The organism is Pseudoclavibacter soli DSM 23366 (assembly GCF_000423505.1).
Lineage (GTDB): Bacteria > Actinomycetota > Actinomycetes > Actinomycetales > Microbacteriaceae > Pseudoclavibacter_A > Pseudoclavibacter_A soli.
In genome coordinates this window covers 1-57,671 of the sequence record NZ_AUIC01000005.1, presented here as the reverse complement: position 1 = coordinate 57,671, position 57,671 = coordinate 1, and the positions used below count along the sequence as shown (strand labels likewise).

General features: G+C 65.3%; 50 protein-coding genes and 1 tRNA gene (1 of these 51 running past the window's edge). 22 read left to right on the top strand and 29 right to left on the bottom strand.

Annotated features, from left to right (window positions below):
* On the top strand, window positions 1-174 hold the 3' end of the coding sequence (gene nadE / locus G557_RS0105310) for an ammonia-dependent NAD(+) synthetase (protein WP_028245236.1). Its footprint begins 672 nt before the window's first position; only the last 174 of its 846 coding nucleotides appear in the window; the start codon falls outside the window, past its left edge; it ends in the stop codon at window positions 172-174.
* Between the two features lie 8 nt (window positions 175-182).
* Window positions 183-1,262 carry an o-succinylbenzoate synthase gene (locus G557_RS0105305; RefSeq protein ID WP_084627022.1) on the top strand — a complete coding sequence of 360 codons (1,080 nt, stop codon included), beginning with the start codon at window positions 183-185 and terminating at the stop codon, window positions 1,260-1,262.
* A 151-nt stretch (window positions 1,263-1,413) separates the two neighbouring features.
* Here the strand turns inward: G557_RS0105305 and ccsB are convergent, their stop codons facing one another.
* From ccsB to G557_RS0105280, 5 genes are read right to left on the bottom strand one after another with little or no spacing between them, the layout of a single operon-like run.
* Window positions 1,414-2,319 carry a c-type cytochrome biogenesis protein CcsB gene (gene ccsB / locus G557_RS0105300; protein ID WP_028245234.1) on the bottom strand — a complete coding sequence of 302 codons (906 nt, stop codon included), beginning with the start codon at window positions 2,317-2,319 and terminating at the stop codon, window positions 1,414-1,416.
* A gap of 15 nt (window positions 2,320-2,334) precedes the next feature.
* Complete coding sequence (gene resB, locus G557_RS11880) at window positions 2,335-4,071, bottom strand: cytochrome c biogenesis protein ResB (RefSeq protein ID WP_084627021.1); 1,737 nt, start codon at window positions 4,069-4,071, stop codon at window positions 2,335-2,337.
* On the bottom strand, window positions 4,055-4,840 hold the full coding sequence (locus tag G557_RS0105290) for a cytochrome c biogenesis CcdA family protein (RefSeq protein WP_245542775.1): 786 nt from the start codon (window positions 4,838-4,840) through the stop codon (window positions 4,055-4,057). The genes resB and G557_RS0105290 overlap by 17 nt, the downstream gene beginning before the upstream one ends.
* Window positions 4,840-5,466, bottom strand: a complete 627-nt coding sequence (locus G557_RS0105285; protein ID WP_245542774.1) for a TlpA family protein disulfide reductase — start codon at window positions 5,464-5,466, stop codon at window positions 4,840-4,842. The genes G557_RS0105290 and G557_RS0105285 overlap by 1 nt, the downstream gene beginning before the upstream one ends.
* Window positions 5,463-6,119: a histidine phosphatase family protein gene (locus G557_RS0105280; protein ID WP_028245231.1), complete on the bottom strand. Its 657-nt coding sequence runs from the start codon at window positions 6,117-6,119 to the stop codon at window positions 5,463-5,465. Before G557_RS0105280 ends, G557_RS0105285 begins: the two co-directional genes overlap by 4 nt.
* 137 nt (window positions 6,120-6,256) lie before the next feature.
* On the opposite strand from G557_RS0105280, the gene aspS reads away from it, so the two are divergent.
* Window positions 6,257-8,053 (top strand): aspartate--tRNA ligase, encoded by a 1,797-nt coding sequence (aspS, locus tag G557_RS0105275; protein WP_028245230.1) that lies wholly within the window; start codon window positions 6,257-6,259, stop codon window positions 8,051-8,053.
* A 254-nt stretch (window positions 8,054-8,307) separates the two neighbouring features.
* Here the strand turns inward: aspS and G557_RS13910 are convergent, their stop codons facing one another.
* The 3 genes from G557_RS13910 to soxR form a co-directional block, all read right to left on the bottom strand.
* Window positions 8,308-8,454, bottom strand: a complete 147-nt coding sequence (locus G557_RS13910; RefSeq protein WP_156877083.1) for a hypothetical protein — start codon at window positions 8,452-8,454, stop codon at window positions 8,308-8,310.
* A 52-nt stretch (window positions 8,455-8,506) separates the two neighbouring features.
* A complete protein-coding gene (locus G557_RS0105265) occupies window positions 8,507-9,967 on the bottom strand; it encodes an NAD(P)/FAD-dependent oxidoreductase (RefSeq protein ID WP_028245229.1) in 1,461 nt (486 codons plus the stop codon).
* 104 nt (window positions 9,968-10,071) lie between these two features.
* Entirely contained in the window at window positions 10,072-10,536 is a 465-nt protein-coding gene (gene soxR, locus G557_RS11875; RefSeq protein ID WP_036961459.1) for a redox-sensitive transcriptional activator SoxR, read from the bottom strand.
* Window positions 10,537-10,660: 124 nt separating this feature from the next.
* Here soxR and G557_RS0105255 point away from each other — a divergent pair, with 124 nt between their 5' ends.
* From G557_RS0105255 to G557_RS0105240, 4 genes are all read left to right on the top strand, one after another.
* Complete coding sequence (locus G557_RS0105255) at window positions 10,661-11,173, top strand: flavin reductase family protein (RefSeq protein ID WP_028245228.1); 513 nt, start codon at window positions 10,661-10,663, stop codon at window positions 11,171-11,173.
* A 48-nt stretch (window positions 11,174-11,221) separates the two neighbouring features.
* Window positions 11,222-11,590, top strand: coding sequence for a pyridoxamine 5'-phosphate oxidase family protein (locus G557_RS0105250; RefSeq protein ID WP_028245227.1), 369 nt, complete (start codon window positions 11,222-11,224; stop codon window positions 11,588-11,590).
* A 115-nt stretch (window positions 11,591-11,705) separates the two neighbouring features.
* Window positions 11,706-12,173, top strand: a complete 468-nt coding sequence (locus G557_RS11870; RefSeq protein ID WP_051224683.1) for a MarR family winged helix-turn-helix transcriptional regulator — start codon at window positions 11,706-11,708, stop codon at window positions 12,171-12,173.
* Complete coding sequence (locus G557_RS0105240) at window positions 12,170-13,780, top strand: MFS transporter (RefSeq protein WP_211220528.1); 1,611 nt, start codon at window positions 12,170-12,172, stop codon at window positions 13,778-13,780. The genes G557_RS11870 and G557_RS0105240 overlap by 4 nt, the downstream gene beginning before the upstream one ends.
* A 6-nt stretch (window positions 13,781-13,786) precedes the next feature.
* Here the strand turns inward: G557_RS0105240 and G557_RS0105235 are convergent, their stop codons facing one another.
* Window positions 13,787-14,059, bottom strand: coding sequence for a glutaredoxin family protein (locus tag G557_RS0105235; RefSeq protein WP_028245225.1), 273 nt, complete (start codon window positions 14,057-14,059; stop codon window positions 13,787-13,789).
* A 67-nt stretch (window positions 14,060-14,126) separates the two neighbouring features.
* On the opposite strand from G557_RS0105235, the gene G557_RS11865 reads away from it, so the two are divergent.
* Window positions 14,127-14,831, top strand: a complete 705-nt coding sequence (locus tag G557_RS11865) for an HAD family hydrolase (protein WP_051224681.1) — start codon at window positions 14,127-14,129, stop codon at window positions 14,829-14,831.
* Between the two features lie 87 nt (window positions 14,832-14,918).
* On the opposite strand, the gene G557_RS13710 is transcribed toward G557_RS11865, so the two are convergent.
* Window positions 14,919-15,017: a 30S ribosomal protein bS22 gene (locus tag G557_RS13710; protein WP_003792170.1), complete on the bottom strand. Its 99-nt coding sequence runs from the start codon at window positions 15,015-15,017 to the stop codon at window positions 14,919-14,921.
* Window positions 15,018-15,103: 86 nt separating this feature from the next.
* Entirely contained in the window at window positions 15,104-15,517 is a 414-nt protein-coding gene (locus tag G557_RS13305) for an ArsR/SmtB family transcription factor (protein WP_051224680.1), read from the bottom strand.
* A gap of 132 nt (window positions 15,518-15,649) precedes the next feature.
* Between G557_RS13305 and G557_RS0105220 the strand changes: the two genes are divergently transcribed.
* Together G557_RS0105220 and G557_RS0105215 are read left to right on the top strand one after the other, a co-directional pair.
* The gene (locus G557_RS0105220) at window positions 15,650-17,107 is read left to right on the top strand and encodes a TrkH family potassium uptake protein (protein ID WP_051224678.1); all 1,458 of its coding nucleotides are present in this window, start codon (window positions 15,650-15,652) and stop codon (window positions 17,105-17,107) included.
* A complete protein-coding gene (locus G557_RS0105215; protein ID WP_028245223.1) occupies window positions 17,100-17,768 on the top strand; it encodes a potassium channel family protein in 669 nt (222 codons plus the stop codon). Before G557_RS0105220 ends, G557_RS0105215 begins: the two co-directional genes overlap by 8 nt.
* 5 nt (window positions 17,769-17,773) lie before the next feature.
* Here G557_RS0105215 and proC read toward each other — a convergent pair whose 3' ends face one another.
* Complete coding sequence (gene proC / locus G557_RS0105210; RefSeq protein ID WP_051224676.1) at window positions 17,774-18,655, bottom strand: pyrroline-5-carboxylate reductase; 882 nt, start codon at window positions 18,653-18,655, stop codon at window positions 17,774-17,776.
* A 51-nt stretch (window positions 18,656-18,706) separates the two neighbouring features.
* Between proC and G557_RS0105205 the strand changes: the two genes are divergently transcribed.
* A complete protein-coding gene (locus G557_RS0105205; RefSeq protein ID WP_028245221.1) occupies window positions 18,707-19,642 on the top strand; it encodes a cation diffusion facilitator family transporter in 936 nt (311 codons plus the stop codon).
* Between the two features lie 81 nt (window positions 19,643-19,723).
* On the opposite strand, the gene G557_RS11855 is transcribed toward G557_RS0105205, so the two are convergent.
* Window positions 19,724-21,208, bottom strand: a complete 1,485-nt coding sequence (locus G557_RS11855) for a helix-turn-helix domain-containing protein (protein ID WP_036961457.1) — start codon at window positions 21,206-21,208, stop codon at window positions 19,724-19,726.
* A 107-nt stretch (window positions 21,209-21,315) separates the two neighbouring features.
* Between G557_RS11855 and G557_RS0105195 the strand changes: the two genes are divergently transcribed.
* Together G557_RS0105195 and G557_RS0105190 are read left to right on the top strand one after the other, a co-directional pair.
* Entirely contained in the window at window positions 21,316-22,446 is a 1,131-nt protein-coding gene (locus G557_RS0105195) for an alcohol dehydrogenase catalytic domain-containing protein (RefSeq protein ID WP_028245220.1), read from the top strand.
* A gap of 24 nt (window positions 22,447-22,470) precedes the next feature.
* Window positions 22,471-23,847 (top strand): aldehyde dehydrogenase family protein, encoded by a 1,377-nt coding sequence (locus G557_RS0105190; RefSeq protein WP_028245219.1) that lies wholly within the window; start codon window positions 22,471-22,473, stop codon window positions 23,845-23,847.
* A gap of 371 nt (window positions 23,848-24,218) precedes the next feature.
* Here G557_RS0105190 and G557_RS0105180 read toward each other — a convergent pair whose 3' ends face one another.
* The 5 genes from G557_RS0105180 to G557_RS0105160 form a co-directional block, all read right to left on the bottom strand.
* Complete coding sequence (locus G557_RS0105180; RefSeq protein ID WP_028245218.1) at window positions 24,219-24,467, bottom strand: metal-sensitive transcriptional regulator; 249 nt, start codon at window positions 24,465-24,467, stop codon at window positions 24,219-24,221.
* Window positions 24,464-26,131 (bottom strand): FAD-dependent oxidoreductase, encoded by a 1,668-nt coding sequence (locus G557_RS0105175; RefSeq protein WP_028245217.1) that lies wholly within the window; start codon window positions 26,129-26,131, stop codon window positions 24,464-24,466. Before G557_RS0105175 ends, G557_RS0105180 begins: the two co-directional genes overlap by 4 nt.
* A 51-nt stretch (window positions 26,132-26,182) precedes the next feature.
* Entirely contained in the window at window positions 26,183-26,587 is a 405-nt protein-coding gene (gene trxA, locus G557_RS0105170; protein ID WP_028245216.1) for a thioredoxin, read from the bottom strand.
* Between the two features lie 213 nt (window positions 26,588-26,800).
* Complete coding sequence (locus G557_RS0105165; protein WP_028245215.1) at window positions 26,801-27,667, bottom strand: universal stress protein; 867 nt, start codon at window positions 27,665-27,667, stop codon at window positions 26,801-26,803.
* 96 nt (window positions 27,668-27,763) lie between these two features.
* Entirely contained in the window at window positions 27,764-28,237 is a 474-nt protein-coding gene (locus tag G557_RS0105160) for a nucleoside deaminase (RefSeq protein WP_036961455.1), read from the bottom strand.
* A 305-nt stretch (window positions 28,238-28,542) separates the two neighbouring features.
* Between G557_RS0105160 and G557_RS11850 the strand changes: the two genes are divergently transcribed.
* The 4 genes from G557_RS11850 to G557_RS0105140 all read left to right on the top strand — a co-directional run bounded on the left by G557_RS11850 (window position 28,543) and on the right by G557_RS0105140 (window position 34,156).
* Complete coding sequence (locus G557_RS11850; protein ID WP_084627018.1) at window positions 28,543-29,196, top strand: winged helix-turn-helix domain-containing protein; 654 nt, start codon at window positions 28,543-28,545, stop codon at window positions 29,194-29,196.
* A gap of 434 nt (window positions 29,197-29,630) precedes the next feature.
* Window positions 29,631-30,812 (top strand): MalY/PatB family protein, encoded by a 1,182-nt coding sequence (locus tag G557_RS0105150; protein ID WP_028245213.1) that lies wholly within the window; start codon window positions 29,631-29,633, stop codon window positions 30,810-30,812.
* 25 nt (window positions 30,813-30,837) lie between these two features.
* Window positions 30,838-31,689 (top strand): nitroreductase family protein, encoded by an 852-nt coding sequence (locus G557_RS0105145; protein ID WP_051224675.1) that lies wholly within the window; start codon window positions 30,838-30,840, stop codon window positions 31,687-31,689.
* Window positions 31,690-31,750: 61 nt separating this feature from the next.
* Complete coding sequence (locus G557_RS0105140) at window positions 31,751-34,156, top strand: ATP-binding cassette domain-containing protein (RefSeq protein ID WP_028245211.1); 2,406 nt, start codon at window positions 31,751-31,753, stop codon at window positions 34,154-34,156.
* A gap of 10 nt (window positions 34,157-34,166) precedes the next feature.
* On the opposite strand, the gene G557_RS0105135 is transcribed toward G557_RS0105140, so the two are convergent.
* The 11 genes from G557_RS0105135 to G557_RS0105085 form a co-directional block, all read right to left on the bottom strand.
* On the bottom strand, window positions 34,167-34,685 hold the full coding sequence (locus G557_RS0105135) for a hypothetical protein (protein WP_028245210.1): 519 nt from the start codon (window positions 34,683-34,685) through the stop codon (window positions 34,167-34,169).
* Window positions 34,686-34,781: 96 nt separating this feature from the next.
* Window positions 34,782-34,858: transfer RNA gene (locus tag G557_RS0105130), tRNA-Arg, on the bottom strand.
* Window positions 34,859-34,909: 51 nt separating this feature from the next.
* Window positions 34,910-35,836, bottom strand: coding sequence for an FHA domain-containing protein (locus G557_RS13300; protein WP_028245209.1), 927 nt, complete (start codon window positions 35,834-35,836; stop codon window positions 34,910-34,912).
* A 16-nt stretch (window positions 35,837-35,852) separates the two neighbouring features.
* The gene (locus G557_RS0105120; RefSeq protein ID WP_028245208.1) at window positions 35,853-38,333 is read right to left on the bottom strand and encodes a transglutaminase family protein; all 2,481 of its coding nucleotides are present in this window, start codon (window positions 38,331-38,333) and stop codon (window positions 35,853-35,855) included.
* Window positions 38,330-39,679 carry a DUF58 domain-containing protein gene (locus G557_RS0105115; protein WP_028245207.1) on the bottom strand — a complete coding sequence of 450 codons (1,350 nt, stop codon included), beginning with the start codon at window positions 39,677-39,679 and terminating at the stop codon, window positions 38,330-38,332. The genes G557_RS0105120 and G557_RS0105115 overlap by 4 nt, the downstream gene beginning before the upstream one ends.
* Entirely contained in the window at window positions 39,676-40,650 is a 975-nt protein-coding gene (locus G557_RS0105110; RefSeq protein WP_036961448.1) for an AAA family ATPase, read from the bottom strand. Before G557_RS0105110 ends, G557_RS0105115 begins: the two co-directional genes overlap by 4 nt.
* A 58-nt stretch (window positions 40,651-40,708) precedes the next feature.
* A complete protein-coding gene (locus G557_RS0105105) occupies window positions 40,709-46,561 on the bottom strand; it encodes an Ig-like domain-containing protein (protein ID WP_028245205.1) in 5,853 nt (1,950 codons plus the stop codon).
* Window positions 46,558-47,667: a serine/threonine-protein kinase gene (locus tag G557_RS0105100; protein ID WP_028245204.1), complete on the bottom strand. Its 1,110-nt coding sequence runs from the start codon at window positions 47,665-47,667 to the stop codon at window positions 46,558-46,560. Before G557_RS0105100 ends, G557_RS0105105 begins: the two co-directional genes overlap by 4 nt.
* Window positions 47,668-47,806: 139 nt before the next feature.
* On the bottom strand, window positions 47,807-48,976 hold the full coding sequence (locus tag G557_RS13295; RefSeq protein WP_051224673.1) for a PP2C family protein-serine/threonine phosphatase: 1,170 nt from the start codon (window positions 48,974-48,976) through the stop codon (window positions 47,807-47,809).
* 85 nt (window positions 48,977-49,061) lie between these two features.
* The gene (locus tag G557_RS11835; RefSeq protein WP_051224670.1) at window positions 49,062-51,059 is read right to left on the bottom strand and encodes an ABC transporter ATP-binding protein; all 1,998 of its coding nucleotides are present in this window, start codon (window positions 51,057-51,059) and stop codon (window positions 49,062-49,064) included.
* Window positions 51,059-52,792, bottom strand: coding sequence for an ABC transporter ATP-binding protein (locus G557_RS0105085; protein ID WP_028245203.1), 1,734 nt, complete (start codon window positions 52,790-52,792; stop codon window positions 51,059-51,061). Before G557_RS0105085 ends, G557_RS11835 begins: the two co-directional genes overlap by 1 nt.
* 255 nt (window positions 52,793-53,047) lie before the next feature.
* Here G557_RS0105085 and G557_RS0105080 point away from each other — a divergent pair, with 255 nt between their 5' ends.
* The 5 genes from G557_RS0105080 to G557_RS11830 all read left to right on the top strand — a co-directional run.
* Window positions 53,048-53,590: a hypothetical protein gene (locus G557_RS0105080; protein WP_028245202.1), complete on the top strand. Its 543-nt coding sequence runs from the start codon at window positions 53,048-53,050 to the stop codon at window positions 53,588-53,590.
* On the top strand, window positions 53,590-53,790 hold the full coding sequence (locus G557_RS0105075) for a hypothetical protein (protein WP_028245201.1): 201 nt from the start codon (window positions 53,590-53,592) through the stop codon (window positions 53,788-53,790). The genes G557_RS0105080 and G557_RS0105075 overlap by 1 nt, the downstream gene beginning before the upstream one ends.
* A gap of 69 nt (window positions 53,791-53,859) precedes the next feature.
* The gene (locus G557_RS0105070; protein ID WP_028245200.1) at window positions 53,860-54,405 is read left to right on the top strand and encodes a hypothetical protein; all 546 of its coding nucleotides are present in this window, start codon (window positions 53,860-53,862) and stop codon (window positions 54,403-54,405) included.
* On the top strand, window positions 54,405-54,704 hold the full coding sequence (locus G557_RS0105065) for a hypothetical protein (RefSeq protein WP_028245199.1): 300 nt from the start codon (window positions 54,405-54,407) through the stop codon (window positions 54,702-54,704). Before G557_RS0105070 ends, G557_RS0105065 begins: the two co-directional genes overlap by 1 nt.
* 99 nt (window positions 54,705-54,803) lie before the next feature.
* A partial coding sequence (locus G557_RS11830) for a hypothetical protein (RefSeq protein WP_036961446.1) occupies window positions 54,804-57,671 on the top strand: 2,868 nt, incomplete at its 3' end.

The window sequence follows — 57,671 nt, the reverse complement described above, 5'->3', positions numbered from 1 at the left end:
AACCTGGGCGTCGGCTACGCCGCCATCGATGCCTACCTGCGCGGCGAGGCGATCGCCGACGCCGACGCCGAGAACATCGAGACGCGCTATCTGCAGACCGAGCACAAGCGCGTCACCCCGGTCACTCCATTCGACGACTGGTGGCGTTCAGTCACCACCAGGTGGGCGCGCTGAGTCGGCACATGCCAGCCTCCGAATCGGCTGCGACGGGGCACCAGGCGAGTCTGGTGCATCCATCGGCCGCGTCATTGCCCGCCCTCGACGAGCTGCTCGACGGCCTGCGGGTGGTCTCGCTGCCGATGAACACCCGCTTTCGGGGGCTGACCGTGCGCGAGGCGGCGTTGCTGCACGGCCCCAACGGCTGGGGCGAGTTCTCGCCGTTTCTTGAGTATGAGACAGCCGAGGCAAGCGCCTGGCTGGCCTCCGCGATCGACGACGGATGGGGGCCGGCGACCCCGGTGCTGCGCGAACGCATCGCGATCAACGCCACGCTGCCGGCAGTGCCGCCCGAACAGGTTCCCGTGGTGCTCGAGCGATTCGGCGATCTCGACGCCCTGCACACCATCAAGGTCAAGGTGGCCGAGGCCGGTCAGGCGCTTGAGGATGACCGCGCCCGCCTACGTGCCGTGCGCGAGCTGGTCGGCGACTCGGTTCGGGTGCGCATCGATGCCAACGCACATTGGAGTCTCTCCGAGGCGCATGCCGCGCTCACCCAACTGGCCGCCTTCGACCTCGAGTACGCCGAACAGCCAGTGGCCGAGGTCGAAGATCTTGCGCGGCTGCGCGAACTGCTCAGCACCTCTGGTGTGCCGGTGCCGATCGCCGCAGACGAAAGCATCCGCAAAGCCGAAGACCCGCTGCGCGTGGCGCAGCTCGGCGCGGCCGACGTGATCATCGTGAAGGCGCAACCGCTGGGGGGCATTCGACGCGCCTGCGAAGTGGTGGCAGCCAGCGGCCTGCCGGCAGTGGTCAGCTCTGCGCTCGACACTGCGGTGGGCATTGCCCTGGGCGCGCGCCTGGCTGCGGCGCTGCCCTCGCTCGATCATGCCTGCGGGTTGGGCACGGGTGCGTTCTTCGATCACGACGTGGCGCGTGCCACCGCGGTCGACCACGCCTCGCTGGCTGTTCGCCCGGTGCGCGTCACCCCCGACCCCGACCGGCTCGACCAGCTCGATGCTGGCACTTCACGCACGGGATGGTGGCGCGAGCGCATCACCGCCTGCCACCGGCATCTGGTGCGCACGTCGGGCGCAGACGCCTGACGCCTGCGTGATGGGTGTGCTGTCCGATGAGTGCACCGAAAAGAAGCTTTGTGCGCGGTTTCCGCACTCATGCTCGAAGCATGGCTGCAGAAACCGCGCACAGATTCTCATGCCGACCGGGCGCGCCGCAATATCAGGGCCCGGGCCGGGCTCAGCTCAGGCCAGAGTAGGCGTGCAGGCCTTTGAAGAGCGTGTTCACCACACCGAAGTTGAACAGCACGCACGCGAAGCCCACGATCGACAGCACCGCCGCGCGGGTGCCGCGCCAACCACGGGTGGCGCGTGCGTGCAGGTAGCCCGCGTAAACCACCCAGATGATGAGTGTCCACGTCTCTTTGACGTCCCAGCCCCAGTAGCGCCCCCACGCCTTCTGCGCCCACACCGCGCCGAAGATCAACGTGAAGGTCCAGAGTACGAACCCGATGATGATGATGCGGAACGCCAGCGCCTCGAGCGTCTCAGAGTCGGGCAGTGCATCGAGGTAGTTGTTGCGGCGACGCTGATCGGCTGGCTTCTTCTCGCGTCGAGCCTTGACCAGCTGCAGGCCGCTGACGGCCGCGCCCACCGCGAAGAACCCGGTGCCGAGAATGGCCACCAGCACGTGGATCACGATCCACGGTGACTCGAGCGACGGCGGCAACGGCTTGACCGCGGTGTACCACTGCAGGGTTGCCAGCATCAGCACGAAGAATACGAACGCCGTGATGAACATGCCGGTGAAGTCGACACGCTTCCAAAGGTTGACGAACAGGTACACCCCCGACACGATCGCCACGCCGGTGATCGAGAACTCGAACATGTTCGACCACGGCACGCGTCCGGCGGCGATGCCTCGCACGATCACACCCACGCTGATGATGATGAAGCCCAGCCACGTCAGAGCGTTGCCGATACCGAGGCTCTTGCGAGCGCGCACCTTCGCGCTGGCTTGGTTCGAGCCGCTGGTGCGCACCGCGAAGTCGACGGTGTATGACACGAATGCGAGCGCGAACACTACGGCGGCCGAGATGACGGCCACAGTCGACCATTCCTCAAGCGACAGTTGTGAGAAGTCCATGGTTGCCTATTCTACTCAACGCCCGCGGGCGTGCTCATCGGTTTCAGGATCGCCGGGCTCGGCAACGTCGTCGGGCACGGTGGGCGCGGGCTCACCGAGCTCCTCGCGCAACCGGGCAACGATGCGCGTGACCGCCTCATCAAGGGTGTGATCGTCGCCGCGGGCGAGCCCCGCAACCTCGACGACGGTGCGGCCTGGCGCATCCACGGTGTCGCTCGTCTCGGGCGTGGCCACCACCCACACGCGACGGCGCGGGATGAACAGCGACGAGAGCAGCCCGATCACGGCTGTCAGTGCGAATGCGAGCACCCACACCTGCGAGGCATCGTTGCGCAGCTCGAGGCTGACGTAGGGGCGCACCTCGTCGAAGGTGATCGTGCCGCGCCCCTCGGGCAGATCGACCGTTTCACCGGGCTTCAGCTGCAGCGCCGACGTCTCGGCAGTGCCGCCGGCGATCTGTGTGAGGGTGTCGATGTCGAGTGTGTAAACCGACTTCGGAACTCCTTGATCGACGCCGAGGTCGCCGGCGTAGACGTTCAGGCTCAGCACGGGGTTGTCGAGTGCCGGGTACACCGAAGTCGAGATGCCCTCATGCGCCTCTTGCGCAGTGGGGTAGAAGTAGCCGACGAGGCCGAGCTGCTCTGGTTCGATGTCGGTGACCTTGACGATGCCCAGCGACGTGAGATTGGCGCCTTGCGGCAAGAAGGGCACCGGGTCAGAGAACACCACCTCGCCGTTGGCGTCGCGCACGGTGATCACCGGCGCATACCCGTTGCCGAGCAGAAAGACGTTGGTGCCGTCGATGTTCAGCGGGTGGTTGACCTTGATCTGCTCGGCGCTCGTGGTGCCGTCGGGCTGGTGCACGGTAACGGCGGCGGTGTAGTCGATCGCCTGGCCATACGCACCCGACTGCACGTCGGCGAGGGTGTCGGCGTACTCAGTGGTGAAGCTGTCGAGCGTGATCTCAAAAGGCGTGAGATTCGAGCCGTCAACCCAGCGACCAGCGCTGAACGAGTCATACGAACTCAGCGTGTTGGGAAAGGTGGTGCCCTGCACGATCACGCGCTGCCCGTAGTAGCCCACGCCGCTGCCAGCGCCCACGGCGAGCAGCACACCCACCAGCGCCAGGTGAAACACCAGGTTGCCGGTCTCGCGGGCATAGCCGCGCTCGGCGCTCACCGACACCCCGGCGGGCACGCTGCGGCGGGCCGGCCGGTCGAAGCGGGCACGCCGATAGCGCCGCGATTTCAGGATGCGGTCGGCCGCGTCGACCACCGCGTCAGGCGCAGCGTCGACGGTCAGTCGCTCGTACGTCTCAAGTCGCTCGAGACGTGCCGGGGTCTTGGGCGGCTTCGAGAACAGCGCCTGCCAGTGATGCTTGATGCGCGGAAGCACACAGCCGATCAGTGAGATGAACAGCAGCACATATACCGCAGCGAACCACGGCGACGAATACACGTCGAACATGCTGATGCGATCGAGCCAAGGCGCGAGATCGGGGTGGTCGGTGAAGTACTTGGTCACGCCGTTGGGGTCGGCGCTGCGCTGCGGAAACAGCGAACCCGGCACCGCGGCCACCGCCAACAGCAGCAGCAACAGCAGCGCCACTCGCATGCTGGTCAGCTGGCGCCAGATGAAGCGCGCCCACCCGAGTGGCCCGAGTTTCACGCCGACCGGGCGGGGCTCGGCCTGACGCCCCGACTCGAGGCTGGCGGCCTGCTCGTCGTCGCGAGGTTCAGATGAGTGTGACATACGATCCGATCCATCCTTGCAGTGCGTTAATCCACGCGGTCCAGAGATTTGTGGCCAGCGCCACGCCGAGGGCGATGATGAGCACACCACCGATGATGTTCACGGCACGCACATGCCGTCTGGCCCACCCGAGCGACCGCGCGACCCAAGCCCATCCTGCGGCCGCGGCCAAAAATGGCAGCCCGAGCCCGAGTGCGAACGCGAGGCTGAGAATTGCCCCCACCCACACGTTGCCGGCACTGAAGCTGAGCGCCTGAATGGCTGCGAGCACCGGGCCCATACACGGGGTCCAGCCGAGGCCGAACACGATGCCGAGCAACGGTGCGCCGACCAGCCCGAGGCGAGGCTGCCACTGGGGTTTGACCGTGCGCTGCAGAAAGCCGAAGTAGCCCACGAAGGCGAGCCCCAGCAGAATCACCAGCACGCCGAGCCACCGGGTGACCTGCGCCTGATACGAGATCAGCCACACACCGACCGCGCCGACGGCCCCGCCGACGATCACGAATACGGCGGCAAAGCCCAGCACGAACAGCGCCACGCCCAGCAGGGTGCGGCCACGCGTCGGTGCGGCGGGTGCAGCGGGTTCGATGGCAGGATGCCCGGCCGGCACGGTCGATGCCGGAGTGATCGCCCCGACATAGGCCAGGTAGCCAGGAATCAACGGCAGCACGCAGGGAGACAGAAAGCTGACCAACCCCGCGAGCAGGGCGATTGGCACGCCAGCCCACAGCGAGCCCGAGAGCACGATCTCGGCCAGGTGAGAGCCCACTACTCGGCCACCGCCGTCTTGATCAGCGTGCGCAGGGTGCTCAGGTCGAGTTGTCCCAAGATCGTCGAGGTCACTCGACCGTCACGTCCGATCACGATGGTGGTGGGCACCGCCTTCGGCGGCACCTTCGCGGCAGAGAAGGCCCCCTGCACAGTGCCGCCGGTGGCCTCGGCGTCAAGCACGGAGGGATACTCGATGCCGTAGTTGCGGGCAAAGGCAAGCGCGGTGTCTTTGCCGTCTCGCACGTTGACGCCCAAGAATCGCACACCTTCCGAAGAGAACTCGTCGTACAACGATTTGAGATCTGCAGCCTCGGCACGGCACGGCGGGCAGGCGGCGTACCAGAAGTTCACCACGGTGACGCTGCCGGTGTAATCGGCATCGCTGACGGTGGTGTCATGATCGGTCTGGCCTGAGAAGGTGACCTTCTCGGGGCGCTGGTCGGCCGCGAACTCGGTGACCGCGCCAGAGCCCGAGATGTAGCCCTGGTCGGAGTCGCCGGCCTGGCTGGCCAGGTCGTCGTTGCTGGTGCAGGCTGCGAGCAACCCAGCGGTGCCGGCCAGTGTGGCCAGCAGCAGGCCGCGTCGGGTCACCCGCAGCGGATCGAGATGGTCTGGGTGGGTCACACTGCTCCCTCGTCGATGCGCGGCACATCAGCCGCAGGGTCTTGGTAGTCGACCTCAACGAGCCGGTCGGCCGCGGGGTCGTATTCGAAGCTGGTGATGCTCGACAGCGCAGCGCGACGCAGAGCGGGGTTGTGAAACAGCGGCTCGCCGGCCACGCGCCGATGAGCCAGCCAGATCGGCGACTGATGGCTGACCATCACGATGTCGCCCTCGCCACCGCGCTCCTGCTCGGCGCGCCAGGCATCGCGCATCACCGCGGTCATACGCTCGGCGATCTCTCGGTAGGGCTCGCCCCAGCTCGGGCGGAATGGATTGTGAATGCGCCGCCACTCGCTCGGGTAGCGCAGCAGATGCAGCCCCGGCTTGCGGGTGGTGCCCTCGTACTCGTTGCCCGCCTCGATCAGGCGTTCGTCGGTGTGCAGCGGCAGCCCGAACGCGTCGACGAACGGTGCGGCCGACTCTTGGGCCCGCTGCAGGGGAGAGGCATACAGTGCCGCAACCGGGCGCTCGCTCGCGACCACCGCCTGCGCCGCGGTACGCGCCATCGTGCGCCCGCGGTCTGAGAGTCGATAACCGGGGAGACGACCGTAGAGCACGCCGTCGGGGTTGAACACTTCACCGTGGCGCACCAGATGAATGCGTCTGGAAGCCATGCACGCCAGTCTACGCAAGGCGTCTGGTCGCTGCGAACTGAGGAGGCACGATCCGGGCATCCTCACAGCACATCCGCAGTGTAGCGCGTGCGTTCACACTACAATCGAGTGATATCGCTCTCTTCGGAAGGACATCTGTGCTGCGCACGCACGAGGCCGGCTCGCTCGGCAAAGACCTCACAGGCAAGACCGTCACCCTCACCGGCTGGGTCGACCGCCGGCGCGACCATGGCGGGGTGGCCTTCATCGATCTGCGTGATGCCTCAGGCATTGCCCAGGTGGTCATCTACGACGAGGCCGTCGCGCATCCACTGCGCAGCGAGTTCGTGATCAAGGTCACCGGCGCGGTTCGACTGCGCCCCGAGGGCAACGAGAACGACCGCCTGGCCACTGGCGCCGTCGAGGTCGTCGCCGATGAGGTCGAGGTGCTCGCACCCTCTGCCCCGCTGCCCTTCCAGGTGTCGACCGCACTGGCCGGCACCGAAGAAACCGAGAAAGTCAGCTCTGAGGTGCGTCTCAAGTATCGCTACCTCGATCTGCGCCGCCCGGCACCGGCCAAGGCCCTGCGCCTGCGTGCCGCGGTCAGCCGCGCTGCCCGGCGAGTGCTCGACGATCACGGCTTCGTCGAGGTCGAGACCCCGACGCTCACCCGCTCCACCCCTGAGGGGGCCCGTGACTTCTTGGTGCCGGCTCGTCTGGCCCCGGGCAACTGGTATGCCCTGCCGCAGTCGCCACAGCTCTACAAGCAGCTGCTGATGGTCGCCGGCCTCGAGCGCTACTACCAGATCGCTCGCTGCTACCGCGACGAAGACTTCCGCGCCGACCGCCAGCCCGAGTTCACCCAGCTCGACGCCGAGCTGAGCTTCGCCGACCAAGAAGACGTCATCGCAATCGCCGAAGATGTGCTGGCCGCGGTCTGGGCCGAGGTCGGCGTCGAGATTCCCCGCCCGATCCCGCGTCTGCCCTACGCCGAAGCCATGCGCCTGTACGGCTCGGACAAGCCCGACCTGCGCTTCGGCAACCCCATCGTCGAACTCACCGACTTCTTCTCAGACACCCCCTTCCGCGTGTTCCAGGCCCCCTATGTGGGTGCGGTGCGCTACGAGGGCGGCGCTTCACTGCCGCGTCGCCAGTTCGACGCCTGGCAGGATTGGGCTCGCTCACGTGGTGCGAAGGGGCTGGCCTACGTGACATTCAAAGAAGACGGCACTCTGGCGGGTCCAGTGGCCAAGAACATCTCCGAGGCCGAGCGCGAGGGTCTGGCTGCTGCCGTGGGCGCTCAGCCGGGCGATGCGGTGTTCTTCGCCGCCGGCTCGGTCAAGTCGTCGCAGGCACTGCTCGGCGCCGCCCGCGTCGAGATCGCCCGCCGTGCAGGTCTGCTCAACGACGACGAGTTCTCATTCGTCTGGATCGTCGACTTCCCGCTGTTCAAACGGGTCGACGAAGAGGGCGACGACGACGTGGCCGTCGGCGCCGGCGCCTGGACCAGTGAACACCACCCATTCACCAAGCCCGCCGAGGGCTGGGGCGACACCTTCGAGCAAGACCCCGAGCACGCCCTGTCGTCAGCCTACGACATCGTCTGCAACGGCAACGAGATCGGCGGCGGCTCAGAGCGCATCCATCGCACCGATGTGCAGGAGCGCGTACTCGAGTTCCTCGGCATCTCGCCCGAAGAGGCGCAAGAGAAGTTCGGGTTTTTGCTCGACGCCTTCAAGTTCGGCGCACCGCCGCATGCGGGCATCGCGTTCGGCTGGGATCGCATCAACGCTCTGCTGTCGCGCACCGACTCGATCCGCGACGTCATCGCCTTCCCGAAGTCGGGCAATGGCCAAGACCCGCTGACCGGGGCTCCCGCCCTCATCTCGGCGGCGCAGCGCAAAGAGGCTGGCGTCGACGCCGAGCCCGAGGTCAAAGAGCAGCCGACCGACTGATCGGCCCGCTCGCGCTCAATTGAGAACGGCTCCCCCGCCGGGCCCCCCAGGACTGCCGCCCCGCCCCTCGTCGCCCCCGCTTGTTTCTCTCCGTTTTCCCCCCGGGAGAAGGACACTCCCCCCGCCGGGGAGGCGCGGGGCGCGGGAGAAAAGGGGCGCCCGCCGGCGCGCCCCCCGCCCGCCCGCTAGTGGGCGGGCGGCGCGGGGGTCGTCCTAGTGAGTTCCGGGGGGGAGCCGTTCGTCGCCTCAGTTTGTTACTCGCGTTTGCCGAGCAGGAACATGCGCATTCCCAGTGCGGTGAAGCGACGGAACTGGTAACACAGGCTCTGCCGGCGACGAAGTTCGCTCTTGGTCGGAAGCAGCGCTTCGTTGGCGACGCGCGCCTTGGTGTCTTTCAGCATGGCGAATCCTCTCGTAGGTGTACTGCAGTGTCGGCGGTGTGATCAATGCCGGTCATTCTGGAATCACCCACCAGAACGGGCGCGCCTTCATCTTGTAAATGAATGCGGTGTGCAGCATGCGCTTCAACCAATGCCCTGCGAGCCCGATCTCGCCGCTGGTCTCTTTGAGGTTGCGCCCACTCTCGAACACCTGCGTGTCAGGAACGATCGGCGACATTACCATCGACACCGCCTGGCCCGTCTTGAAGCCGGTGCCCGCCGAGGCGATGCATGAGGCCGCCAGATGCGCCATCGAGGCCTTCTGCGTCGGTTTGTCGGAGCGCCCTTCGACCATGTCGGCGATCGACAGTGCCACGGCCTTCGCTGTTGCACCCGAGGGCTGCCCGGTGCGCGGCGGCGCGGGAGCGATGGCGACACCACCGGGTGAGCTGCGCGGCTTCGAGATCGGATGCGGGGGCGCAAAGGCGATGCCCGCAGCGAACAGATTGGCATATGCCGGGCTCTGATATGTCTCCGGCCAGTCGGCCGCCCGCCACTGGTCATACGACTTCTTCGAATAGTCGGCATCGACCTTCATGAAGCCGCTCGGTGCGAAGATGCGATCGGTGATGTCTGCCCCACTGCGATCGACGGCGTCGATGCGTGCACCCTTGAACGGCGGCAGCAACATCGCGAAGTCGTAGTGCATCTGTTGCACACCTTCGGTGTCGACCTGTTCGTAGTAAATGGTGTCTTCGGTGATCTCGGTCGCACCGGCTGCCATCACCGGAACGATGCCGCGCTCACGCAGCAGCGACTCAGTGAGCATCTCGCCACGCATGCGGTAGCCGTTGCGCTCGATGGTCAAGCCGCCTACACCGAAGTCACCGAGCTCATGTTCGTTGGTGAAGAAGTAGACCGTGGCATTGTCGCGCACCCCAGCGCGTCGCAGCTCGTGTTCGACGTTGAGCACGTATTCAAACGCGGCGCCTTCACAGGTGCAGGTGCCGTTGCCCATGCCGATGACCATGTCGAGGTGCTCTCCTGCGCGCAGACGTTCAATGGCCTGTTGCAGCTGCTTTTCGGCGGCCACGGCATGGTCTGCGGTGCAGACCGAGACAGTGTGCCCTCCGTCTGGGCCGAGCCCCGGAGTAGCCGCGAAGTCGAGTCGCGGGCCGGTTGCGTCGATCAGCCAGTCATAACGCAACCGCTCGGTCATCCCCTTCTTGTCACCAGCGGTGTAGGTGATGTCGACTGCCGGCCGTGCTTCGGCCTCGTCGCCCTCTGGGTGCAGCCGCGTGGCCAGCGCCTGGCGAAAATCGACACGCTTGCGCCTATAGACCGGCTCGAGCGGAAAGATCACCTGCTTTTTGGTCATCCTGCCTACCCCAACCCAAATGTTCGAGGGTATCCAGTTCCAGTTGCTATTGGGGCTGACGACCACGACCTCGTGTCGATTCTTCAGCCTCTGTTTCAGAAACAGCGCGGCCGTGTGGCCCGCCACTCCTGCTCCGAGCACAACGATGCGTGCCATCAGATTCTCCCATCTGTGCGTGCGAGCCGATGGTCAGTCAGGCACAACGCCTCCGAATGACTCGCATCTCAGACTCAATATACCCCCACCCGTATGTTTCACACTCATCGGCGAGTCGCCTCACCGGCAGCCGCGTCGCCGAGCAGCCGATGCGGCCCCGGCCCGGTCGCAGCCAGCGCATCATGCGGGTTCACCAGACTGCAGGCCTTCATCGACAGACACCCGCAGCCAATGCAGCCGACCAAGGCGTTCTCCAGCCGTTCCAACTCGGCACGGCGCGCCTCCAGCTGGGCTTTCCAGCGGGTGGATGCCCGGCGCCAGTCGTCTTCGGTCGGAGGTCGATTCATTGGCACGTCTCGCAGCGCATCGTCGACGTCGGCCAGCGGAATACCGAGATGCTTGGCCACCGAGATCAGCGAGATGCGCCGAATCATGTGTCTTGGGTAGCGCCGCTGATTGCCGCTGGTTCGCTGTGACTGAATCAGACCGATGCTCTCGTAGTAGTGCAGCGCCGACGCCGCCACACCCGTTCGGCGGCTCACCTCACCAACACTCAGCAGCTCGTCCATCTCGCCCTCTATTCGCTCAGACCCGGCGTCACAATGTGACACAATGTGTTCCCGCTCATTGACCTCAAGTCAACTTGAGGTTCTACAGTCAGAACATATCCTGCCACTGCGAGGAAGGCCACTCATGAGCGAGCTCGTCGACGAGTTCAAGCACACATTCCGCAACCACCCGTCTGGTGTCGCCATCATCTCGGCCAACACCGATGAGGGGCTCGCCGGCCTCACCGCCTCGAGCGTCGCCTCGGTCTCGGTGTCTCCCCTGGCTCTGGCCTTCTCGGTGACCAAGTCTGGCGGCTCTGCCGGCAAGGTGCTCTCCGCAGACACCTTCGTCGTGAATCTGCTCGGCGAGAAGCAAGCCGCCGTGGCCGAGGCCTTCGCACACAGCGGCGCTGCCCGGTTCACCGACGAACAGCACTGGGGTACCCTCCCCACTGGCGAGCCCGTGCTGCTCGACGCACCCTATGCACTGCGCGCCCGAGCACTCGAGATCATTCCGATCGGCGACTCGCGCCTGGTCGCCGCCGAGGTGCTCGACGTGCGGCGCGGCCCCGAGACCGCACCACTGCTCTACCACGACCGTCGGTTCCTCACCCTGCGTGGCGACAACGCCCCACGCAGCCAACCAATCAACGCCTGACCAAGCCTCCCCCCGCATCCATCACCGCAAGAAAGTGAGTCACACCCCATGACCGTCATCAGCGCAGAGGCGAAAGCCGTGCTCGACGCAAACCTGGCCGTTCAGGCCACCGTCAACCCCGACGGCACCCCCGACATCGGCCCCAAGGGGTCGCTGCGCAGCTACGACGACACCCACATCATCTACAACGAGCGCACCGCGCGGCAGACCCTGGCCAACATCGAGAACGGCTCAAAGATCATCGTGCTGGCGCTCGATTTGGCCAAGCACTCGGGCTATCGGTTCTTCGGCACACCGCATCTGCGCGGCGAGGGCACCGAAGAGTATGCTGCAGCTGAGCAGTGGGCCACAGAGAACGGTCAGAAAGCGCCGAAGTACGCTGTACTCATCGACGTCGAGCGCGTCGATCAGCTCTGACCCGCACAGACTTCCCCCGAATCCCCCGAGACGGCGAGCGCCTCCCATCCCCTCGAGACGCTCGCCACCCTTTTTCACGATGTAGTTGCAGTGGTTAATCAACTATATTGTCAGGGTGCAGGAATCCACCGCCCGTGATCTCGTGCATGAGACTGCCCGGCTCATGCGCGCCGTTCGGCATGTCTCAAGCCCCACCCCGGGCGACCACGGGCTGACCCTGCCGCGCGCCGCAGTGCTGCGGGCGCTGCGCGAGGCCGATGGATGCCGAGCGAACGACATCGCCGCAGACCTCGGCATCAGCCCTTCCGCACTCAGCAGACACATCGCCGAACTCGAAGAGCTCGGCCTGCTCACCCGCACGACCGATCCCGACGACGCCCGCGCGCGCATCCTGACCGTGAGCCCGCTGGGCGAACAGCGACTCGCCGAAGCTCAACGCGAGCGCGCCCAGCGCCTGATCGCTCGCTTCACCGACTGGTCTGACGAAACCGCGCAGCAGGTGCTCGACGCGCTGACCACGCTGGCAGCCGCACTCGAGACCGACCCGCACCGCCCATCCCCCGCATCGACAAGGCAACAATGACCGACACCACTCAACCCTTCATCGAGCCGTCTGAAGACGTACTGAGCTTCCGCCAGGTGACCAAGATTCTGGTCGGGCTGCTGCTCGCCCTGTTCACGGCCTTTCTGTCGTCGACCATCGTCGCCAACGCGCTGCCGCAGATCATCTCAGACCTGCAGGGCTCGCAGTCGCAATATGCCTGGGTGATCACCACGGCGCTGCTGGCCAACGCCGCATCCACCCCCATCTGGGGCAAGCTCAGCGACCTGTTCAACAAGAAACTGCTCGTGCAGTTGGCCATCACGCTGTTCACGCTGGGGTCGGTGGCAGCCGGCTTCGCCCCCTCTGTTGAGTGGCTGCTCGCCGCTCGCGTGCTGCAGGGCCTCGGCATGGGCGGGCTGCTCGCGCTGTCGCAGGCGGTCATCGCCACCATCACGCCGCCGAGCGAGCGGGGGCGTTACTCGGGCATCATCGGCGCGATCGTTGCCGTGGCTCAGACTGGCGGCCCACTGGCTGGCGGGTTCATCGTCGACAGCCCGCTCGGCTGGCGCTGGACTTTCTTCGTGTGCGTGCCCTTCGCGATCATCTCGCTGATTCTGCTGCAGCTGACTTTGCGCGTTCCCACCATCCGCACCGGGCCGGTGCACATCGACTGGCTGGGCGCAGTGCTGCTGACCAGCGGTGTCAGTGTGCTGCTGATCTGGGTCTCGTTCGCCGGCCCCAGCGGCTGGTTTGACTGGATCTCCTGGCCATCAGCCGCCATGGGGCTCGGTGGTCTCGCGCTGCTGGTGATCACGGTGCTGGTCGAGCGACATGTGGCCGATCCCATCGTGCCGCTGCACATTCTGCGCCAGCGCACCCCGGCTCTGGCTGTGCTCGCCTCGCTGCCGGTGGGTGTGGCAATGTTCAGCACCTCGACCTTCCTCGGCGAGTACTTTCAGATCTCACGCGGCGAAAGCCCGACCATGTCAGGGCTGCTGCAGCTGCCGATGGTCTTCGGCACCATGATCGCCAGCGCCGGCACCGGCGTGATGATCACCCGCAATGGCCGCTGGAAGCAGTGGCTGGTGCTCGGCGCCCTGCTGCTCAGCGGCAGCCTCTACTCGCTGAGCTTCACCGATCACCAGACGGCGCTGGCGCTCACCTGCGCTCGCATCGCGGTGTTCGGGCTGGGCTGCGGCATGCTCATGCAGAACTTGGTGCTCGCCGTGCAGAACACCGTGAGCGTGCGCGAAGTGGGCTCAGCGAGCTCGGCCGTAGTGTTCTTCCGCACCTTCGCCGGGGCGAGCGGCGTGGCGGTGCTCGGCACCGTGCTGGCCAATCGTGTCGCAGAGCTCACCGCAACCGGCTTCGCCGCGCTCGGTGTCGAAACACCGGCCACCAGCGGAGAGAGCGCAAGCGGCCTCTCGCTCGACATGACCGCCCTGCCCGCGCCGGTGCGCGATGTGGTGACCAGCGCCTACGGCGACGGCACCGGCCGCATCTTCCTCATCTCAAGCGTGCTCTCGCTGCTCACCTTGGTGTGCGTGCTGCTCATTCCGCAGCAGCGTCTGCGCACGACCCTTGATCTGGCCGAGGGCCCAACCGACCCCGACAATGCCGCGCCGATCAGCGCGCGTCGCGACTGAGCATCCTTATTGAGCCGCAGCGCGCTCGAGCGCGGCACGCAACCGCTGAGGGTCGATATGCCACTGAGCGACCCTGCGGTCGGCGACGAACACCACCGGGATCTCTTCGCCGTATCGGCGCTGCAGGCCGGGATCTTCGAGAATGTCGATCTCGGCGAACGTCGAGCGCAGCCCCGACTCGCCGACCTCGTCGAGCACCTGCGTCACCACGGCCCGGGCGTCGTCGCACAGATGACAACCGGGCTTCATGAACATGCGCACTTCGACGATCTCACTCATTCGGCCAGTTTACGCAAGCTCTGCGACACCACCCATCTCGCCTGTGCAACGGCTAAGATTGCTGCTGATGCCTGCACCGTCTGCCCCCATTGAGGCCGCCTTCTTCGATCTCGACAACACTGTCGTGCGAGGCTCCGCCGTATTCAGTTTCGGGCGCGGTGCCGTGCGCGCCAAAGTCATTCGCTACCGCGATCTCTGGCAGTTTCTCTGGCAGCAGGTGCGTTTCTCGTATCGCGGCGAGAACACCGGCAAGCTGTCTGACATTCAAGACCGAGCGCTCGCTCTGGCTGCCGGCCATCGCCTGGCCGAGATGCAGGCCCTGATGCCCGACATCTACGACCGGTATCTGGCAGCCCGCATCTGGCGTCAGATCCCCGAGATCATCGCCCAACACCACGCAGCCGGGCGCGATGTCTGGCTGGTCACCGCATCACCCATGATCGTGGCAGAGTATGTCGCCGAGCGCCTTGGCTTCACCGGAGCACTCGCCTCCGGGCTCGAAGTCACCGAAGACGGCGTGCTCACCGGCCGATTCGACGGGCCGGTGCTGCACGGCGCTGAGAAGGCCGTGCAGGTGCGCCGGCTCGCTGCCGAGCGCGGCTACGATCTCGCCGACTGCTGGGCTTACTCTGACTCGATCAACGATCTGCCGATGCTCGAGCTCGTCGGCCACCCAGTGGCCGTCAATCCCGACGCCCAGCTTCGGCGGCTGGCAGATGCCCGCAGATGGCACATTCGCGCCTTTCGCCGCGAGCGCCGGCAATCCGACTGAGCACCGGCATTGAGTTTTGGGCATGAGAAAGGCGCCAGGGCTTGCCCTGACGCCTGCTCGACCGAAAGCGCTCAGCGCGCGCTCGGGCTACTTCTTGTTGCGACGCTGATGGCGCGTCTTGCGAAGCAGTTTGCGGTGCTTCTTCTTCGCCATCCTTTTGCGACGCTTCTTAATGACTGAACCCACGGAAAAACCTCACTGACTGATCTGGTCGAGATCGACCACTGCCTAACCTGCCACATATTACCAGTGTCGGCGGGTCATGACCATTCTCAGCCTCGGCGCAGCAGCCACCGCACGGGAGTGGTGAGCACCGCGAGCACGCTGCCCAAGCGACGACCGGCTGCTCGAGCACGTGGCGACTCGGGCAGTGCGCGAGCGCTGTCGGCCTGCGGTTCGGCGGCTTCGGCCACGGTGGATGCCTGGGTTGGGAAATACTCTTCGACCCACTCGCGCAGCGGCTCGAGCGCTGTGGCATTGAGGCTGTAGAACCGGCGCTGGCCGTCTTCGCGCACCTCGACGAGCCCGTGCTCGCGCAGAACTTTGAGATGTTTTGAGACGGTGGGCTGACTGACGCCGAGCTGCTCGACGAGCTCGCTGACGCTCTGTTCGCCTTCGGCAGACCGCAGGGCATCGAGCAGACGGCGGCGGGTCTGGTCTGAGACGGCTTCGAACACGGAGCTCATGCCTCTAGGCTAGCGGTATCCCCGAGTCACCACCACCGCCAACAGACCCCATCACAGGGGAATACGCTGGTATTGAACGATTCTGCTGATCGTTCCTGCCTCAGCGCACGAAAAGCACACCACAGGAGCACCATGGCCGCCGCACGCGTGAAGCGCCCGACTGAGCGCCGAGCCTGGCCCGAACGCGCTCGCGAGTGGCTCGAGGGGTTCGCTGGGCGGTCACCGTCGCGATTCGCACTGCTGGCATTTACCTCTATCATCGTGCTGGTCACCGTGCTGCTCAGCACACCCATGTCGAGCGCCAGCGGCCAGTGGACCCCATTCGCCCAGGCGCTGTTCACTGCCACCAGCACGGTCTGCGTGACCGGGCTGAGCGTGGTCGACATGACGTCGCACTGGTCACCCTTCGGCAACGCGGTGATTCTCATCGGCGCGCAGGTCGGCGGCATCGGTGTGCTCACCATGGCCTCGCTCATGGGTGTGGTGGTCACACGTCGCCTCGGTCTGCGGCAGCGGCTGATGGCCGCCAGCGACAGCAACCCGCTGCGCACACACGCTGGGCCGGTCAGCGAAGGCCAGGCCATCCGGCTGGGCGAGATGGGCGGCCTGCTGACTACCGTGGTGTTCAGCTCGCTCACCGTCGAGCTGCTGCTGCTGATCTCACTGCTGCCCAATCTGCTCAGCCATGGCGAGTCGGTGCTCGACGCGCTCTATCAGAGCACCTATCTGTCGATCTCGGCCTTCAACAACCTCGGCTACGTGCCGTTCAGCGATGGTCTCGCCGGGCATGCCAACAACACTTGGCTGTTGACTGTGCTCACTGCCGGGGTGTTCATCGGCTCGCTCGGCTACCCCGTGATCTTCGCGGCCATCGGCAACCTGAGGGCGGTGGCGACCGGCGCCACCCGGCATCCGCACTGGAGTCTGCACGTGCGGCTGACCATGTTCACCACGCTGCTGCTGGCTGCCATGGGAACTATCGCCTTCACCGCTCTCGAGTGGGGCAATCCCGATACGCTGGGCGGCGTCGACGCCTGGCAACGCCCCTTCGAGGGGCTCTTCTACACGACCATGACCAGATCAGGCGGGTTCCAGTTGTTCCCCGTCGAGGAGCTCACCGACTCCAGCACGTTGCTGAGCCAGCTGTTCATGTTCATCGGCGGCGGCTCGGCATCTACTGCGGGCGGCATCAAGGTGACCACCATCGCCGTGCTCTTTCTGGCCGCATTCGCCGAAGCGCGAGGTGTCGGCGAGATTCAGGCGTTCGACCGCCGCATCCCGAGCGACGTACTACGCGTGGCCGTGAGCATCGTGCTGTGGGGCATGACCATCGTGCTGGTCTCGTCGCTGGCGATTCTGCCGTTCACAAACCACCCGCTCGATGATGTGCTTTTCGATGTGATCTCGGCGTTCGCCACCTGCGGCCTCAGCACCGGCGTCACTCAAGATCTGCCCGATGCCGGGGTGCTCGTGCTCTCGGCGACGATGTGGGCCGGCCGTGTTGGTACAGTGACACTGGCAGCGGCCATCGCCTCGTCGTCGAGCCGCCAGCTGTTCAAACATCCAGAAGAGAGGCCCATCGTTGGTTGAGAGGATCCCCGTCGACGCACCCGTCGCCGTCATCGGGCTCGGGCGCTTCGGCGCCGCCACCGCCGGTCAGTTGAATCGTCTCGACCGCGAGGTGCTCGCCGTCGATACCGATCCGTCGCTGGTGCAGAAATGGGCCGACCGTGTCACACACACCGTCGAGGCCGACGCCCGCAACCCCGAGGTGCTCAAGCAGATTGGCATCGGCGACTTCCAGATCGTCGTGGTTGCCGTGGGCAATCTCGAGGCCAGCGTGCTGATCACCGCAAATCTGGTCGACCTGAAGGTACCGCAGATCTGGGCCAAAGCCTCCAGCCAGTCGCACGGCAAAATCCTCGCTCGCATCGGCGCCAACCATGTGGTCTATCCCGAGGCCCAGGCCGGCACCCGCGTGGCGCACCTGGTCAGCGGTCGACTGCTCGACTACATCCAGTTCGACGACGACTACGCGATCGTCAAGCTGTACCCACCAAAGCTCATCCGTGACAAGCCGCTGGGCTCATCGGTGGTGCGCACCAAATACCGGGTGACCGTGGTCGGGGTGAAGTCGCCGGGCAAAGAGTTCACCTACGCCACCGAAGACACCATCGTGTCGAATCACGATCTCGTGATCGTCTCAGGCCGCGTCTCTGACATCGAGCGGTTCGCCAACCTCGACAAGTAACGGCCTCAGCCGTTCTCGGCGGCCATCTCCTGGGCCCTGGCGACCGCAGCCTCCAGCGCCTGATGGAGGTTCGCGACCTGCCCGCCCTGAGCGATCACCTTGAGTGCCTCGGCAGTGGTGCCCCCAGGGCTCGTCACTGCGATGCGCAGCTGCTCGGGGGTCGACTGAGACGACTGCAGCAGGCGGGCGGCTCCGATGACTGTGCCCTCGACCAGCGTGCGGGCATCTTCAGCGCTGAAGCCCAACTGCTGAGCGGCCTGCTCGAACTGCTCGATATAAGCGTAGACATAGGCCGGCCCCGAGCCAGAAACCGCCGAGAGCGCATCGATGCGCGACTCGTCGACCTCAACCACACTGCCGACCGTCTCGAACAGTGCGCGCGCCACGGCTCGCTGTTCGTCGGTGACCCCGGGCCCGGCGGCCAGACCGGTGACCCCGGCGCCGACGGCCGCAGGCGTGTTGGGCATGGCGCGCAGCACGGCCACACCAGCCGGCACGCGCGAGGCAATCGCAGCGATGGTCACACCGGCCGCGACGCTGACCACGATGGTGCCGGGCACCAACACCTCGGCGATCTCGTCGAGCACTGCGGCCACGCCATAGGGCTTGACACCGAGCACGATCAGACCGGCGCCTTCGGCTGCCTGCCGGTTCGCCTGCGCATCGCGCTCTTCGGCCAGCGCGGTGATGCGCCCGGTGAAGCGCTCCGCCAGTGCCTGTGCGCTGGCACTCGACCGGTTGGTGGTGCGCACTGCCTGTGCGCTGCCGTCACCCACTGTCGCCTCAGAGGCGAGCACCCCTTGCAGGATGGCTCCGTTCATTGAGCCGACGCCAAGAAAGGCGATCGCCGGAAAATCGGGTGACGGGGTGTGGGTCTGTGCGCTCATGGCACCAGTGTAATTGCGTGGCAGTTCGCGCCAGCGCGATACGATTGCCCGATGAGCGAAAAACAGCAGGGGAACACCGCCATCATCGCCGCGCTGCTGGCGAATCTGGGCATCGCGGTCACCAAGTTCATCGCGTATCTCATCTCGCACTCCTCGTCGATGCTCGCCGAGTCGGTGCACTCTCTGGCCGACACCGGCAACCAGTTTCTGCTGCTGATCGGCGGAAAGCGAGCTCGCCGCGAACCCACGCCCGAGCATCCCTTCGGATTCGGACGCGAGCGCTATGTCTCGGCTTTCGTTGTCTCGATCGTGCTGTTCAGCTTGGGCGGCCTGTTCGCCGTCTACGAAGGCATCGAAAAGGTCGCGAATCCGCATCCGCTCGAGAACTGGTGGTTGCCGGTGGCCGTGCTGCTGGTCTCGATCGTGCTCGAAGGGCTCTCGCTGCGCACCGCACTCAAAGAGTCGCATGCCGCTCGAGGCGATGCGCGCCTGATTTCATTCGTGCGCCATGCCAAGGCTCCCGAGCTTCCGGTCGTGCTGCTTGAAGACACCGCGGCGCTGACTGGCCTGGTCTTCGCGCTCGCCGGCGTCGGGCTCACCACGATCACGGGTAACGGCATCTGGGACGGCATCGGCACGATCGCGATCGGTGTGCTGCTGGTCGCCGTCGCTCTGGTGCTCGGTGTTGAGACCAAGAGCCTGCTGATCGGCGAGAGCGCGAGCACCGCCGACCTCGAGCGCATCCGCGCTGCGGCACTGGCTGGCGACGACATCGAGTCGATCATTCACCTGCGCACTCTGCACATCGGCCCCGACGACCTGTTGGTGGCCATCAAGGCCAGCGTGCGCCCCACCGAGTCGGCCGCAGAGATCGCCCAGGGCATCGATGTCGTCGAACAGCGCATCCGCGCCGCCGTGCCTGCGGCCCGACTCATCTTCGTCGAGCCCGACATCCGCCGCGAGCAGACGCAATCTCCGCAGCTCTGACGCAAATTCTGCCGACTCGGCCGCGGCACTGCAGACATTGCATCACCGGTGCAGACAATGTGCTGCCGGCACCGAGCCGTCTCACCCCGGCAACATCGCATCGCGCAGGGCGAGCAGACGCAGCGCCAGGTGGGCGTCGAAAGCTCGCGCGCCGCGCATCCAGCCGTCGCCCATCAGCGTGTCAATACGCGCCAGGCGGGCGCGCACGGTGTTCTGATGCACATGCAGGCGTTCAGCCGCGGCGCCGATCGCCCCCTGTTGGTCGAGGTATTCTGTGGCGGTGCGCACCAGCTGGGTGCCGTGGGCGCGGTCGTAAGCCACCAGCGGGTCGAGGGTAGCGATCACCCCGTCGAGCAGGCGGGCGTCGCCATGGGCCGCCAGCATGCCGCTGCTGCCGAGAGTGCACGGATCTGCCACTGCTGCCCAGACCCCGAAAGTGCGCAGACCGCGAGCAACGGTTATCGCCTGCTGGTGCCCCTGACGCAGTTCATCGGCCGAGTCGGCCAGCAGGCTGCATCCCATCACCCAGTGCCCGTCGGCGGGCAGCAACTCGGCAAGTCGTCGCCCGCGGGCCAGCCCGTTGTCGTGTGCCTCGCCCGCCGCCGGCCCCATCAGCACGCACAGATGCCCCGAATGCCTGGCCACCACGGTTGCGCAACGGTGCGCGGCCAGCAGTCGGCGAGCGAGCGCCTCACGTTCTGCTTCACTCACCTCGATGACTGCCAGTGACATTCCGCGCAGCCCCGAGAACCCCTGGGCCTGCAGTCGACGCCGCAGACTGGTCTCGCTGAGCTCGCCCGAGAGCACGCCGTCGATCAGCTCGCTGTGTCTGCGCTCCTGTGCCTCGGTCAGGGCGGCGCGCAACTCCTCGAACAGACGCGCATTCTCGACCGCCACTGCGGCGTGCGCAGCGATTGCCTCGATCATGGCGACCTCGTCATCGCTGAAGATGCGCCGATGCCGTTCGGCCAGCATGAGCGCCCCAATCACTTGATCAGCCACGCGCAGCGGTGCCCCGAGGATGGTGCGCACCCCCTCTGCAGCAACCACTTCGTCGATCTGCGCAATGTGCACCACCTGACGGTCTGCCGCGTAATCGGTGCTTTGAGCCGTGCGATCTCCGGAGGCCACGACCCCCAACACCCCGGTGCCCAGCGGCATTCGGATGCTGCGGTAACCGGCGGTACGCACACCAGAGGTCATCCGGATGTACGTGGCGGCCGCATCGTCATCGTTGAGGCTGATGTAGGCCATGTCAGACCCCAGCAGAGCACGCGTGCGCTCACAAATCGCGCGCAGCACCTCTTCGTAGTCATGGATGCGCGTCAAATCGGTTGCGGTGTGCTGCAACACGTTGAGCAGACGTACACGAGACTGCTCGCGAAGCACCAAATCGTTGAGGGTCACGGCCAGCTGCAGGGCATCTTCAGACATGCCGGCATCTCGTGCCATCGCCAAGGCGTCAGACAAGGCTGCCGGAGGAAGGCCGTCACCGATCATCTCACGCAGCTGCACTGCCCCCACGACAGCAGGAGTGTCAGAATGCACATGCTTATCAAGAGCCATTGGAGGATCCTACATTGCCCATGCCTCTGATCTCGCGCAGACTGGAGCCAATTCGTTCACTACGACGTGAGGATCAAGATGCAGCTGCAGCGCACGGAGCGTGCCAGATGAAAATCACCGGGGCTGTTCTCGAGACCATCGGCGCTGAGCGCCCGTACGCCCAATCACAACCGATCCGCGTGGGCGAGTTAACACTCGCTGCTCCGGGGCCCGGCGAGGTGCTCGTGCGCATCGAGGCAGCGGGGCTGTGCCACTCTGACCTCTCGGTTGTCGACGGCAACCGACCGCGCCCCCTGCCGATGCTGTTGGGGCACGAGTCGTCGGGACGCATCGAGACGATCGGCCCCGACGTGCAGGGTTTCGAGGTGGGCGACCGCGTAGTAATGACGTTTCTGCCGCGCTGCGGCGAGTGCGCCAACTGCCTGACCGACGGCAAGCTGCCGTGCATTCCGGGTACCGCTGCCAATACCGCCGGCACGCTCATGAATGGCGACATCCACCTCGAGCAGAACGGGCATCCCGTGCTGCACCACCTCGGGGTGTCAGGCTTCGCCACTTACGCCGTGGTCGATCAGCGGTCGATCGTCAAAGTCGGCCTCGACATTCCGCCGCACATCGCGGCTGTACTCGGCTGTGCGGTGCTGACCGGCGGCGGAGCCGTGATCAACGCCGCCGACGCCCAGCCGGGCGAAGACATCATCGTCGTCGGTCTTGGCGGAGTGGGCATCGCCGCGCTGATCACCGCCGTCTCGTTGGGGCGAGGGCGAGTCATCGCGGTCGATGCGCTGCCTGCGAAGCTCGACAAAGCCCGCGAACTCGGCGCCGACGAGACATACACACCGCAGCAGCTGGCCGACCAGGGCATCACCGCGCCGATTGTGATCGAGGCGGCCGGGCATCCGAAAGCCTTTGAAACCGCCTTTTGGGCGACTGCACCAGGCGGCCGCACCATCACCGTGGGGCTGCCTCATGCCGACGCCCGCTCAGCTGTGTCGCCGACGGTGATCACCGGCGAAGCCCGCACCATCATCGGCAGCTATCTCGGCTCGTCGGTGCCCTCTCGCGACATTCCGACCTATGCTGAGCTGTGGAGGCAGGGCCGACTGCCCGTCGAAGCGCTGATCTCGTCGCGCATCACCCTCGATCAGATCAACGAGGGCATGGATCATCTCGCCGATGGCGAGGCCATCCGACAAATCATCATCTTCGACGAACATCCAGAGATCGCGTCGCGCTGAAGCGACCGAGAGAGTGAGCAGAACATGGCAATCGCAAGTGTGAACCCGGCAACCGGTGTGGTCGAACGCGAATTCGATGCGCTCGACAGCGCAGGTGTCGAGCAGGCGCTGTCCCTCGCCCACGAGACGTGGCTGACCTACCGGGGCACTTCGTTCGACCAGCGCGCCGAATGGCTGCGCGCCGCGGCCGATCTACTCGACGCAGACGCGGCATCGCTGGCCAAGACCATCACCGCCGAGATGGGCAAGCCGCTGGGGCAGGCCGAGGGTGAGGTGCACAAGTCGGCCCGCGTGCTGCGGTTCTATGCTGAACACGCAGCTGAGTTTCTTGCGCCCGAGCCGTTGAGCGACCCTTCGACGGTGGATGCCCAGCGCGCGTACGTCGCCTATCAACCGATCGGCCCGGTGCTGGCGGTGATGCCGTGGAACTACCCGGTATGGCAGGTGATCCGCTTTGCTGCGCCGGCGCTGGCTGCCGGCAACGTGGGCCTGCTCAAGCATGCCTCGAACGTGCCGCAGACGGCACTGTACCTCCAGGAGCTCTTCGAGCGTGCCGGGTTCCCCAAGGGTGCATTCCAGACGCTGCTGATCTCGTCTCGGCAGGTCGAGTCGGTGATCCGCGACCCGCGCGTGGCCGCAGTGACCCTGACCGGATCCGAGCCCGCAGGGCGGTCTGTGGCATCCATCGCCGCCGACGAGGTGAAGAAGGCCGTGCTCGAACTTGGCGGGTCTGACCCCTTCGTGGTGCTGCCCTCGACTGACCTTGACGAAGCAGTGGCACAGGGCGTGGCAGCGCGCATCTCGAACAACGGGCAGGCGTGCATCAATGCCAAGCGCTTCATCGTGCACGAGGCGGTGTACGCAGAGTTTCTTGAGAAGTTCGTCGACGCCTTCTCGAAACTGCGTTTGGGCGACCCGACCGATGCCGCAACGCAGGTGGGGCCGCTGTCTGGTGAGCAGGCTCGCGAAGACCTGCTCGAACTCATCGAAGACGCCCGTGCGCACGGTGCCTCGGTGCTGGTCGGTGGGTCGGCTCCGGAAGGGCCCGGTTGGTTCTTGGAGCCCACCGTGATCTCGAACATCCCACGTTCTGCGCGACTGTTCTATGAAGAGGCTTTCGGGCCAGTCGCCTCGGTGCACCGGGTGGCCGACATCGACGAAGCCATTGCACTGGCCAACGACACCCCGTTCGGCCTCGGTGCCGCAGCCTGGACCAACGATGAGGCAGAGCAGCAGCGCCTAGCTGCTGAACTCGATGCCGGCAACGTGGTGATCAATGGCATCGTGGTGTCATACCAAGAGCTGCCGTTCGGCGGCACAAAGCGCTCGGGCTTCGGCCGCGAGCTGGCTGCTGAGGGCATCCGTGAGTTCACCAACGTGAAGTCGGTGCGCGTCGGATAGCCGACATGAGCCAGCGTGAGCCGCCGAGTGCGCAGAAATGCGGGTTATCCGGCTGCGGATAAGCAGACATTCTGCACACTCGGCGCACGGTTCACGTTCAGCGACCGAAGAGCTTCGAAAACAGACCGCCCTGAGCAGACGAGGCGTTGCTGCTCTTGCTGCTGCCCTGATCACAGGTGCAACGCTGCGCCTTGGGCACATTGCGCATCACCTGATCGACATGCTGGCCACATCCTGACCACGTCGTCTTGCCGCATTTGGGGCACGTCACTGCATAGCACATACTTTCTAATCTCCATTTTCCGGCGACCGCGGATCGGCCGCCATGCTTCGGTTTCGGCGGATCTCCTCCGCCATGCGCCCATGTCTGCTCAGGCGAGCATCATGAACAGCCTCTCCAGCTCTTCTGGAGTGGTCTCTCCGCCCTCTGCGTCGATCAGGCACTCTTTCATCGCGTTGGCCACGATGGCGTACCCGGCGCGGTCAAGAGCGCTCGAGACGGCAGCCAACTGGGTGACGATGTCTCGGCAGGGGTCACCGGCCTCGACTGCGGTGATCACCGCATCGAGCTGACCGCGAGCCCTGCGCAGCCGATTGAGCACCCGACGTTGCTGCGTCATACCAGCAGCTCCTCGGCGCGTGCTCCGAGTGCCTGGCGCAGCGTGATCATGCCACCCGAGAGGCTGGCAGTGTCGAACCCTGCCTGGGCAAGCACACGATGGGCGATGTACGAGCGAACACCCGACTGGCACATGATGCGCACCGGGCGGCCTGCTGCTGCAGCAGTTACTTCGTCGATGCGGCCGCGCAGCTCGGTGTGGGGAATGTGCAGGGCGCCAGGCAGATGACCGGTCTCCCACTCGTCGTCGCGGCGCACATCGAGCACCAACGCGTCGCGCATGACCTCGTCAACGTCTTGGGCGTACCACAGGCGCAAAGTGCCGTCGAGCACGTTCTCGCCGATCATGCCGGCCATCGTGATGGCATCTTTCGCCGCCCCGAACGGCGGAGCATAGGCGAGATCGAGATCGATCAGCTCGTCAATGCGCATACGTGCGCGAATCGCAGTGGCGAGCACATCGACCCGCTTGTCTGCCCCGTCGCGGCCAACCGCTTGACCCCCGAGAATGCGCCCGTCAGCTTTGGCGAAGTGCACAATCAGATGCACCTCTTCGGCCCCCGGGAACCAGCTGACATGGGAGTACGGGTGCAGATGAATCGTGTGGTACTCGATGCCCGCTGCGTCGAGGCCCGCTCGATTCGCTCCCGTCATGCCAGCAGCCTGACTGCCGACTCGCACGATCGCGGTGCCAAGTGCCGTCGGGATCGGCCGCGCTCGCCCTGGGGTCACGATGTCGTCGGCGACCGCGCGACCGGCTCGGCTGGCCGGCCCAGCCAGTGCCACCGGGCGCCTGGCACCAGTGACCGCATCGGTCGAGAGCACAGCGTCACCAACGGCCCACACGTCGGCGAGATTGGTGCGCCCGTGCTCGTCGGTGATCATGGCGCCACGCTCACAGGCCACACCAGCCTGCTCAAAGACCTGCGTATCGGGGCGCACCCCGACCGAAAGCACGATCAGGTCAGCAGCGATCTCTGTGCCATCGGCAAGCACCACGGTGTCGTGCTGCTCTCCACGCTCGACGCGCTCGGCGGCGACGCCCTCATAAATGTGCACACCAGCACGGCGCAGCTCGTCGGCCACGATCGATGCACTCTCAGTTTCGAGCGGCCCAAGGATGTGCGGCGCAAGTTCCACCACGCTGACCTCAAGCCCCCGGACGGCGAGCGATTCCGCGGCCTCGAGACCGATGAACCCGCCACCGAGCACGACGGCGCGCTTGGCCCCCTCGTCGACCACGGCCTTCATGGCGACCGCGTCATCCACCGTGCGCAATGTCAGTGCCCGTGGAGTATCGATGCCCGGCAGCGGCGGCACAAAGGCCTTGGCACCAGGTGAGAGCACGAGCTTGTCGTAGGCGATGACCTGCTCGCCATCGGGAGTCTGTACGGTGACGGTTTTGCCCTGCGCGTCAACGCCAGTGACGTCGTGGTGCACGCGCACATCGAGGTCAAGCGCCTCACGCAGGGTCTGCGGCGTCTGCACCAGCAGCGAGGCCGAGCGAGGCACTTCACCGCCCACGTGGTAGGGCAGGCCGCAGTTGGCGAATGACACGTGCTCACCGCGTTCGAGCACGATGATCTCAGCCTGCTCGTCGAGCCTTCTTGCGCGGGCTGCGCAGCTCATCCCTCCGGCGACGCCGCCGACGATCACGATTCTCATGGTGTTCTCCCGTTGTCTGTGTGTCTGTGTGTCTGTCTGGGGGTGTGAACGCTACGCTTCGGCTGGCGCGGCCTCGCTCGGTGCGGCACCACGTTCAGCACGCTGCTTCTCGACCTCGGCGCGCACCTCGTTCATGTCGAGCTGCTGCACCGCGGCAATGAGTTTCTCGAGCTGGTCGCCGTTCATCGCGCCCGGCTGGCCGAATACCGGAATGCCCTCGCGGAAGATGATGAGCGTGGGAATCGACGAAACCTGGAACATCCCTGCTAACTGCTGCTCAGCCTCAGTGTCGACCTTGCCGAAGACGATTTCGGGATGCTGCTCTGAAGACTGCTCGAACACCGGGGCGAACATGCGGCACGGCATGCACCAGCCAGCCCAGAAATCGAGCAGCACGATGTCGTTGCCGGTGACGGTCTCTTCGAGGTTTGCCAGGGTGATCTGTGTTGTGCTCATGATGCGAGCATATACCCCCGGGGGTTTTATCGTCCAGGAGTTCGCTCACAGCGGTGTCGCCAAGTGCGGCTCAGAGAGCACGAACCCAGCGTTTCGTGACACCTGTGTGCCCCATCCACGAATTTCGAGCACGCACCATCTCTGGTGACACAGAAGAGGCCGTCGCTCACGCGACGGCCTCTTCTGTGCAACTGCGCCCGACGGGCGCGCGGGTCATGCCTCAGGCAGATCTTCGTCGTTGCGAATGATCACCACCGGCGAGGGGATGTTGTTGAGCACGCCGTGGCTGACCGACCCCAAGAACAGACGGGTCAGACCCTTGCGGCCGCGGTTGCCGACCACAAGCAGCGTGGCGTGTTTGGCAGCCTCGACGATGCCGCGCACCGGCTCGGCTTCGATCAGCTCAGTCTCGACCTTGAGGTTCGGGTGAGCATTGGCCACGAGGTCTTTAGCTCCCTGCAGCACGGCCTTGGCCTCGTTGCGCACCTCTTCGACGATCTGCGCGCTCCACACCACATCGGTGGCCGGCAGCGCGGGGATGGTCCAGGCACTGACGACCTGCAGCGTCTCGCCAATGGCGTCTGCCGCATCAGCAGCGTAGAGCAGAGCCTTCTGCGCAGTGGGGCTGCCGTCGACGGCGACCACAACGCCGTGGCGCTCGCCCAGATCATAGGTCGGCACCACTGCCACCGGCGCATGCGCCGAGGCCGCCAAGCGGATCGGCTTCGACCCGAAGATCACGTTCGGCAGCTTGCTGCCCTTGTGCGTGCCCACCACGATGAGCGAAGCGCCCTTCGACTCCTCTTCGAACACAGCCGTCGGGGTGCCCGGTGCCAGATTGGTGGTGTAGGTGACATCAGGTGCGATGCTCTTGGCGTACTCAAGCTCTTGATCGAGCAGCTTCTGGCCCTGGGCCAGCGCCTCGCTCTCGAACACTGGAGTGTCTGAGAACGGGGTGAGATCGATGACGTAGAACAGCTCAACCGCAGCCCCCTGCTTGGCGGCGTGCTCGACGCCCCAGCGCAGTGCGGCACGTGCCGGCTCTGAACCGTCGACTCCGATGACGATCTTGTTGGTCATTGTGGCCTCTCCTCCATAGTGCTCGAAGGCCTGATCTGCCCTCGAAAGCTTCACAGTCTCAGGCTACCCGTTCACCACGAGGCTCGGCGCGAACGTCTACGATTCGCGACGTTCAGCGAAGAATTCGCGCAGCACCGCACCGGTGGCATCAGCCTCGACTCCACCGATCACCTCGACCTGGTGGTTGAGCCTGCGGTCGCGCAGCAGATCGTGCACAGACCCCGCAGCCCCCGCCTTCTCATCCCACGCCCCGAAGATCACCCGGGGGATGCGCGCCGCCAGAATTGCCCCGGCACACAGCACACAGGGCTCAAGCGTGACGACCAGCGTGGTGTTCGGCAGCTGCCAGCTGTGCCACGCCTCGGCAGCACGCTGAATGGCGAGCACCTCGGCGTGAGCAGTCGGGTCTTGCTTCAACTCGCGCTCGTTGTGGGCCGCCGAGATCACATTGCCCAATGCGTCGATGACCAGCGCCCCTACTGGAACGTCACCGCTCGGCAGCGCGAGCCGGGCCTCGTCAAGCGCTGCGGCCATCCACTGGTCGAACACGGGTGAGGTGGCCAGAGTCACGAGAGATCCTTTTCTTCGGCGGGCGACGGCTGTTCCAAATCTACTCCAGACGGATGCGCGCTCCGGCCGTAACACAACGTCACGCTGTCCCCCTTACGCGGCTGGCATCTTGACCGGGGCGTCACACTCGGCAAAACTGAGTCATATGAGTATCCGTGTCCGCAGTGTCGCCGTCCGCCTCGAGGAGCCCGCCGAGGGCTTTTCGATGATGGCCGCTGCCGACCGCGCATGTCGTCGAATGTGTCGTTGAGTTCACCTCCGCACCTTCCGACATCCGCACTCAGCACCACATCTAAGGAGCCATCATGGCCATTTCATTCGACCACCTCTCATCTACCGGCACCGACACCGCTCATCATGGCGGCGACGCAGCGCACACCGCCGCAGACAACGTCGAGGCCCGCGGCTTCGCCCTTTACGTCGGGCTCGACGAGTTCAGCGCAGCGCAGGCCGGCGTGAGCCTGACGCAGCTGGTCGCCGCACTCAAGCACACTGCCGAAGAGCTCGTGCCCGGCATCAACAGCCACGCCACGGTGGCAATCGCCCCACGCGGCGCAGGCGGCCGCGATGTCGACGTCGTACGTCTCGCCCTGCGCGACCCTGCGGCACAACGCGCCCGCCAGCAGCAGGCTCAACAGCAGGTGCGGCGCAGCGGAGTGGTCATCGACTTCACTCGGCAGCGCGTGCTGGTCGATGGCACCGAGGCACCGCTGACCTACAAAGAGTTCCGCCTGCTCGGGCACCTCGTTGAACACGAAGGCGAGACCGTTCACCGCAACGATCTGCTCTCTGACCTCTGGAACGAAGCCGAAGAGGGCACGCCGAACGAGCGCACCATCGACGTGCACGTGCGACGTCTGCGTTCAAAGCTCGGCAACTACCAAGAGATCGTGCGCACCGTGCGCGGCATCGGCTACCGCTTCGACCGCCACGCAGACGTCACCATCAAGACCAGCTGAAGCACGCGGGCATCGTATATGGCTCGGCGCCAGGCCTTGCCCCGCCAGCACCGGTCGCGTTAGAGTTAAACACATCTTGCGGCGCTTCTGATGACGCCCAAGACGACATGGAAACATGTCGCGCCGTGCTGTGGCGCATTGGCACTCTTCGGAGTGCGGGCCGGCTGCCCTCTTCCCCTGGGGCAGCTGGCTCTTTCCATTCTGCGACCAAACACTCACACTGCCTATGCATCGGCTGCGGCGACAACGCAATGTCCGCGTATCCACCGCAATGTCGGCAGCCCGACGGCGTGTCGTGCAGACCTTGCGCGCATCGTGCCGACATGACGTTCGCAGGATGCGCCCAGGCACCCCTCACTCTCGCAGTCGCCGTCTCAGTCGCACGACGTCACACCGCTGCGCAACAACGGGGTACAGTGCCACAATTGACCCCTATGAGCAGCAACGCCGAACACTGGGATTCCATCACCGTCGAACAGCTGAGGGCTATCCGCGGCCGCAAGTGGTCGCACTACCCAGACGCCCTCGGGGCGTTCATCGCCGAAACCGACTTCGGCACCGCGCCGGCGGTGACCGAGGCTCTGCGTCAAGTCGTCGACACCTCGTACTACGGCTACCTCACCCCTGACCTCACCCAGCGCCTGCGTGAGGCGACTGCGTCATGGCTCGCCGACCGGTACGGCTGGCAGGTTGACCCGCTCAGCGTGCGCCGCCTGCCCGACGTGCTCAGCGGCCTCGAAGTCACTCTCGAGTACTTCACCAAACGCACCGACAGTGCGATCATTCTGCCCACCCCGGCATACATGCCGTTTCTGAGCGTGCCCAAACCGGCCTGGCGGCGCGAGACCATCACCGTGCCCCTGGCTGAGGACGGTGGCCGCTGGAGCCTCGATCTCGACGCGATCGACCGGGCGTTCGCGGCCGGCGGCGAGGTGCTCGTGCTGAGTAATCCGCACAACCCCACCGGCCGGGTCTACACCCGCGACGAGCTGGTCGCACTCTCCGAAGTGGTTGAGCGCCACGGTGGGCGAGTGTTCAGCGACGAAATTCACGCCCCGCTGGTCTACCAGCCGAACCGGCACGTGCCGTACGCGACGGTCAACGAAACTGCCGCATCCCACACCATCACCGCCACCAGCGCATCGAAGGCCTGGAACCTCGCCGGGCTCAAGAGCGCCCAGCTGATTCTCAGTAACGAAGCCGACGCTCGGCACTGGCGCAAGATCGGCTATTGGCCCGAAGACGGGGCAAGCACCATCGGCGTGATCGCCAACACCGCAGCCTACGAGCACGGCCGGCAGTGGCTCGATGACGAGGTGACCTACCTCGACCGCAACCGCCGCCTGCTCACCGACCTGCTCACCCGGCATCTGCCTCAGGCCCGTTTCTACGAGCCTGAGGGCACCTACCTGGCCTGGATCGACCTGCGTGCGTACGATCTGCCCACGCCGCTGTTCGATTTCTTCTTGCACGAGGCTGGGGTTGCCATTACGGATGGCCGGGCAACTGGCCGCGAAGGCGCCGGTTTCATTCGGGTCAATTTCGCCACTCCCACGCCGATTCTGCGTCAGATCGTCGCTCAACTCGGCAACGCCGTCTCGCGGCACCTCGCCTGAGTCGGCACCAGATAGCATTAAGCGCATGAGCGAAGCCCCCGAGAACCCCACTGCTGAGATCACGCCCGAGCAGCTGCGCGAGGTGCTGCACACCCGCTTCGGCACCGACGAAGTGGCGCCATTCTCGGCGATCAACCCGACGATTCTGCGCCAGCTGCAGCATCGCTCGTTGCGCCGATTCAGCGACCGCCCCGTGACCGACGACGAGCTGACCGCCGTGCTCACCGCAGCGCAGGCCGCATCGAACTCGTCGAACCACAACTCGTGGAGCGTTGTGGTGGTGCGCGATCAGGCTCACAAAACTGAGCTCAAACCACTGATCGGCGACCAGCCGTTCATTGACAAGGCCCCCGTGCTGCTGTTCTGGGTGGCTGACCTGTACCGCGCGCATCGACTCGCCGAGCGCGCCGAGCGCCCCACCGTGGGCACTGAGCTGTTCGAGGCCACCCTCGTGTCGTTCATTGATGCCTCGTTGGCCGCGCAGAACGCCGCAGTGGCAGCTGAGTCGCTCGGGCTCGGCATCACCTACATCGGTGGAGCCCGCAATCACCCACTCGAGACCGCAGCCTCGCTGGGGCTACCACCGCACACGGCCGTCGTTTTTGGCATGACGCTGGGCTGGCCCAGCCCGACCGACCGGTCTGGCGTGCGGCCCCGTCCGCCGCAGCGCCTGATCGTGCACCACGAGCGCTACGACACCGACGTGCTCGGCGACCTCGACGCCTACGATCGCACCATCAACGACTTCTTCGCCAGCTACGGTCGCAACTTCGACTGGATCGACTACGTCACTTCCCACTTCTCAAGCGAAGCCGACTTCTATGGCCGTGAGCATCTGCTCGAGCAGATCCGCGACTTAGGCTTTCCAAGCCGCTGATCACCACCGCATCACAGGGATTCGATAGGCTGGAGTTCAGCACATTTCAGGGGGAACACGCATGGCAGCTGTCGACGCGCCGTCACTCACCATCAGCGTTGACGGGCACAGCCATCAGCTGACTCAGTCACAGCAACTCGTGATCGGCCGCGGCGCCGCGGCCGACATTGTGCTGAGCAACCCGCTGATCTCTCGGCGACACCTGCTGATCGGCTTCAAAGATGGCTGGTTCATCGAAGACCTGGGGTCGCGCAACGGCGTGTTCATCGACAGTCAGCGCATCGAACGCCGCGAGGTGACCGGCGACCTGAACGTTCGCCTCGGCGACGCCCATACCGGCCCCTTGCTGCAGCTGCATCTGCTCGGCACACCGGTCGCACCGGCGGCTCCACCGCGCCGTCGACCAGTGCCCCCTCCCGTCACCGACACCGGCTCGCCACTCACCACCAGCGCACCCCGGCTGCCCGGCAGGCCCCCGGCACGCCCCCGGCCCTCCAGCGCGCCACCAAGTCGCACAGGCATTCCCGTCGGCAACGCTCCGGTAACCATCGGACGGCGCCCCGGTAACAACGTCGTCGTACCAGATCTGTTCACTGCAGTGCAGCACGCACGAATTACTCCCGTGCCCGGCGCCCTCGAAGTGCAGAGCCTCACCTCGCACAACGGCACTTATGTCAACGGTCGCCTGGTAACTCACGCTCGCCTCAATGAGGGCGATACCCTCACCACGGGCAACTCTGACTTCACTGTTGTCGGCAACCACCTCGTCGACGCACATCAGGCTTTTCCGCAGCGCGGCGGGCTCGACGTGTCACATCTGAGCTTCACCGTCGAAGGCGGCAAGAAACTGCTCGATGACATCGACTTCCGTGCACCACGCGGTTCACTGACCGCAGTGATCGGCCCCTCCGGCGCGGGCAAGTCCACGCTGGTCAAGACCATCGCCGGCCTGCAGAAAGCCTCGACCGGCTTGGTCAGCTTCGACGGCTTCGACGTTGACCGGCAGTACGAAATCGCCAAGACCCGCATCGGCATGGTGCCGCAAGACGATGTGATCCACCGTCAGCTGAAGCTGCGCACGGCACTCGAGTACGCCGCACGCCTGCGTTTGGGCAGCGACGTCAGCAAGGCAGAACGCGACGCTCAAGTGCTCAAGGCCGTGGCCCAGCTTGATCTCGAACCACACCTCGACACCCGCATCGACCGCCTGAGCGGCGGACAGCGCAAGCGCGCCTCGGTCGCCATGGAGCTGCTCACCGAACCGTCGCTGCTGATTCTCGATGAACCTACTTCGGGTCTCGATCCGGCGCTCGACCGACAGCTGATGCAGGTGTTCCGAAGGCTGGCCGACGGCGACCGCACAGTGCTGGTCATCACCCACTCGGTGGCCGAGCTCGATTTGTGCGATCAGGTGGTGGTGCTGGTGCCGGGCGGGTCACCTGCCTACATCGGGCATTCGTCACAGGCCGCCTCGCAGTTTGGCACCGACAGCTGGACCGACATCTTTACAATGCTCAAAGATCAGCCGCAGGCCTGCCGCCAGCGCTGGGCTGCACGGCAAGGGCACCGCCCCACACCACAGCTCACTCCGGCAGCGACAACTGAGCCAGGCCCCAAACGCAATTGGTTCCAACAAATCTGGACCCTCGTGCGACGTCAGCTTTCGCTGACCCTCGCTGACCGCGGTTACAGCCTGTTTCTTCTCGCACTGCCGTTCATCATCGGGGCGCTGCCAATCGTCGTGCCCGGCGATCGGGGCCTCACCAGGGTCGAGGACCCAAAGCACATCAGCGAGCCGCAGACGGTGCTCGCACTGCTCATCATCGGCGCGATATTCACTGGCATCTCAATGACCATTCGAGATTTGGTGGGCGAGCGCAGCATCTTCCTGCGCGAACGGGCAGTCAGTCTGCCCTCTTCGGCATACCTTGCCTCGAAAGTGCTGGTCTTCGGCGTGCTCGGCTGGGTGAGTGCTGCAATCATGCTGGGCGTCTATTCGTTCATCAAACCGCTCCCCGAAGGCGACGGCGCCTTGGGACTGCCCCGATGGATCGAAGTGGGCATCGCCCTTGGCGTCACCGTCTCAATCGGAGTGCTGATCGGCTTGGCCATCTCGGCACTGGTCACCTCACAGAACCAGGTCATGCCACTGCTAATCGTTGTGCTGATGTTGCAAATGGTGCTCAACGGCGGCCTGATCGCGCTCACCAGCAACGAGCTGCTCAACTGGGTCTCGTGGGCGATTCCCGCCCGTTGGACGTTCGCTCTCGGTGCGGTGAGCATCGACCTGAACGATCTGACGCACATTGCTGATCCGGCGCAGGCCATGCTGGCCCCAACGCCAGAAGAGGACCCGCTCTGGGAGCCCACCGCCACCCGCTGGTGGACCGCCTTCGGAGTGGTCAACGGCATGGGACTGCTCGCGCTGGCCGTGAGCTGGCTTCGCCTGCGACGCCAGCAGCACTGAGCCCGGGCGACTACGAAGTCGGGTCGATGCGCAGAGCGACCTGTTCTCTCAGGTAGTCGGCAAAGGGCCGTGGGGCCGCCCCTGACTGTCCGCGATCCCACTGCACCATCACCACGCCGTCACGCACCAACAGCGGATTCGCCTCAGTGTCGATGGCATCATGAGCCAAGTCAATCTCAATCGTGTCGTAATTGACCACATCGCCTTCGACGAATGGTCCCTTCCAAGCGAGCAGCTGCACCTCACGGCGCTCTTCAATGGCCACTGCGGTGTTGCGGTGATGGCCTGGCTGCACCGCTCGGGTCGTCACTCCCAGCAGGTGCAAGCGGTCATCTGAGGTCGATATCAGCAGGATGCCCACTCGCCACACACGGCCCAGCGAGACGAAATGCGCGCGGCGGGGCAGCATCCATCGCCGCCCAGCCGGAACAAGACGACCGAGCGCCTCGTCACGCACACCCGAATCGGCGAGTTGTGCGCGTGCCTGTTGCAGCGCCTCTCGTACGCGGCGCAGCTGCTCTTGGTTCATAATGCGCCTCCTCTTGGGGCGGGGTCGCCGTCAGTGGAACAAGTCGAGAGACGAGAATCGCCCCCACCGATGACGGTGAGGGCGATTCTGCCACTGTGGTGCGCCCGAAGGGATTCGAACCCCCGGCCTTCTGATCCGTAGTCAGACGCTCTATCCAGCTGAGCTACGGGCGCATAACAGAGACGATTCTACTCACATTCAGCCGAGAGCACAAACTCTGCCGCTCAGTGCTGCACGGTCAGTTGCAGCCGATACAGGCCGAGTGCGAACGGCCCCTCAAGCGGCGCCGGGCTATTCGGAGTCAGCTCGACTTCGGCATCGGCCGGGCCGGTCGTCACGCCATTGGTCGACTCTAGGTCAGTGATAAACCAGCCACCGTCGATCCACTCCAGTTTGGCATGCGTCTTGGAAATGGTCTTCTCGGCATCGGGGATGCGCACGACCTGAGCCTTGCCCACCAGGCGCCCACGCGGGTTGCGCCCAAGCAGCACGACATCGCTGGTCAGCTCGACACTGTCGCCCGTCTCGAGCACCAACGTTGAAGTCGGGCGGTGGTTGCGCCGTACCAGCACCGTCTTTTCAGAATCGTCGTCTTCAACATCTGCCGAAGTTTCGGCAGCCGGCTCAGGTGCGCGCTCAAAGACCGGAGCGGCGACGGGTTCAGGCTGCGGCTGCGCAACGGGAGCCTCGTTGATGAACCCGGTGTTCTGCGGCTGCACTGGCGCCTCGACCAGGCCCGGAACGGCGTCGATCACTGCAGGCGCAGCCGGTTCGGGCTGCTGCTGCGCGTAGGCGTACTGCTGGTCGACGTATGGGGCTGGCTCGACGGGCGCCGGCTGCGCATAGCCGGCGACCTGTTCGACAGAGACTGCACTCTGCCCCTGCTGCGCTGCCAGCGCCTGCTCGTACTGATTCTGCATCGCCTGGCGCACGGCATCGCCGCCGTACTCCCACAGCCACTCGCGCAGCGGGTCGTCGATATTGTCATTCACCGCGATGATTGGCGCCAGCGCGGGATCTTGCTGCAGCAGCGCTCTGAGCTGCTCGGGCGTTGTCGCGGGGTCGGCAGCCTGATCAGCCAACGAGGGCACTCCAGCGGCATAACCGCCCTGCGCACCAAATGGGTCATTGGGGTATTGGGGATAACTCATCGCTCACCCGCCGACGTCAGTCGGCACCTTTCTCTTGCGTGTGAATCCCCAGGCGAAAGCGCTGAGGAAGTCTGGCAGCAGCTCGAATTCGTTTAATGTAACCAGTAAACGATCGCGGCGACAATCGTGTTCGCCACCGTTGCAGGCGAGTGGCGTCTTTCAGCTGAGCTCGGCGCTCGACCCGCACCAACGCCCAGTACTCTGTGGCCTGCTGTGCAGTCGGCTGATTGCCAGAGAACGCAGCCCAGTCGGCGACCCCCGCAAGATACTCCGCCTGCGGGCTGACTCCCTCGGCAACCGAGCTGCGCGTGGCGGCCAGCGGAATACTCGCACCGCTGTCGACCAGCTGGTCGGTGTATTCGTTCCACCCGCCGACGATCTGCGCCTTGGGTGTGCCGCGACGGCGACGCCAGCGACGCACCGCCTTGGCCAACAGCATGCCCCAGATCGGCAGCGTCAACAGCGCAATCCACCCTGTCCATGTGCCGATGACGCGCAGAATGTGTGCGGCTCTCGCCCATGCCACTGACGAAGACGAACTGTCGTTCGATACCGCGCCGCCGGTCGGATCCTGATCGGGCGGGGTCACCCGATCGGCATTCTGTTGGGCGATTGGCGGGCTGTACTGACGATAGCTGTCCTGGTCGGGGTTCTCGATGAACTTATTGTCGGTGCGCGCCGACGAGTCGAGCGCCACCCACTCGCCATCAGAGGCCAGAATCTCTGCCCACGCGACGACATTCTTGCCCTGCACCCGGCCGTCGACCACATCCGCGCCATAGACCACTCGAGACGGGAAGCCAACCGTACGCGCGATCAGTGCAGAGGCGACGGCGTACTGCTCGTCGTCGCCCACGGTGGCCGCGCATTGTGTGACGGTCGCAGAGCAGTCGAGGTACTCAGGGCTGAGCATAGAGGCGAACAGTGCATCGATGCGCGCACGCGAGTGGCCGGCATCGCTTGCCACGAAGGTGTAGTCATCGGGCAGCCAAGAATCGTCGCCGGTGCTCGGCTGGTCTTTCGAGTGCCCCAAGTAGCTGCGCTGTACGAGCAGAGCAACCAGACGTCGAACCTCACCGACAGTTGCGCCGCCCTCACGATGCCCGTCGACCCACGTGGTCAGGTTCGGCAGCAGATCGTCACTGACCCCGTCGGTTGAACCCACGCCCGGGCCGAGATCGTCGGTCGCGTCGACGTCGGTGGAAGAGTATTCCACGGAGTACGAGTCACCTGAGGCAAGACCCTGCCCGGTCGACCGATCAGCCAGCACGATGCCCGACTGCGCATCACGATTGAAATAGAAGCCCCGACTGAGCTCACCGGAGCTTCCCCCGGCGAACTCAACCTGCTGCACATCGGTTGCCAACGGCAGCCAAACGCCTGAATAACCATCTACCTGCACCTCGACAGTGCCTGTCTCGCCCGTTGTCGCAGAGCCGGCCAGCCGGTAGGGCAAACGCTCGAACGCTGTGCCTGCTGAGGCTGAGTCGGCCGACGTGGTGCGGAACACCTGACCGTCATAAGAGCCGAGCGTCGCGAAACGGATCCGCTGCGGAACATCTCCTGACAAAGTGAGCAACGTCTCGTTATAGCGATCGGCGGTGAAGTACGAGCGGTACGCCGTCAGTGGACTTGCCGACGGGGGGTCGACCTGTTGGGCCTCGACCAGCGAGCGCCCCACGGTTTTCGATGAATCCCCGGTGAGCGCGGGAGTGACGGCGAAGGCGACCAGGGTGGCGACCAGCGCCATCCCCACGCCAAGCCCCGCGCGCCGCGCGCCGGCCGCTCGCGACCCTGCTGCGACACGAGCACCCTGCTGGTCGGAGTAGCCACGCCGAGCCGCGATGCGCGCACGCCGTACCCGCCAAATCGGCCAGGCCAGCAAAACTCCCAGTCCAAGCAGGCCGAAAAGCATCTCAAGTGGTGCACCGATCGTTCGCCCGAAGAGGCTGATCGACATGACCGCAGATTTCGGGCCAAAGATGGTCGGAAACAGCAGAGCGACCCCGAGCACGACAATGGCCAGACCCCAGAGTTGGGGCACACGGTAGGTGAACACCACAGCCAGTAGCGCGGCCACGTAGAGAGTGATGAACAGGGGCAGCTGTGTGCCCGAGTAGTCGCCCACTGGCAGCGTGAGCGTAAGCAGGTCTTTCCATGCGGTGATGGGCCCCGAAAGCACCTGCAGCACACCCTCGAGCAGTGACCCCGGCAGCGCCGAGAAGCTCGACGGCACGGCGGTCAGCAGCCCGATGATGACATACCCCGCGAGGCCCAGCCCAACCGCGTGCAGCGCATGCAGTTTGCGCACCACGATGGTGAGCCCCACGGCGAGGCCAGCAAGGATGCCCCCGGCCGCTGCGAGCGCCATAGTCGCCTTTTGGTAGATGGGCCAGGCGCCCACCGCCGCCAGTGCGAGCACGATGACGAACAGTACCAGCGTGCCGGCCAGTGCCGGCAGTGCGCCGAGTCGGTCTGCGAGTGATCTGCGACTCATGACTGCACCACCCTCGACATCAGGTGGGTGAGGTCGTCGAGTGCGCCGAGTGTGAACACGGTCAGATCGCCCACCTGGCGAACGCCGGGCTCGGCGTCGAGATCGACGCGAACGATCACGACTGCGGTGTCAAAGTCGAAGCGGTGGGCGACCAGCTGCAGATCAGCGAGCGTCATCGATGACCCGCACACCAAGAAGGCCAGAGACAGCCCGTCGATCTCGTGCGCTGCGAGGGTGGCCACCTGGTCGAGCGACATCTTGCGTTCTGATGAGTCAACGCCGCTGAAATCGTTGAGCAGCAGCTGAGGGTTGAACGTGGCCAGACGGCGAGCCGATCGCACGATCTTGCGCGCTGCCTCGGGAACGTCGTCGCTGACGACGACCTCAACTTCACGGCGATCGCGAATCAGACGCACCCCGATCGAGGCCGCGGCGCTGACGGCGAGCTCGAATTCGTCGGCTTCGGCGTACTCTGGCTCGGCCAGCCCCAAGAGCACACAGATCTTCGAGCGCCGCGACTCTTCATACTGACGCACCATCAGGGTGCCGGTCTTGGCCGATGACTTCCAGTGCACGTTTCGCGGCGCATCACCGGGCTGGTATTGCCGGATCGCGTGGAATGAGATGTCGTCACTGACTAGGGTGGCCGAGGGGATGCCCTCGAGGTCGCGCAGAAAACCGCCATTGGTGGTCGGCAGCGTGACGGTCTTCGGATGCACGTAAAGCACATGCTTCTTCGACCACACTACGATGCGGTGCAGCAGACCGATGGGGTCGCCGCGCACTGAGCGCACTGGGCCCACATCGATCACGCCACGACGCTGCGCCGGAATGGCCAGCTGCTCACGATGGCCCGCACCGGGCAGCAGCAGCGGTACCGCAGCCTCCGCCAGCGCATCGCCGATGGGAATCTCGACGCGCCCTGGCAGCGCCGGGTGTTTAGAGACGTTGCGCACCGCGATGTCCCCGGTGACGTGTTCACCGGCGACCACATGGTCTTCGAGCACGCCCAAGTCAACCTCGTAGGCGTTGGCTCCGAAGAGAAACAGGGCTGCGATGAGCAAAAGCACGGCAGCGGCGATGCCGGCAGCAAGCCATTCGGGCAACCCCAAAGCGAGCCCCAGCGCAACGCCGGTGACGGCGACAACTGCCGCGACCCATCCACCGGCGGTGATCGTCTTGACCGACCAGCTCGCCGCACGACGCAGAGCAGACCACACCACGGTCTGCCCGCGCGCACCGGCCAGCGCCAGCCGTGCCCGCACCCGGCCCGAACGGGAGGTGTGCGAGATGCTGGTGATGGTCTCGGTGCGCGTACGTGCGCGCGAACTGGTGTCGAAGCTCACTGCTGTGCAACCCCCGCAACCGGCGGCTCAACGTCGAGCAGAATCTGGCCGACGACCGACTCGGCGGTGACCCCGTCAAACTCGGCCTCGGGATCGAGAATCAGGCGGTGGGCCAGCACCGGAACCGCCAGAGCCCGCACGTCATCGGGAGTGACGTAGTTGCGCCCGTGGGCGATGGCCCAAGTGCGAGCGGTGTTGGTCAGCGCGATGGCACCGCGCACGCTCGCGCCGAGCCTGGTCTGCTTGGCGTCGCGGGTGGCCTCGATGAGCCGCGTGATGTAGTCGATGAGCACCGAGTCGATGAACACTCCACGCACCAAGTCGATCATGCCCAGCAGCGCCTTCGGCGCGATGACCTCGGCGATGTCGCTGGTGGTCAGGGCCGAGCCCTCAAGAATGCGTCGGGTGGCCGCCGCGTCGGGGTAGCCCAGTGAGGTCTTGAGCAAGAAGCGATCGAGCTGAGCCTCGGGCAGGCGGTACGTACCGGCCTGCTCGACTGGGTTCTGTGTGGCGATCACCAGAAATGGCTTTTCGACGGGGCGGGTGACGCCGTCAACGGTGACCTGGCCCTCTTCCATCACCTCAAGCAGTGCCGACTGCGTCTTGGGCGAGGCGCGGTTGATCTCGTCGGCGAGCACCACGTTGGCGAAGATCGGCCCGGGATGAAACTCGAACTCGCCGCGCTTCTGGTCGTAGACGCTGATGCCGGTGATGTCACCTGGCAACAGATCAGGAGTGAACTGGATGCGCGATGAGCTGCCCTGCACGGTGCGCGAGATTGCTCGTGCCAGCGCCGTCTTGCCGGTGCCGGGCACGTCTTCGAGCAGCAGGTGGCCACGGCTGAGCAATGCGGTGAAAGCGAGCTCGACGACGTGGCGCTTGCCGACGATGGCCTGCTCGACATTGTCGACCAGACGACCGAAGGTGTCGCCGAACCACGCGGTCTGCTCGGCGGTGATGCTGCTGCTCATGTGTGTGCTCCTTCTGATGGATGCGGTGGTGCGGCTGGCTGCGATGGTCTCGGCCGGGTCATGGCGAGGTCTCGGCTCCGGGGTCGGCTGGGTCGGGGTCGGCTGGTGCCGCGTATTCACTGGTGGTGAGAGTGAAGGTCCTCGTCTGCCCGTTTCCCTCAGCCAAGTCGCTCGTGAACGTGACCGTCCATTCAAAGGTGTAGGTCGCATCCGTGTTCGGCAGAGCGACCGACGATGAACCGTCTGGGACAGACTGCCACGATCCGGAGGCCTTCTTGTACCTGATGGTGATGTCGTAATCACTCGAGTCGGCATTCACCGTCGGCTGCTGCGGGAGTGCGAACGTCCAGTCAGCGGAGTCGGTGAAGACGTGATCGGCCTGGTTGACCCACTGGCCGCCGGAGACGGAGAACAGGTACCGTGGCGTGCCGCTCGACTCGGCCTGGTACGTCTGAGCATCCTCAGTGCCGTCGGAGAACCGCCACCGGTAGGAGACGTGCTGGTCACCCTTGGTGGGCTGGGCAGCCCCGACAAGAATGGCGGTGAAGCCCTCATGCTGAGTGTTGACGAGCTGCGCACTCGACCCATCGGTCGTCACTGTGTACTTCACCTCGGGGTTGTCCCCCGGGAAGGTGATCGGCGTCGCAGTGACCTCGTTCGAGCGCTGGGGCTCCGTCCACGGCCCGGAGGCGCCCCCCGGGTCCGTCGCCCACACCGACATCGTGATGGTGTTGACCTGGTTGACCACGACTCCATCGCTCTCACCGAACGTCACGGAGCCGCAGGAGGTCGACGAGGCCTCCGCACCGTTCACCGTCCAGCTGCAGTGCAGATCGCCGCCCTTCGGTGTGACGGTCGGCGTCACGGTGATGGTGTTCGACGTGGTGCCCGACACGACGAGAGCGGCGCTCGGATTTCCGATGCCGTAGGCGGTGGCAGTGGTCACACCCGGAGTGTTGCCCGGCTGCTGTCGCACCACCGGCGGCAGATCCCGCGCCTTCGCAGTCACCGTGACCTGCGTCGAGGCGTTGTTCACCGCGATGTTCTCGACCGAGCCGCCACCGCCGGGAAGCGTCTTCGCGCCGCCCGCCTCAGTGGTCACCTCGATGCTCGCCGCGTCGCCACTGCCGGTCACCGTGAACGACGCCGTGCCATCACCGGTGGGGATCGGAGTGCTCACTACTGGCGCATCGGGTGCACGATAGGCGAAGGTCGTGACCGACGCCGTCTCGCGGGACTGCCCCACCGCGTTGACCGCGGCCACGGTGAAGGTCGTGCTCTCGAAGTTGGCGAGCCCGCCGATCTGGCAGGTGCCGCTGACCGGGCAGGTGGTCGAGCCTCCGCTCCAGGTCACCGCGAAGCCGGTGACCGCCGGCACGCTGAGCGTCTCGCTCTGCTGCGGCGCCAGGGTCACGGTGCCGTCGCCCACGGTGTCGACGGTGACGCTCGGCTTGTTGGGGCGCGCCTGGTAGTTCACCTCGATGCGGCCGGTGCCGACATTGCCCTGGGCGTCACGCACCTCGTAGCTGCCGGTCTTGACGCCGCCAGCGGTGTTCGCCGCGATCGACACCGAGATGCCGGAGCCCGAGACCGTGCCGGTGACCCCTTCACTGCCCGCGAAATCGACCCCGGTGAGCGTCAGGGGAGTGTACTTGCTGGTGGAGGCGTTGCCCGCGAGCGCCTCCTCGGTGCCCTGCACCGAGGCGCCGTCTCCCTCGGAGAGATCCAGGCTCAGCGCGATCGGGGACAGCGTGGTGCGCGGCAGCACACCAACCTGCACGGTGAGCGTGGCCGAGGGCTTCGGGTCGAACGACGGCGAGACGATCGTCGCCTCGAAGGAGACGATCTGCCCCTGCTGCGCGTCGGGGGCCGCGGTCAGCGTGACCTGGCCGCCCTGGCAGCTGACCGTGATGGGACCGGAGGGGCTCGTGCACGTGTACTGCAGCTGCGACTTGTCGAGCGACCACTCGGTGACGTCCTGCAGCGAGACCGTCTGCGTGGTGGCCGGGTCGACCACGGCGATCTGCTGCGAGCGCAGCACCGGGGGCGGATCGTCGAGGTTGACGTTGATCGGCAGGTACAGCGTGGTCTTGGTGTCGTCTTGGCCCGACCACTGCACCTCGACGGAGCAGCCGTCGGTGGCGGCCTGGCCCTTGGCCGACTGATAGGTGACCTTGGTGCCCGACACCGAGCAGGAGGCCTCTGGCCGCGTGCCCGAGCTCTTGGCGCTGTTGACCTGCAGCGAGCGCCCAGAGAGGCTCACCACCTCGTCGTTGAGCGAGATGTCGAGCTGCGAGTTCTCATCGACCTCGTAGGTCTTGGAGAGCGACTTCAGCTGCGGCCGCAGTGAGCTCTTCTTGGGCACCTTGACGAATGCCCAGGTCTTGGGAGCATCATCACCTCCGTCTGCCACGGCAACCTGCACCGCGATGGTCTGCCGATTGTCGGTCAGTGAGCCAGAGACGACCGAACCGTCGAGATTGATTCCGCTGGGTGCGTTGCGCAGAGTGGTCTTGAGTTCTGCGCCCGACCAGACAAGCTTGTCGGCGAGCACATCGACGGCAAAACGGTCGCCATCGATGTCTGAGCCACCCACGTTCGAGTCGACCAACACCGGGTAGGTGGGCAGCGCATCGTTGGTGACGTTGAGCACGATCGACCCCACCGCCGTCGCCCCGCCAGAGCTGCGCACCGTGTATTTGTAGACCGTTTTGCCCAGTTGATCGGTGGGGAGCGTGACGGTGTTGTCGTCGACGTCGAGCTCGACCGGGTCGGAGTCGGTGGCCAGCTGTGAGACCACCTGCACCACGTTGGTCACCTCAAGCTGTTCGTCACCGATGCGTGTGTCGTTGAGCGTGGGATTCACTGCTACATCGGCTTGACCGGGAGCGGCTTCGACGTAGTCGTTGTAGGCCACCGGAGAGACACTCGCACCGGTGATCACTCCGACGCGCAGATGAGCCGATGCCGTCGCCCCGCGAGAGTCGGCAACGGTGTAGTCAAACTCGATCGGACCTTGTTCGGTCGACGAGATCACTTGGATGCGCCCGTCGGAAGTGACCTGCGCAGAACCGTTGACTGCCGGCTGGGTTACCCCGACCACGGTGACCTCGTCACCGTCGGGATCGACACCTGCAGTGGGAACAGTGATAACCGTCGACTCTCCAGAGACCACCCTGCGGTCGAGGTCAACCGGCTGCGGAGACTGGTTGCCATCACCCGAAGTGACCTGAACGTTGACGGTGCCGAGCGACCCCTCACCGGGATGCCCTGCCGAATAGACCCGGTAGCTCAAGGTGTAGCTGCCCGGTTCGTCGGTCGCCAGATAACGCAGCACCGAGCCGGAGGGGAAGGCCAGCCCGGGCAGATCGTCGGTGGTCTGCCGCGGATCGAGCATGAGTGTGGCACCAGCCGGGGCCACATCGTTGTCGAGCACGGGAATGTCGATCTGGGCCCCGGCTCGCACAGTAATCTGATCGGCGACCGCCACCGGCTGCGTCGACGACTTCTCGTCGAGCTGGAAGACAGTAGCCTGACCGATCACAGACTGGTCGCCTGAAGACACCGTGTACTTAAACGTGCCAATGCGCCCCGCCGCCCCGTCATGGGTCTGACCGCTGACCCGCAGGGTGCTGCCGTTGACCACGTTGGCGCTCAGGGCATCTTGCGTATCGGTCAGCTCGAAGGCGGTGGCCTCGCCCAAAATGAGCACCCCGCCAGACGGGTTGACAACAGCACTGAACGGATCGATAGTGACGTCTTCATCTTGTCGCAAAAAGACTGTGATTGGAGCCGTGCTCAACGGCTGTGATGCCTCGACCGCCGTGACGAGCAGGGTCGCCGTCGCCGTGCTCGAGCCCGAGGTGACCTCGTAGGTGATCGGGTACATACCCGCTGAGATCGCCGTGACATTCACCGTCAGCGAGGTGTCGTTGGCAACCACACTGACGTCGCCCTGCTGTGCTTCGGCGACGCTGGCGCGCGACAGGGTGGCGCGCGACGAGGTGACGTCTCCGCCGCTGATGCCGCTGACATGGTCGCTCAGATCGATGTCAACAGCCTCACCGACGGTCACCGCCTTTGAGAACGAACCCGCCTTAAGCAGAGGGCTGTCGGTGACCGTCACCACGACATCTCGTGTCGCCACGCCGCCACGGCCATCGGTAACCTGCAGTGTGATCGTGACTCGACCCTGCTCTTGATCGGCGTCGGCTTTATAGGCCACCGTGCCATCGGAGGTAGCCGCAGCAACACCCTGCGACGCAGTCGCCGAGAGTACGTACACGGGGTCGCCATCAGGATCGACCCACCCGGTGAGACCGTTGAAACGCAGGCTGCCGCCCTGCGACACCTGCAGGTTGGTCAGCGACTGATCATTCGGCGCACGGTATACGGGGGCCTCGTTCTGCGATTCCGGATGCACCTCGATAGTGGCCTCGCCACTCACTCGGCAATCTGAGCCATCGGTCAGCACATATGAGACCGTGCCCGAGCCACTGGTCGCAGTTGCGTCGACCGACAGTGCCTGGCCGTCACCGACGACGCCGAGCGTGCCGAGCGACGCCCCCTGCCAGGCCGGAGCGCTGGCATCGGTGGCGAGGGCGAGCACATCCTGCCGGTTGGCGTCTGTGGCGCCCACCAGCACCGGTACGTTGGTCAGCTGCCCCGGGCGCACGCCGAACACGGCGTTGTCGCCGCTGGCCGGCACGGGGCAGACGTTCTGCAGGGCGTCCTGCGTCTGCTCTGCATCGGCGGCCTGGAGCACCTGCTCATCGGTCGTCCAAGTCTCGGAGGAGGGCACGAACACCCACTGGTCGCCCTCGCGCTGCCACACCAGCCCTGAGGACACGTCGTTGAGCACGATCGAGCCTCGGTTCTCGCGCACCACCAGCTGCGAGGTGGACGATGAGGCCGACGTCGGAAGCTCGAGCGACTCGGCCGCCTGCCCGCACACCGAGGCGGAGGCGGCGGAACCAGAGCCCCAGGCCGCGTACACGCAGCCGTCGACCCAGGTCGGCTGTGCCGGAGTGCCGGAGGCCTCGACCGCGTAATCGCCCGCCGATCCGTCGGCGCGATAGGAGTGCAGCCCGTCGGCATCGCTGACCACCAGCTGCTCGGCGCTCGACGACGCCCGGGCCAGGCGGGCCTCGGCGCCGAGATCCGCGGAGACCTCCGCACCGTCGATCCAGAGGGCGGAGGAGGAGTCGCCGCGCACGAGCAGCGCCCAGTGCGCCCCGAAGGTCGACAGGGTGACGTTCTCGACCGCACCTGGCCCGTCGACGCTCTCGCGCGAGGTCTCCTTCGACTCGGTCACGTCATAGGTCACCAGTTCACCGCGGTCGTTGTAGCCGGTGAGCGTGCCCTCGTCGTCGACGGCACCGGCGACGAACTTCTCTGCGGCGTCGTCGGTGCTGACATTGATCTGCGTCGGAGAGAGGCCGGAGGCCAGATCGGCGATCGACTCCGCGCCTAGCGCGCCCGAGGACTGGTTGAGAAATGCCGCGTATGCGCCGGACGTGATGATCTGATCGGCCTCGAGCGGTGCGGACTGCGCCTCTTCGGGGTCGGTGAACGTCTGCGGATTCGCCGGATCGACCACCGCGATCTTCTGCTGGTCGCTGTAGAGCACCACGTTCGAATCGTCCTGAAGCACACCGGCGATCTTGAAGTCGGCCGAACTGCCACTGCGCACCGTCTCGAGCTCGGTGACATCGGTGTTGACCGCCGCATACGACGGGCCCTTGCCGTTGACCGCCCACACCGTGGGGTTGTGCAGCTGGGTCTGCTGGGTCTGCACGCCCTGGGAGATCACCGCGGCGACCACGACGAGCGCGACGACGAGCAGGGCGGCGACCCACGCCGTCCACCGGCTGCTGAGCAGCCCGCGCACCTGCTGAAGCCTGGGGTTCATCGAACGAGCCACAGCGTCACCCCCACCGCCAGTGCCACCAGGCCGACCGTGGCCACCGCCCACAGCCACACTCGCGAGCCGTGCGCGGGGCGCGACTGCTCGTCACTCGAGGTCAGGTCTCGCACGGTGGCCCCATGCCTGCGTCGAGAACCGGGCTGAGCGACCTCGCTGCGCGCGGGGCCGCGCAGCGCCGCGTCGCCGAACCCCAGCGGGGCGCCCGCACCGGCCCACTCCTGAGAGGCCACCTCGAGCGGCGTCGCGGGCAGCCCCACCTGCTGCTGCGCGAGCTGCAGCTGCTGGGCGAACTCGAGAGCGCTGCGCTGCCGTTGGGCCGGGTCGACCGACATCGACCGCCACAGCACGTCTCGCACCGGCTGCGGCACATCAGTGCGCTCGAGCGGAGTGATGCGACCCTTGGCGATGCGTGCCTTGAGCTGCGCCGTGGAGTTCTTGCCCGAACCGGGGATCTCGAATGGGGAGTGCCCGGCGAGCAGCGAATAGACCGTGGCCCCGAGCGACCACACCTCTGAGGCGATGGTGCCCGTGGTCTGCTCGGTGACCACCTCGGGCGCGCTCCACGGCACCGACATGGCGAACACGTCGCTGGCGTTACGGCCCGACAGCGAGGTGGCGATGCCGAAGTCGGCGAGCACGGGTGTGCCGAACGAGGTGTAGAGGATGTTGGACGGCTTGATGTCGCGATGCAGCACCCCGGCACGATGCGCCGTCTCAAGGGCCGACCCCAGGCGCACGCCGATGTCGAGCACCGTCTGCAGCGGCAGCACCTGCCTGCGGTAGGCGGGCGAGACCCCGGTGGGGCAGAACTCGGTGACCAGATACGGCCGCCCGTCGGGGGCGACGCCGGCCTGGTACACGTTGAGGATCGAGGGGTGCGAGCTCAGCCGGGCCATGACATCGGCCTCGGCGTTGAACATGCGCACCACGTCGTCATCGACGACGTCGGTGATCAGCACCTTCACCGCGACGGAGCGCCGCGGCATGTTCTGCTCATAGAGGTAGACGTCGGCGAAGCCACCAGTGCCGAGCGGCCGCACCACGGTGTAGCCGGGCAGCGTCGGAGCGGGAGCCGGCAGTCGCTTGGCCATGGCGCTCCTCCCCCTGACGGCATACGCCGCGTCGATCACGTCGCAAACGTCATGATTCTAGGGCATATTCGTGTCAGGCCTGTGACTTCTCTGGAGATCTGCCGTCTCGTCACGTCGACTCACGCCCCCGCGGAACGCCTCAGCGCACCGGCACGGTGTCGGCATCGAGATCGCCGTCGGCAGGCCGCACGAGCACCGTCTCGGCATCGAGATCCGAATCGTCGGCGGCGACCTCGGTCGAGGGGTGCACCCGCCGCACCACGATGGTCTGATCGTCGAGGTCGTCGAGGTCTTCAGCAGTCTCGTCGGCGGCGTCTCGGCGCACCAGCACGGTGTCATGCTCGTCGACGAACACGGTGTCGTCGGCGTGTGCAGGGGCGGGCGCCGAGGCCAGCACCGTGTCGTGCTCAGCTCCCGCGCCGCGCTCGATCGACGAGATCGAGACGGTGTCGGAATCGGTCAGCTCGAAGCGACGCTGCGAACGCGGCACGAATTCGGTGCTGCCCCGATCAGCCGCATGCGCCACGACCGCGCCGGCCGAGCCGATGCTCTCGGAGACCGCCTCGACCTCGTCGACGGCCCCGCCCGAGACCACGTCGAGCACGATCACGGTGACGTTGTCGCGCCCGCCCGCGTCGAGTGCACGCGCGACGAGCCCGGCGGCGGTCGTGCCGGGGGTGCCGCCCATCACCAGCGAGGCCCGCAGCGCCTCGGCGTTCACCAGACCGTGCAGGCCGTCCGAGCAGATCAGCAGACGCTCGGCATTGACCACCGGGGCGAGGAAGAAGTCGGGTGCGGAGTCGTCGGCGCCCATGGCCCGTGTGATCTCGTTGCCGCGATCCGTCTGCGCGGCCTGCTCGGGCGTCATCACACCCGAGTCGATCCACTCCTGCACGAGCGAGTGATCGCGGGTCCACTGCACGAGCGAGCCGTCGCGCGAGCGGTAGACCCGAGAGTCTCCCACGTTGAACACCAGCCACTGCGAGCGGCCGTCGACCTCCACCGCCGCGACACCGGTGACGGTGGAACCCGAGCCGTGCGGCCGCGAGTGCGAGAGCTCGGCCACGCGTCGATGCGCCTCGGCGAGCGCCTGGGCGACCCGCTCGGGCGTGGTGAGTGCCGCATCCGGCGTGACCAGTGTGCGCAGCTGCTCGACCACGATGGCGCTGGCGACCTCGCCGGAGTCGTGCCCGCCCATGCCGTCGGCCACCGCGAACACGGGGAACTCGGCGATGCCGCTGTCTTCGTTGAGCCTGCGCTTGAGCCCCACATCGGTCACCAGCGCGGCGTTCACGTGCAGGTCGGGCATGAGACTCCTCTGATTCGGCTCGCACTCCAGCATATTCGCCGCGCACGAGTCTGCACGTCGTGCCGCGTGGCGAGGCGAGGCCCGATCAGCCGGCGGCACCCTCGAACTGGCTCATGTAGAGCTGGTGGTAGGCGCCCCGCGCGGCGAGCAGCTCGGCATGCGACCCCTGCTCGACGATGCGCCCGTGCTCCATGACCAGAATGGTGTCGGCATCGCGAATGGTCGACAGCCGGTGCGCGATCACGAACGAGGTGCGATCGGCGCGCAGCGCCGCCATGGCGTGCTGCACCAGCAGTTCGGTGCGGGTGTCGACCGCCGAGGTGGCCTCGTCGAGGATGAGCAGACTGGGCCGGGCCAAAAAGGCCCGCGCGATGGTGATCAACTGGCGCTCGCCGGCCGAGATGCTGCCGCCATCCTCGTCGATGACCGTGTCGTACCCCTCGGGCAGCTGCCGCACGAAGCGGTCGACGAACGTGGCCCGAGCTGCGGCCACCACCTCTTCGTCGGTGGCGTCGAGCCGCCCGTAGCGGATGTTGTCGCGGATCGTGCCCGTGAACAGCCAGGTGTCTTGCAGCACCATGCCGGTGTGCCCGCGCAGATCGCTCCGGCTCAGCTCGGTGATGTTGATGCCGTCGAGCAGGATGCGCCCGCCGGTCAGCTCGTAGAACCGCATGATGAGATTCACCAGGGTGGTCTTGCCCGCGCCGGTGGGGCCGACGATGGCGACCGTCTCACCGGGGCGCGCCTCGAACGAGAGGTGCTCGATCAAGGGATCGTCGGTGTAGCTGAAGCTCACATCCTCGAAGGTGACCCGCCCCCTGGGCGAGGCGGGCAGCTCGGCGCTCACATGGTCGGGCTGCTGCTCGTCGGCGTCGAGCAGCTCGAAGGTGCGCTCGGCCGAGGCGATGCCCGACTGCAGCATGTTGGCCATGCCGGCCATCTGCGACAGGGGCTGGGTGAACTCGCGGGAGTACTGGATGAACGCCGTTGCGTCGCCCAGCGTCATGGAGCCGGTGGCCACCTTGAGGCCGCCGAGCACGGCGATGCCCACATATGAGAGGTACGACACGAACTGCATGACCGGCATCATCATGCCCGAGACGAACTGCGCGCCCGCGCTCGCCTCGTAGAGCCGCTCGTTCGAGCCCCTGAAGCCGGCCGCCATCTCGTCGCGACGGCCGAAGACGGTGACCAGGTCATGCCCCGAGAACGACTCCTCGATGGTGCCGTTGAGCGCCCCGGTCTCCTTCCACTGCGCCGCGAACAGCCGCTGCGAGCGCACCCCGATCACGCCGGTGACGACGGCGACGACGGGCAGCGCGAGCAGGGCGACCAGCGCCAGCTGCCACGACACCACGAACATCATCACGGTGATGCCGACCACGGTGAGCGCCGACTGCACGAGCTGCGCGAAGGCCTGCTGCAGCGCGTTCTGGATGTTGTCGACGTCGTTGGTCACCCGCGAGAGCAGGTCACCGCGCTTGCGGGTGTCGAAGTACCCCAGCGGCAGGGCGTTGAGCTTGGCCTCGACCCGATCGCGCAGATCGCGCACCGCGCGCATCACGAGTCGGTTGATCACCCAGCCCTGCGCCCACATGAAGAACGACGAGATCACGTACATGCCCAGCACGATCAGGATGATGGTGCCGAGCCGGGTGAAGTCGATGCCGACCCCGGGCACCACGTCGATGCCCGCGAGCATGTCGGCCATCTGGTTCTCACCCTGCGCGCGCAGGCCCTCGACGAACTGGTCCTTCGAGACGCCGGCCGGCAGCTGGCCGCCGATCACGCCGTTGAAGATCACGTCCATGGCCTGACCGAGCACCTTCGGCGCCCAGACGTTCAGCACCACCGATGCGCTGACCAGCGCGAGCACCAGCACCATGCCCCATTTGAAGGGGGCGAGCAGGCCGAACAGACGCTTCGCGGCCGGCCAGAAGTGTTCGGCCTTCTTGGTCACCGCGCTGTCGCCGAACATGTCGGCGGGTGGCGGGGTGCTCGGCTCGTCGTCTTCGTCATCAGCTGGATGCGCGAGCGGCTTGGTGCGCTCCTCGGCCGTGGGCTGTGGGTCGCGTTCGCTCATCACGCCTCCTCCTGCGCGGAGATCTGCGAGGCGACGATCTGCTGGTAGGTCTCGTTGGCGGCCAGCAGCTCGTCGTGCGTGCCCTGGCCGACGATGTGGCCGTCGTCGAGCACGATGATCTGGTCGGCGCCCATCACCGTCGAGATGCGCTGGGCGACGATGATGGCCGTGGCGTCGGCGAGCTCGGGGGCGAGCGCCTTGCGCAGGCGTGCGTCGGTGGCGACGTCGAGCGCCGAGAACGAGTCGTCGAACAGGTAGATGTCTGGCCTTGCCACGAGTGTGCGCGCGATGCACAGGCGCTGGCGTTGGCCACCCGAGACGTTCGTGCCGCCCTGCGAGACACGGCGCTCGAGGCCCTCGGGCTGCTCGCGCACGAAATCGGCCGCCTGCGCGACTGTCAGGGCGTGCCACAGTTCGTCGTCGGTGGCGTCTTCGCGGCCGAAGCGCAGGTTGCTGGCGATGGTGCCCGAGAACAGGTATGGCCGTTGCGTGACCAGGCTGACTCGTTCGGCGAGCTGTGCACGGGCGAGGTCGGCCACCGGCACCCCGTCGACGAGCACCTCGCCGCCGCTGGCCTGCATCAGGCGCGGGATGAGGCCCAGCAGGGTGGTCTTTCCCGACCCCGTCGAGCCGACAATCGCCGTGGTCTGGCCCGGCACCGCGCGAAACGAGATGCCCGAGAGCACGGGGCGTTCGGCACCCGGGTAGCGGAACTCCACGTCACGGAACTCGACGACTCCGGTGCGCGGCACCTCGCGCACGGTTTCGGGCTCGGCCTGCTCGGGGTCGACGCGCAGCACCTCGTCGACGCGCTCGGCGCACACGATGGCGCGGGGCACCATCATGGCCATGAAGGTGCCCATCATCACGGCCATCAGGATCTGCAGCAGGTACTGCAGGAACGCGGTGAGCGAACCGACCTGCATGACCCCCGCATCCACCCGCTGGCCGCCGAACCAGAGCACGGCCGCCGTGGCCAGGTGCAGCACCATGCCGATCACCGGGAACATGAGCACGAACAGCTGCCCCACGCGGATCGAGACGTCGGTGAGCCGCCTGTTCGCCTCGGCGAAGCGCCTGGTCTCATGCGGCTCGCGCACGAATGCCCGCACCACGCGGATGCCGATGATCTGCTCGCGCAGCACGCCGTTGATGCCGTCGATGCGCTCCTGCACCGTGCGGAACAGCGGCATGAGCCTCGCGACCAGGAAGCCCACGATGACCAGCAGCAGCGGCACCGACGTCCACACCAACCACGAGAGGCCCACGTCTTCGCGCAGGGCCATCACGATGCCGCCGATGCACATGATCGGCGTCGAGACCATGAAGTTGAGGGTCATCAACGCGAGCATCTGCACCTGCTGAATGTCGTTGGTGCCGCGGGTGATCAGCGTCGGAGAGCCGAACAGTCGCACCTGCTGCTCGCTCATGGCGGTGACCGTGTCGAACAGGTCGCGGCGCAGGTCGCGGCCGATCGCCATGGCCGTGCGGGCACCGAACCAGATGGCGGCGACCGCGGTGACCACCTGCACGAGGCAGACGAGCAGCATCCGGCCGCCGAGGCCCCAGATCAGGGCGGTGTCGCCGGTGCTGACGCCGTCGTCGATGATCTCGGCGTTGAGGCTCGGCAGATACAGCGCGGCCATGGTCGAGATCAGCTGCAGCGCGAAGACCGCGACGATCCACGCCCAATAACGGCGGGAGTATCGCAGGAGCACGCGCAGCAGAGTCATGAGCTTCTCTCTGGGCGGGATTCGGGGGAGCCGCCGGAGCATCGATTCTGACAGAGCGCGTGCGCCGGCTCAAGCACGCTCCGCCTGTCGATCAGCAGATGTTCCTCGGGCGGCCCCGGGCGCGCGGCAACCCGCGCGAGTCGGACTCACCGACGACTCTGAGGAGCAGACACCGGGTGACTACGATGGCGAATGATTTCTGCTCACCGAGCAGAACACTACGCAGCACCGTTGAGGGGGAAGGGTTCACCGCGCATGTTCCACAACTACGAGGTGCCGGATCGGAAAGACCCACGGCGCACATCCGAAGGGTTTCGCACGATTGATCTCGGACGGGATGCGGAAGTGATCTTCTGGACCAGCCTCCAACGCGACATCGACGAACCGGACGAGACGGTCAGCGAGTTGCGCTGGGGCGACTGGCGCATCCCCTTCGACCAAAGGCTCGAGCCAAGTTTGGACCCTGAGACCGGGCTTTTCACCTATTTCCTCGGATTCGCCCGCTTCGGCACCACCCGGAGACGCTCCGCTCTGAAAATCGATGGCAACAAACTGCCACTGCCCCCGCTCAAGAAGGTTTCCGATGCGGTGTTCGCCTCCCCAGAGCAGGAGCGTCAGGCCCGGCTGCTCGCCATCGAAGGAACCCTGATGCGCAGCAGCAGTCTTCTCGGCCTATCCCAACCACAAAATCGCATACCCTTCGTATTCATCGAAGAAGACGGCACCCGCTACAGGCTCACCGACTTCGGCACCCCCACCGAAGCCGACTACCACGAAGGCCGAGGACAGGAGATCTGATGACGACATCAAACAGTTCTCTTACCCTTGACGAGGCGACCACCCTTCTCGAAGACCTCAAAACACAGTTCGACCAATCTGAGATCACCAACGCTGAACTGCGAGGTGCAGTGTACGGTCTGGTCGCACCCCAATCCCCACAGACTGGGCAGCGGATGGTCGACTCGACTAGTGAGTTCCCCGTACAGGAACAGCGCTGATTGGCCTGTGTTTGGGATATGATTCTGCTGTCACCATGCAGTGCTGTTGAGGGGAAAGAGCCACCACACATGTTCCATAATTATGACATCCCGGATCGGGTGCAGAGTGCACGCACACCCGGAGGCTTCCGTACTGTCGATCTCAACCGGGATGCGGAAGTGATCTTCTGGACGAGCCTGCAACGCGACATCGACGAACCAGACGAGACGGTCAGTGAATTGCGCTGGGGTGATTGGCGCATCCCCTTCGACCTTCTGGAGGAAGACCATATAGACCAGGACCCTGACACTGGGCATTTTGCCTATGTCCTCAGATTCGCCCGCTTCGGCACAACGAGAGATCATCCAGCCTTGGAAATCGACGGCAGACGCGCTTCACCGCCTCTCAAGGAGGTTCCCGACGCAGTGTTCACCTCACCGGGCCAGGAGCGTCAGGCCCGGCTGCTCGCCATCGAAGGAACCCTGATGCGACGCAGCAGTCTTCTCGGCCTATCCCAACCGCAAAATCGCATACCCTTCGTTTTCATCGAAGAAGACGGCACCCGTCACATGCTCACCGACTTCGGCACCCCCACCGAAGCCGACTACCACGAAGGCCGAGGGCAGGAGATCTGATGACGACATCAAACGGTTCTCTTACTCTTGACGAGGCGAACGCTCTCTTCAAAGATCTCAAAACACGGTTCGACCAATCTGAGATCACCAGCGCTGAACTGCGAGGTGCGGTGTACGACCTGGTCGCCTCGATATCTACAGACCAGGTCGATGGTTATACCTTGCAGAGTGGGTACACCACCGTGCTGTACTCCGGGGCCGGTGGCACGAATACTCTCGCGAAAGAACTGGCCGAGACCAACAAAGGGAATGTGGCTATCATTGACAACAGTGTTGTCGGGAAGTTCCTCAACGACTAACGCAAGGCCCTGACGGATATTCTCAGGGATTCGTTTACGAGGGATCTTCAGCAGGCAAACGGAGATGCGCCGCTTACTCTAGATCAAAGAGATCAGGCCATGAAGTCTGCTGAGGATCTCCTTTTCAGCCCCGAGGTTCCTGCTGATGGTGGTGCTGGTGGGAGGCTTGGACTCTGGGCAGCAGCTTCTGAGCGTTTTGTTGAGGGTGTGCAGGGCGATGTGGTGGCATTGACTGCTTCAGCGGATGCGACTCGTGTCTTTGGCACGGTTGAGTTGCCGGCTCTTCTGGAGAATCCGGCGATCACGTCGATCAATGGGTTGACTCTTGACCAGGTCGAGGCGGCTGGAGACAGCCTTGCACGTTTCGAATTGGTGAGCACCGCTGCCGAAGATTACATGCCGCCGGCTACTGCCAATGATGTGAGTAGCCACGCCGCCGGCGAGCAGTACACGGCTGCGCTGAACTCTGAGAAGTTCTCTCCTGACCTGTCGATTCCGGAAAGTATTCGCCATGCTGATGACACGTCGGGCGCGACCAACCCGACTCCCGATCCGGATGTTCAGGCGCCCGGTGAAGGCAATGCTGGGAGCGATACTGATCCTTCGCACCAGACCGATGCTGGGAGCAATTCTTCTTCCGATGCTGAGCAGGTGCGTGAGCACGTGTCCTCCAGTAGCGAGAAGTTCAACAAGATCGCCACGGATCTGGCAGATGACATCGCGAACGTCAACAACGGCGCTGACTCACCGCTGAAGTACATCATCAAGGATGAGAGCGGCCACATCGCCTTGAACACTGGGCACCCGGACCTGCAATGGGTGTCAACCGAGTCGAGTTTCATCCGTGAACACGCGGCGGCCATCCGGGGTTTCGGTGGCGCCTTCGGCGTGATCACGACAGTGGCCGACGCCTACTCATACGCACAGGAGTTCCAGGCCGCGTACCAGCGTGGCGACATCGCGGGCGCCGCCCACGTAGTCAACTCGTTCAGCGGGGAGCAGCTCGGCGGCATCATCGGCGGTGCGGCAGTGACTTCTCTGTTGTTCGCTGGCTTGGCCACGGCCGGCATCGCCGCGACCGGACCCGTCGGGCTCCTCGTCGCCCTGACCGGCGGCCTCATCGGAGGGTACCTTGGAGCTGAGACGATCGGTGCACTGTTCACCGATGCCTTCGACGGAATCTCGTCCCTGTTCCTCGACGGTGACGCTGATGGTGTCCCTGATTGGCTCGACCCGGACGGGGTGTTCTACAATCCGCCCGTCTCGCCTCTCGTGCTCGACCTCGATGGCGATGGACTCGATGTCATCGATCTCGACGATTCGTCCGCGCACTTCGATCTGAACTCGAATGGGCTTGCAGAGGCCACCGCTTGGATCACTCCGGACGACGCATTCCTCGCCCGTGATGTGAACGGCAACGGCAAGATCGACGATCTGGCTGAGCTCTTCGGCGGCCAGACGACCGATGGGTTCACCGCACTGAGTCAATACGATGTCAACGGTGACCGCGTCATTGACAGCAACGACGACATCTATGACGAGCTCAGGCTCTGGCGGGATGCTGATGGCGATGGGGAAACGGATCAGGGAGAGCTCACCACGCTCGCCGACGCCGACATCGAGCGCATCGACCTCGACGCACAGCAGATCAACGAGGATGTCACCGGAAGCACCATCTCGCACAGAAGCACATACGTCACGTCAGACGGCACTGTACATCGGGTCGACGATATCTGGTTCGAGAACAATCAGGCTCTTACTGTCGATCGCTCTGGGCTGTCGGTGGACCCGAACGTGGAGGATCTGCCAGACGTTCGTGGCTATGGCAACGTGAGAGATCTGTGGACGGAACTGTCGACTCGACCCGACCTGCAGGCTTCATTGCGACAGCTCGTACTCGACTCTTCGCATCAGACTGCCGTGCAGACGAGGGAAGCGTTGGAGTCTTTCGTTCTGGACTGGGCCGGGGTTTCCGGTGCCACACCGCAAAGTCGCGGCCCGTATATTGCCGCTGACCATTTGGCGTTCTTGGAGCAGGTCCACGGACAGCCTTTCCGTGCAAGCGGTGGCGGGGCCAATCCCGGTCCGAACGCGGGAGCTCAGCTGGAGAGTCTGTATCAAGAAACCGTCAGCACATTCATTTCGAAGATCGCGGTGCAGCTCCCAGCCTCGGCTGTCGCCCTGACCGGTGACCCCTCAGTCTTCCAATCCGAGGCATATGCCAGTCTCTTCGGTTTCTCATACGATGCGGCAACAGATTCCATTCGTGTCATACCCGAAGTTGTCCTGGTGAGCGCCATCGGAAATGTCTCAGCGGACGATCCGGACTCAATCATTCGAGCGGCATCACTTCTCGACACATGGCATGAATTGGGCTTGGCTACAGCCGAGCACAATCCACTCGTGCAGATTGCGCTGCAGCTGCAGGAACAACGCACTTCTACCTACCAAGTCATCGAGACACTCTCCCTGGTTCCCGCATACGGTGTCGTAACCGGAACGGCGGAGGCAGACCACATCACCGAAACCTCTCATCCGGCTTTTGTCATCGCAAATGCCGACGACGATGTCATTCTCACCTCGGCGAGCGCGGACCATGTGTTCGCGGGTGCTGGCGACGACACGATCACCACGAACGCGGGCGACGACACCATCGACGCCGGAACCGGTGACGACACCATCAACGCGGGTGCTGGCAGTGACACCATCACTGGCGGGGCCGGGGCCGACACGATCGAGGGCGGATACGGGTCCGACCGGTTCCTCTGGGCACGCGGTGACGGCAACGACACGATCAGTGAGAGCTGGAGCAACTCGGCCGACGTCGACCGGCTCGTGCTCTCCGACGTCACTCCCGACCAGGTCTCGATCCGGGCCGGCAAGACCACCAACGGCTTAGTCCTCGTGATCGCCGAGACCACTCCCGGTGCTGGTGACGGGGCCGAGATCACCCTGCCCTACGCCTTG

Coding starts and splice junctions, on each gene's coding strand:
- G557_RS0105165 (WP_028245215.1), bottom strand. CDS start 27,667: ATGACCAACAAGATCGTCATCGGAGTCGACGGTTCAGAGCCGGCACGT.
- trxA (WP_028245216.1), bottom strand. CDS start 26,587: ATGAGCACAACACAGATCACCCTGGCAAACCTCGAAGAGACCGTCACC.
- G557_RS11835 (WP_051224670.1), bottom strand. CDS start 51,059: ATGAGCGAACGCGACCCACAGCCCACGGCCGAGGAGCGCACCAAGCCG.
- G557_RS0105255 (WP_028245228.1), top strand. CDS start 10,661: ATGAGCGAGCTCGTCGACGAGTTCAAGCACACATTCCGCAACCACCCG.
- G557_RS0105250 (WP_028245227.1), top strand. CDS start 11,222: ATGACCGTCATCAGCGCAGAGGCGAAAGCCGTGCTCGACGCAAACCTG.
- G557_RS0105305 (WP_084627022.1), top strand. CDS start 183: ATGCCAGCCTCCGAATCGGCTGCGACGGGGCACCAGGCGAGTCTGGTG.
- soxR (WP_036961459.1), bottom strand. CDS start 10,536: ATGGACGAGCTGCTGAGTGTTGGTGAGGTGAGCCGCCGAACGGGTGTG.
- G557_RS0105240 (WP_211220528.1), top strand. CDS start 12,170: ATGACCGACACCACTCAACCCTTCATCGAGCCGTCTGAAGACGTACTG.
- G557_RS11855 (WP_036961457.1), bottom strand. CDS start 21,208: ATGGCTCTTGATAAGCATGTGCATTCTGACACTCCTGCTGTCGTGGGG.
- G557_RS0105085 (WP_028245203.1), bottom strand. CDS start 52,792: ATGACTCTGCTGCGCGTGCTCCTGCGATACTCCCGCCGTTATTGGGCG.
- proC (WP_051224676.1), bottom strand. CDS start 18,655: ATGAGCGCACAGACCCACACCCCGTCACCCGATTTTCCGGCGATCGCC.
- G557_RS0105080 (WP_028245202.1), top strand. CDS start 53,048: ATGTTCCACAACTACGAGGTGCCGGATCGGAAAGACCCACGGCGCACA.
- G557_RS0105175 (WP_028245217.1), bottom strand. CDS start 26,131: ATGAGAATCGTGATCGTCGGCGGCGTCGCCGGAGGGATGAGCTGCGCA.
- resB (WP_084627021.1), bottom strand. CDS start 4,071: ATGTCACACTCATCTGAACCTCGCGACGACGAGCAGGCCGCCAGCCTC.
- G557_RS0105205 (WP_028245221.1), top strand. CDS start 18,707: ATGAGCGAAAAACAGCAGGGGAACACCGCCATCATCGCCGCGCTGCTG.
- G557_RS0105145 (WP_051224675.1), top strand. CDS start 30,838: ATGAGCGAAGCCCCCGAGAACCCCACTGCTGAGATCACGCCCGAGCAG.
- ccsB (WP_028245234.1), bottom strand. CDS start 2,319: ATGGACTTCTCACAACTGTCGCTTGAGGAATGGTCGACTGTGGCCGTC.
- G557_RS13295 (WP_051224673.1), bottom strand. CDS start 48,976: ATGCCCGACCTGCACGTGAACGCCGCGCTGGTGACCGATGTGGGGCTC.
- G557_RS0105140 (WP_028245211.1), top strand. CDS start 31,751: ATGGCAGCTGTCGACGCGCCGTCACTCACCATCAGCGTTGACGGGCAC.
- G557_RS13300 (WP_028245209.1), bottom strand. CDS start 35,836: ATGAGTTATCCCCAATACCCCAATGACCCATTTGGTGCGCAGGGCGGT.
- G557_RS11865 (WP_051224681.1), top strand. CDS start 14,127: ATGCCTGCACCGTCTGCCCCCATTGAGGCCGCCTTCTTCGATCTCGAC.
- G557_RS0105190 (WP_028245219.1), top strand. CDS start 22,471: ATGGCAATCGCAAGTGTGAACCCGGCAACCGGTGTGGTCGAACGCGAA.
- G557_RS0105280 (WP_028245231.1), bottom strand. CDS start 6,119: ATGGCTTCCAGACGCATTCATCTGGTGCGCCACGGTGAAGTGTTCAAC.
- G557_RS0105065 (WP_028245199.1), top strand. CDS start 54,405: ATGACGACATCAAACGGTTCTCTTACTCTTGACGAGGCGAACGCTCTC.
- G557_RS0105220 (WP_051224678.1), top strand. CDS start 15,650: ATGGCCGCCGCACGCGTGAAGCGCCCGACTGAGCGCCGAGCCTGGCCC.
- G557_RS0105180 (WP_028245218.1), bottom strand. CDS start 24,467: ATGACGCAGCAACGTCGGGTGCTCAATCGGCTGCGCAGGGCTCGCGGT.
- G557_RS0105070 (WP_028245200.1), top strand. CDS start 53,860: ATGTTCCATAATTATGACATCCCGGATCGGGTGCAGAGTGCACGCACA.
- G557_RS0105120 (WP_028245208.1), bottom strand. CDS start 38,333: ATGAGTCGCAGATCACTCGCAGACCGACTCGGCGCACTGCCGGCACTG.
- G557_RS0105075 (WP_028245201.1), top strand. CDS start 53,590: ATGACGACATCAAACAGTTCTCTTACCCTTGACGAGGCGACCACCCTT.
- G557_RS0105235 (WP_028245225.1), bottom strand. CDS start 14,059: ATGAGTGAGATCGTCGAAGTGCGCATGTTCATGAAGCCCGGTTGTCAT.
- G557_RS13910 (WP_156877083.1), bottom strand. CDS start 8,454: ATGCTGAAAGACACCAAGGCGCGCGTCGCCAACGAAGCGCTGCTTCCG.
- G557_RS0105265 (WP_028245229.1), bottom strand. CDS start 9,967: ATGGCACGCATCGTTGTGCTCGGAGCAGGAGTGGCGGGCCACACGGCC.
- G557_RS0105105 (WP_028245205.1), bottom strand. CDS start 46,561: ATGAACCCCAGGCTTCAGCAGGTGCGCGGGCTGCTCAGCAGCCGGTGG.
- G557_RS0105150 (WP_028245213.1), top strand. CDS start 29,631: ATGAGCAGCAACGCCGAACACTGGGATTCCATCACCGTCGAACAGCTG.
- G557_RS11850 (WP_084627018.1), top strand. CDS start 28,543: ATGGCCATTTCATTCGACCACCTCTCATCTACCGGCACCGACACCGCT.
- G557_RS0105100 (WP_028245204.1), bottom strand. CDS start 47,667: ATGGCCAAGCGACTGCCGGCTCCCGCTCCGACGCTGCCCGGCTACACC.
- G557_RS0105135 (WP_028245210.1), bottom strand. CDS start 34,685: ATGAACCAAGAGCAGCTGCGCCGCGTACGAGAGGCGCTGCAACAGGCA.
- G557_RS13305 (WP_051224680.1), bottom strand. CDS start 15,517: ATGAGCTCCGTGTTCGAAGCCGTCTCAGACCAGACCCGCCGCCGTCTG.
- G557_RS0105110 (WP_036961448.1), bottom strand. CDS start 40,650: ATGAGCAGCAGCATCACCGCCGAGCAGACCGCGTGGTTCGGCGACACC.
- G557_RS0105195 (WP_028245220.1), top strand. CDS start 21,316: ATGAAAATCACCGGGGCTGTTCTCGAGACCATCGGCGCTGAGCGCCCG.